Origin of the sequence: Pseudomonas sp. C32 (assembly GCF_030417915.1) — a bacterium.
Lineage (GTDB): Bacteria > Pseudomonadota > Gammaproteobacteria > Pseudomonadales > Pseudomonadaceae > Aquipseudomonas.
In genome coordinates this window covers 57672-113121 of the sequence record NZ_JAUHUK010000019.1, presented here as the reverse complement: position 1 = coordinate 113121, position 55450 = coordinate 57672, and the positions used below count along the sequence as shown (strand labels likewise).

The window sequence follows — 55450 nt, the reverse complement described above, 5'->3', positions numbered from 1 at the left end:
GCTGCAAGCAACCCTGAGTTCCTGCTGCCATCGCAGGTTTCGCCAGAAGCCATCGAGCGTGAGAAAGCCGTTTTCCTGTCGCTGAACGAAGACAAGATGAAAGGCAAGCCAGCTGAAATCGTCGAGAAGATGATCGCTGGCCGTATCACCAAGTTCCTGGCTGAAGCCAGCCTGGTTGAGCAAGCTTTCGTCATGAACCCGGAAATCACCGTGGGTGCATTGGCCAAGAAAGCCGGCGCTGAAATCGTATCCTTCACCTACTTCAAAGTAGGCGAAGGCATCGAGAAACCAGTTGATAACTTCGCTGAAGAAGTTGCTGCTCAACTGGCTGCTGCCAAGCAATAAGACGGTTTTTTAACTGTCGCCCTGAAGAGGCTGCCCGCTCACGCGCGCAGCCTCTTTTCAGATGGGGACCAGTTTTTTATTGGTTTCCGTTGGGAACTGGCTTACAAAGCCATGTTCCGATGGCGCTGACGCAGCGCCAGTTAGAGTGAACGCCAGCTGTAAACAGCTCGCAAAGAATTTTTAAAATACGCCGCAGGAGAGATTCGCAATGGCTCAGCAGGGCAGTGGTTATCAGGCTCGCTATAAACGCATTCTACTCAAGCTTAGCGGCGAGGCCCTGATGGGCTCGGAAGAGTTCGGGATCGACCCGAAAGTTCTGGATCGCATGGCACTGGAAGTTGGCCAGTTGGTCGGTATCGGCGTTCAGGTCGGTCTGGTCATCGGCGGCGGCAACCTGTTCCGTGGTGCAGCGCTGAGCGCAGCAGGCATGGATCGGGTGACAGGCGACCACATGGGCATGCTGGCCACTGTGATGAACGCCCTGGCCATGCGCGACGCGCTGGAACGTGCCAATATCTCGGCCATCGTGATGTCGGCCATTTCCATGGTGGGTGTGACCGATCACTATGATCGTCGCAAAGCCATGCGTCACCTGAACGCCAAGGAAGTCGTGATTTTCGCGGCGGGTACCGGTAATCCGTTCTTCACCACGGATTCGGCAGCTTGCCTGCGTGCAATCGAAATCGATGCCGATGTCGTGCTCAAGGCGACCAAGGTCGATGGCGTTTACACCGCGGACCCATTCAAAGACCCGCATGCCGAGAAGTTCGATCATCTGACCTACGATGAAGTGCTGGATCGCAAGCTGGGCGTGATGGATCTGACGGCCATTTGTCTGTGCCGCGACCACAAGATGCCGCTGCGCGTATTTAACATGAACAAGCCCGGCGCCCTGCTGAACATCGTGCATGGCGGCGCTGAAGGGACCCTGATCGAGGAAGGCCAACAATGATCAACGAAATCAAGAAAGACGCTCAAGAGCGCATGCAGAAATCCGTCGAATCGCTGGCGCACAACTTCGGCCGTATTCGTACCGGCCAGGCGCACCCAAGCATTCTGGAAGGTGTGATGGTGCCGTACTACGGCTCCGACACCCCGATCAAGCAAGTGGCCAACATCACCGTTAAGGACGCCCGTACCCTGCAAGTGGTTGCCTTTGAACGCAACATGCTGGGTGCCGTCGACAAGGCCATCGGTAGCGCAGGTTTGAACCTGAACCCGACCAACCTTGGCGAACTGCTGCTGATCTCCATGCCGGCCCTGACCGAAGAAACCCGCAAGGGCTTCACCAAGCAGGCCCGTGATGTTGCTGAAGACGCTCGTGTTGCCGTGCGCAACATCCGTCGCGATGCGAACAGCCAGCTCAAGGATCTGGTCAAGGAAAAGGCCATCAGTGAAGACGAAGAGCGTCGCGCTACGGGCGAAATCGACGATCTGACCAAGAAATTCGTGGCAAAAATCGACGCGGATTTGGCGCAGAAAGAAAAAGACCTGATGGCCGTATAAGGGTCGAGCTTTCATGGAAAAGACCAAGAAGACTGCGCCGGCATCAGTGCCGCGTCATGTCGCGATCATCATGGATGGTAATAATCGCTGGGCAAAAAAACGCTTTATGCCAGGCGTTGCCGGGCATAAGGCGGGCGTGGACGCGGTTCGCGCGGTCATTGAGGTGTGTGCTGAGTCCGGGGTCGAAGTATTGACCCTGTTCGCGTTTTCCAGTGAGAACTGGCAGCGCCCGGCCGATGAAGTCAGTGCATTGATGGATTTGTTCTTCAAGGCGTTGCGTCGTGAGGCCAAGCGCCTCAACGACAACAACATCAGTTTACGCATCATTGGTGATCGTTCGCGCTTCCATCCCGAGCTTCAGGCAGCCATGCGTGAGGCCGAGACCATGACGGCCGGTGCCAATCGTTTCGTTCTGCAGATCGCCGCCAACTACGGCGGTCAGTGGGATATCGCGCAAGCCGCGCAGCGACTGGCTCGAGAAGTTCAGGCTGGGCACCTGCGTCCGGAAGACATCACGCCGGAGTTGCTGCAGACCTGCCTGGCAACCGGCGACCTGCCGTTGCCGGATCTGTGCATCCGCACCGGTGGCGAGCACCGCATCAGCAACTTCCTGCTGTGGCAGCTGGCCTACGCCGAGTTGTACTTTTCCGACCTGTTCTGGCCGGACTTCAAACACGATGCCATGCGTAACGCGCTGGCCGATTTCGCATCCCGCCAGCGTCGCTTCGGTAAAACGAGCGAGCAGGTCGAGGCTGGAGCCCGGGTTTAATGCTTAAACAACGAATCATCACCGCGCTGATCCTGCTGCCGATTGCCCTCTGCGGGTTTTTCCTGCTGGAGGGGTCCGGTTTTGCGCTGTTTATCGGTCTGGTCGTGACCCTTGGTGCCTGGGAATGGGCTCGTTTGGCAGGCTTTACCGCTCAGCCGATTCGGGTCGCGTACGCTGTGGTTGTCGCGGCAATACTGTTTGTCATGCATATCTTGCCGGGCCTGGCACCTTGGGTGTTGGGCGCGTCGGTGCTCTGGTGGGGTGTGGCGACGTATCTGGTGCTGACGTACCCCCGCAGCAGCGAGCACTGGGCCAGTGCAGCGTGCAAGCTGGTCATCGGGCTGCTGATTTTACTGCCGGCCTGGCAAGGGCTGGTGCAGATCAAGCAGGAACCGTTGGGTAACTGGTTGATCATGGCGGTGATGGTACTGGTCTGGGGCGCCGATATCGGTGCGTACTTTTCCGGCCGGGCCTTCGGTAAGCGCAAGCTGGCCCCGCAAGTCAGTCCCGGCAAAAGCTGGGAAGGGGTGTATGGCGGCTTGTTGTTGAGCCTGGTCATCACTGCAATCGTCGGTGTTTCACGTGACTGGAGTTTCGCAGAGCTGCTGATGGGGCTGGTCGGCGCGGCCGTCATCGTGTTTGTTTCGGTGGTGGGCGACCTCACGGAAAGCATGTTCAAGCGCCAGTCCGGGATCAAGGACAGCAGTAACCTGCTGCCGGGTCACGGTGGTGTGCTGGATCGGATCGATAGCCTGACAGCAGCCATTCCGGTGTTTGCCGTGCTGCTGTGGATGGCGGCGCCATGAGTTGCCCACAGCAGATTACCGTTTTGGGGGCTACGGGTTCGATTGGCCTGAGCACCCTCGACGTTATTGCGCGGCATCCAGCGCGTTATCAAGTGTTTGCCCTGAGTGGGTTCACTCGTTTGAGTGAACTGCTTGCGCTTTGTGTGCGTCACTCGCCACGGTTTGCCGTGGTGCCCGAGGCCGGTGCTGCTCGGCGCTTGCAGGATGATCTGCTTGCTGCGGGCCTTTCGACCCGTGTGCTGGTCGGCGAGGAAGGGCTGTGTCAGGTGGCTTCCGATCCTGAAGTCGATGCAGTCATGGCGGCTATTGTCGGTGCGGCGGGGTTGCGCCCGACCCTGGCGGCGGTCGAGGCTGGCAAGAAAATTCTTCTGGCCAACAAAGAAGCGCTGGTCATGTCCGGCGCTTTGTTCATGCAGGCCGTACGCAAAAGTGGATCGGTGTTGCTGCCGATCGACAGTGAGCACAACGCGATTTTCCAGTGCATGCCGCTGGATTTTTCTCGTGGTCTAAGCAATGTGGGCGTGCGTCGTATTTTGCTGACAGCCTCCGGTGGTCCGTTCCGACAGACACCCCTGGCCGAGTTGGCGCATGTTTCCCCTGAGCAGGCGTGTGCGCACCCGAACTGGTCCATGGGTCGCAAGATTTCCGTGGATTCGGCCAGCATGATGAACAAGGGCCTTGAGTTGATCGAAGCCTGCTGGTTGTTCGATGCCAAGCCGTCGCAGGTAGAAGTGGTGATTCATCCGCAGAGCGTGATTCACTCGCTGGTCGACTATATCGACGGTTCGGTATTGGCGCAGTTGGGCAATCCGGACATGCGTACACCCATTGCCAACGCGCTGGCCTGGCCCGAACGAATTGATTCGGGGGTTGCGCCGCTGGACCTGTTTGCCATTGCGCGCCTGGATTTCCAGACGCCCGACGAAGAGCGCTTCCCGTGCCTGCGATTGGCGCGACAAGCGGCTGAAGCCGGTAATAGTGCTCCCGCCATGCTCAATGCAGCGAATGAAGTGGCGGTGACAGCATTTCTCGATGGACGGGTTCGTTACCCGGAAATCGCGAGTATTATCGAGGAAGTATTGAATCTGGAAGCCGTAGTCGCGGTCGACGATCTTGAGGCGGTGTTCATCGCCGACGCGAGGGCGCGACAGTTGGCCGGGCAATGGCTGAGCCGTCACGGGCGGTAAATGCCCGTATGCATTGGGCGAGGCAGCAGCGGATAGGATTGCGGAGAAAGTAGATGAGCGCGCTCTATATGATTGTCGGCACCCTGGTCGCACTGGGTGTGCTGGTTACCTTCCACGAGTTCGGCCATTTTTGGGTCGCGCGTCGCTGTGGGGTCAAAGTGCTGCGTTTCTCCGTAGGCTTTGGCATGCCGCTTCTGCGCTGGCATGACAAGCAAGGCACCGAGTTTGTGGTGGCAGCCATCCCTCTGGGTGGCTACGTGAAGATGCTCGACGAGCGCGAAGGCGAAGTGCCGCTCGATCAGATCGATCAATCCTTCAACCGCAAAACCGTCCGTCAGCGCATCGCTATCGTAGCGGCGGGGCCGATTGCCAACTTCCTGCTGGCCCTGGTGTTTTTCTGGGTGTTGGCAATGCTTGGCAGCGACCAGGTGCGTCCGGTCATTGGTGCTGTCGAGTCTGGCAGCATTGCGGCCAAGGCAGGGTTGAACCCGGGCCAGGAAATCGTGGCCATTGATGGTGAGGCGACTTCCGGCTGGGGAGCGGTGAATTTGCAGTTGGTCCGCCGTCTGGGGGAAAGCGGTTCGCTGCAAATTGTGGTTCGCGAGCAAGGTTCTACGGTCGACACGCCCCGTGAGCTGGTGCTGAATAAATGGCTCAAGGGCGCTGATGAGCCTGATCCGATCCATTCGTTGGGTATCCGCCCATGGCGTCCGGCATTGCCGCCCGTGTTGGCTGAGCTCGATCCAAAGGGCCCTGCTCAGGCTGCCGGGCTGAAAACCGGTGACCGTTTGCTGGCTCTCGATGGTCGCTCGCTGGATGATTGGCAGCAGGTGGTGGATACCGTCCGCAAACAGCCTGATAGCAAGATCATGCTGCGGGTCGAGCGTGACGGTGCTCAAATCGACGTCCCGGTGACATTGGCTTCTCGTGGTCAGAGCAAAGCACCCAGTGGCTATCTGGGGGCTGGAGTAAAAGCGGTTGAGTGGCCGCCGGAGATGATTCGCGAAGTCAGCTACGGCCCATTGGCCGCAATCGGCGAAGGCGCTCGACGCACTTGGACCATGAGTGTGCTGACCCTTGATTCGCTCAAGAAAATGTTGTTCGGTGAGCTCTCGGTAAAAAACTTGAGTGGACCGATAACCATTGCTAAAGTGGCGGGCGCTTCGGCCCAGTCGGGTGTTGCTGATTTCCTGAATTTCCTTGCTTATCTGAGTATTAGCCTGGGGGTTCTGAATCTGTTGCCCATTCCGGTACTGGATGGGGGACATTTGTTGTTTTATCTGATCGAGTGGGCGCGTGGTCGTCCCTTGTCAGATCGGGTGCAGGGTTGGGGGATACAGATCGGTATCAGTTTGGTGATCGGGGTGATGTTGCTTGCTCTGGTCAATGATCTGGGTCGACTGTAACGCTTCGCTGAATTGCGAATCTGCCGCATTTTGCGGCAGTTTGTTTATTGCCAGTTGGAATAAGAAAGGACTTCATGAAACGTCTGCTGCTAACTGCGGTTCTCACCGTATTGATGATCGCCGAAGTTCACGCCGAGTCCTTCACTATCTCTGATATTCGCGTCAATGGCCTCCAGCGGGTCTCCGCGGGTAGTGTCTTTGGTGCTTTGCCGTTGAACGTCGGTGAACAGGCGGATGATCGTCGCCTGGTGGAATCCACTCGTGCGTTGTTCAAAACCGGTTTCTTTCAAGATATCCAGCTGGGCCGTGACGGCAATGTCCTTGTCATCACGGTAGTCGAGCGCCCGTCGGTCGCCAGTATCGAGATCGAAGGTAACAAGGCGATCTCTACCGAAGACCTGATGAAAGGCCTCAAACAATCCGGTCTGGCCGAAGGCGAGATCTTCCAGCGCGCGACGCTTGAAGGTGTGCGTAACGAACTGCAACGTCAGTACGTCGCTCAGGGCCGCTACTCGGCTACCGTCGATACCGAAGTGGTACCGCAGCCGCGCAACCGCGTCGCGCTGAAGGTCAATATCAACGAAGGTACCGTTGCCGCGATCCAGCACATCAACGTGGTGGGCAACACCGTCTTCCCCGACGAAGACCTGATCGACCTGTTCGAACTCAAGACCACCAACTGGTTGTCGTTCTTCAAGAACGATGACAAGTACGCACGTGAAAAGCTGTCCGGTGACCTGGAGCGTCTGCGTTCCTACTACCTGGACCGTGGCTATATCAACATGGATATCGCTTCGACCCAGGTGTCCATCACGCCGGACAAGAAACACGTCTACATCACCGTCAACGTCAACGAAGGCGAGAAATACACCGTTCGTGACGTGAAGCTGAGTGGCGACCTGAAAGTCCCTGAAGACCAGGTCAAGTCCTTGCTGCTGGTGCAAAAGGGTCAGGTGTTCTCGCGCAAGCTGATGACCACGACCTCCGAGCTGATCACTCGTCGACTGGGTAACGAAGGCTATACCTTCGCCAACGTCAACGGTGTACCTCAACCGCACGATGACGACCATACGGTAGACATCACGTTTGCAGTCGATCCTGGCAAGCGTGCTTATGTGAATCGCATCAACTTCCGTGGCAACACCAAGTCCGAAGACGAAGTGCTGCGTCGTGAAATGCGTCAAATGGAAGGCGGCTGGGCTTCGACCTACCTGATCGACCAGTCCAAGACCCGTCTGGAGCGTCTGGGCTTCTTCAAGGAAGTCAACGTCGAAACCCCGGCCGTACCGGGTGTCGATGACCAGGTTGACGTTAACTACAGCGTTGAAGAGCAGGCTTCCGGTTCGATCACCGCGAGCGTCGGTTTTGCCCAGAGCGCCGGTTTGATCCTGGGTGGTTCGATCACTCAGAACAACTTCCTGGGTACCGGTAACAAGGTCAGCGTCGGCTTGACCAAAAGCGAATACCAGAGCCGCTATAACTTCGGTTATGTCGACCCCTACTGGACCGCTGATGGCGTGAGCCTGGGTTACAACGTGTTCTACCGCACCACCGACTATGACGACCTCGATGTCGACGTAGCGAGCTACTCCGTAGACAGCTTGGGCGCGGGTGTGAGCGTTGGTTACCCGATCAGCGAGACTTCGCGTCTGACCTTCGGTCTGACCGCGCAGCAGGACGAGATCAAGACGGGTGTGTACACCGTTGACGAGATCTTCGACTTCGTTGAGCAGGAAGGCGACAAGTACCTGAACTTCAAGGCCTCGGCCGGTTGGTCCGAGTCCACCCTGAACAAGGGCGTGCTCGCAACGCGCGGTCACTCCCAAAGCCTGGTGCTGGAAACGACTACACCAGGCAGCGACCTGTCATTCTTCAAGCTCGATTACCGTGGCCAGTTGTTCCAGCCATTGAGCGAGAACTACACCATGCGCCTGCACACTGAGCTGGGGTATGGCGACGGTTACGGTTCGACCGATGGCTTGCCATTCTACGAAAACTACTATGCTGGTGGTTTCAACTCGGTACGTGGCTTCAAGGACAGCACCCTGGGGCCGCGCAGTACGCCAAGTACCGGCAAGAACCCTGGCACGCAGCTCGACCCGGACCAGGATCCGCTGCCGTTCGGCGGTAATGTCCTGATCCAGGGGGGTGTGGAGGTTCTGTTCCCGCTGCCGTTCATCAAGGATCAGCGTTCGCTGCGTACCTCGCTGTTCTGGGATGTGGGTAACGTATTCGATTCATCTTGCTCGGATACCGTCAGAGCGGATGGCACGAAGTCCAACACCCAATGCAATGACATCAGCCTGAGTAATATGGCCAGTTCCGTCGGTGTGGGTGTGACCTGGGTCACCGCACTGGGTCCTCTGAGTTTCGCCCTGGCAATGCCAGTCAAGGAACCGGATGACGCTGAAACTCAAGTGTTCCAATTCTCCCTCGGCCAGACGTTCTAAGCGTCTGACCCAAGATAACGACAATGGATTTTGTAGGAGTGCATCGTGCGTAAGTTGACTCAATTGGTTCTCCTCGCTTCCGTACTGGTAGCAGGTCCGGCATTTGCCGACATGAAAATCGCCGTTCTGAACTATCAGATGGCGTTGCTGGAGTCCGACGCAGCCAAGAAGTACGCCGTGGATGCCGAGAAGAAGTTCGGTCCTCAACTGACCAAACTCAAGACGCTGGAAAGCAGCGCCAAGGGTATTCAGGATCGTCTGATGGCTGGCGGTGACAAAATGCAGCAAGGCGAGCGCGAGCGTCTGGAGCTTGAGTTCAAGCAAAAGGCCCGTGACTTCCAGTTCCAGTCCAAAGAATTGAACGAAGCAAAAGCCGTTGCCGACCGTGAAATGCTGAAGCAGCTCAAGCCGAAACTGGACAGCGCTGTGGAAGAAGTCATCAAGAAAGGTGCTTTTGACCTGGTCTTCGAGCGTGGCGCAGTAATTGATGTCAAGCCTCAATACGACATCACGCGCCAGGTTATCGAGCGCATGAATCAGCTGAAGTAATCCATGACCGCGACTATTAAACTCGGCCAGTTGGCCGAGTTCCTCGGCGCCACATTGCGTGGTGACCCGGAGAAAGAAATCACTGGGCTAGCCACCTTGCAGGAGGCTGGCCCAGCTCAGTTGAGCTTTCTTGCAAACCCCCAGTACCGTAAATACCTGGCAGGCAGTCAGGCTGCAGCTTTGTTGCTGAAAGCCGCTGATGCCGAAGGATTTGCCGGTAATGCGCTGGTGGTGCCTGATCCGTACGCAGCCTACGCCCGTGTTTCTCATCTGTTCGATCCCAAGCCCAAGGCAGCTGCGGGTATTCACCCGTCAGCGGTGATTGCGGCGGATGCGGTGGTTGACCCAACGGCGAGCGTCGGGGCCTTTGCGGTCATTGAAGGTTCGGCGCGTATTGCAGCCGGTGTCACTGTAGGCGCGCACTGCTTTATCGGCGCGCGGAGTGAAATCGGTGAAGGTGGTTGGCTTGCGCCGCGTGTCACGCTGTATCACGACGTTCGTGTCGGCAAGCGTGTGGTGATTCAGTCGGGTGCAGTACTCGGTGGCGAAGGTTTCGGTTTTGCCAACGAGAAAGGTATCTGGCAGAAAATCGCCCAGATCGGTGGTGTATTGATTGGCGATGATGTGGAAATTGGCGTGAACACCGCCATTGACCGCGGTGCATTGGCCGATACCATCATTGGCAATGGCGTGAAGCTCGACAACCAGATCCAGATTGCCCACAACGTTCAGGTGGGTGACCACACTGCCATGGCGGCGTGCGTGGGCATCTCCGGCAGTACCAAAATCGGCAAGCACTGCATGCTGGCCGGTGGTGTCGGGCTGGTAGGGCACATCGAAGTTTGCGACAACGTTTTCATCACCGGCATGACCATGGTGACCCATTCGATTACCGAGGCGGGCGCTTACTCATCCGGTACGGCCATGCAGCCGGCAGCCGAGTGGCGCAAAAGCGCGGCCCGCCTTCGTCAGCTCGATGATATCGCGCGACGTCTGCGACAGCTGGAAAAGCAAGTAGGGGAAGTGACCCCTGACGGTAATGCTTCATCAGATGGCTGATACCATTTCCATATCAAGTGTGCACAGCCGCTAGACTGCCTCCCTTGATTTGCTAGAGGAGTGCGCATCAGTCGCGCGCTCCCAATCTTTACATAGGCTTCCCCCCGAAATGATGGACATCAACGAGATTCGCGAATACCTGCCTCACCGTTACCCGTTCCTGCTGGTGGACCGGGTCGTGGATCTGGATGTGGAAGGCAAGCGCATTCGCGCCTACAAGAATGTCAGCATCAACGAACCATTCTTCAATGGTCACTTCCCTGCGCATCCAATCATGCCGGGCGTGTTGATCATCGAGGCGATGGCTCAGGCTGCCGGGATCCTTGGATTCAAAATGCTCGACGTAAAGCCGGCCGATGGCACGCTCTACTACTTCGTAGGCTCCGACAAGCTGCGCTTCCGTCAGCCGGTACTGCCGGGTGATCAGTTGATTCTCGAAGCCAAGTTCCTGAGCTGCAAGCGCCAGATCTGGAAGTTCGAATGCCAGGCTTCGGTCGATGGCAAACCGGTCTGCTCGGCTGAAATCATCTGTGCGGAACGCAAGCTATGAGTTTGATTGACTCTCGCGCAATCATCGATCCGACGGCCGTTCTGGCCGACGGCGTCGAGGTCGGCCCTTGGTCGATCATCGGCGCAGGTGTGGAAATCGGCGAGGGTACAGTCATCGGGCCGCACGTGATCCTCAAAGGCCCGACCCGAATCGGTAAGCATAATCGCATCTACCAGTTTTCCTCGGTGGGCGAAGACACACCTGACTTGAAATACAAAGGCGAAGAAACCCGCCTGGTCATTGGTGATCACAACGTCATCCGCGAAGGCGTGACCATCCACCGTGGCACCGTTCAGGATCGCTCGGAAACTACCCTTGGCGATCACAACCTGATCATGGCCTATGCCCATATCGGTCACGACAGCGTCATTGGCAACCATTGCATTCTGGTCAACAACACTGCGCTGGCTGGCCATGTGCACGTGGAAGACTGGGCGATCCTGTCCGGTTTCACCCTGGTTCACCAGTACTGCAACATTGGCGCCCACAGCTTTTCCGGCATGGGCACGGCCATTGGCAAGGACGTCCCTGCGTATGTCACGGTGTTCGGAAACCCTGCCGAAGCCCGCAGCATGAACTTCGAAGGCATGCGTCGTCGTGGTTTCAGTGAGGACGCCATCCATGCGTTGCGTCGAGCCTACAAGGTGGTTTACCGCCAGGGTCTGACCGTCGAGCAGGCGCTCAACGAACTGGTCGAACCTTCTGCGCAGTTTCCGGAAGTGGCCGTATTCCGCGACTCCATCCTGTCTTCGACCCGCGGCATCACCCGCTAATCATGGCCAGTCTGCGTATAGCGCTGGTAGCGGGCGAGGCTTCCGGCGACATCCTTGGCGCGGGTCTCATGCGCGCGCTCAAGGCTCGCCACCCGGCTGTCGAATTCATCGGTGTCGGTGGTCCGTTGATGCAGGCCGAGGGCCTGACGTCTTATTTTCCGATGGAGCGTCTGTCCGTCATGGGCCTGGTGGAAGTGCTGGGCCGGTTGCGCGAACTGCTCGCGCGGCGCAAGAAGCTGGTCGCCGACCTGATCGCCGCGAAACCCGATGTGTTCATCGGTATCGACGCGCCGGACTTCAACCTCAATATCGAACTCAAGCTGCGTCAGGCCGGAATCAAAACCGTGCATTACGTCAGCCCGTCGGTATGGGCCTGGCGGCAGAAGCGGGTGCTGAAGATTCGCGAGGGTTGCGACTTGATGCTGACGCTGCTGCCGTTCGAAGCGAAATTCTACGAAGAGAAAGGCGTGCCGGTACGGTTCGTCGGGCACTCGTTGGCCGATACGATACCGCTCGAAGCTGATCGCTGCGCTGCACGGGCAGAACTGGGCTTGCCCGACGGACCGTTGGTGGCGCTAATGCCGGGCAGTCGTGGCGGCGAAGTCAGTCGACTCGGCGCATTGTTTCTCGATACTGCCCAGCGCTTGCGAGCCATGCGCCCCGGTGTGCGGTTCGTCATGCCTTGCGCCAGCCCTCAGCGGCGGGCGCAGCTTGAAGAGTTGTTGGCCGGCCGTGATCTGCCGCTGACCTTGCTCGATGGCAAGTCCCATCTGGCCCTGGCCGCTTGCGATGCCGTGCTGATTGCCTCCGGAACCGCAACGCTTGAGGCATTGCTGTACAAGCGGCCGATGGTGGTTGCCTACCGTCTGGCGCCACTGACGTTCTGGATTCTCAAGCGCATGGTGAAAAGCCCCTACGTCTCCTTGCCGAACCTGTTGGCCCAGCGCCTGCTGGTGCCTGAGTTGCTACAGGATGATGCGACGGTCGAAGCGTTGGCCCAGACCCTGTCGCCCCTGATTGATGGTGGTGAAGAGCAGACCCGCGGCTTTGATGAAATTCACCGGACCTTGCGTCGGGATGCCTCCAACCAGGCTGCGGACGCAGTGCTGAACTTGATCGGCCAAGTACAATGAGTAAAACAAGCATGCAGATGGGGCTGGATTTCACCTTGGTCGCCGAAGTCGAAGAGTTGGTTGCCGGTGTTGATGAAGTGGGGCGGGGCCCACTCTGTGGCGCCGTGGTCACGGCGGCGGTGATTCTTGATCCGAACCGTCCGATTCTTGGCTTGAACGACTCGAAAAAACTCACCGAAGCCCGTCGCGAAAAGCTCTACGACGAAATCTGCGAAAAAGCCCTGAGCTGGTGTATCGCCCGTGCCGAAGTCGAAGAAATCGACGAGCTGAATATCCTGCACGCCACCATGCTGGCCATGCAGCGCGCGATCGCCGGTCTGCACATTCAGCCGAAGCTGGCGATGATTGACGGCAACCGTTGCCCGAAACTGCCGATGCGCTCCGAGGCCGTGGTCAAGGGTGATAGCAAGGTTCCAGCCATCGCCGCCGCATCGATTCTGGCCAAGGTCAGTCGAGACCGGGAAATGGCCGCGTTCGAATTGATCTACCCGGGTTACGGCATTGGCGGTCACAAAGGCTATCCGACACCCGTTCATCTGGAAGCGCTCGCCCGTCTCGGCCCAACCCCGATTCACCGGCGTTCGTTTGCCCCGGTGCGGCTGGCGTATGAAGCGCGAGAAGGTCTCATCGAGAGTTAGTTGCAAGGCTGATTTTTTCTACCAAGGCCCGGTACAATCCGGGCCTTGTTGTCTTCACGTTCACAGACAGGATCACTATGCCGGCTTCATTCGTTCATCTACGCCTGCACACTGAATACTCCCTGGTCGACGGTCTGGTGCGGATCAAACCGCTGGTCAAGACCCTGGTCGGCATGAACATGCCTGCCGTAGCGGTCACCGATCAGAACAACATGTGTTCCCTGGTCAAATTCTATAAAAACGCCATGGGTGCCGGGATCAAGCCGATCTGCGGCGCCGACCTGTGGCTGTCGAACAAGGATCCGGACAACGCACTGAGCCGGATCAGCCTGCTGGTGATGAACGCCGAAGGCTATCGCAACCTCACCGAACTGATTTCCCGCGGCTTTATCGACGGTCAGCGCAATGGCGCGGTCATCATCGAGCGCGAGTGGGTGGCCGAAGCCAGCGCAGGCTTGATCATGCTGTCGGCGGCCAAAGAGGGCGAAATCGGCCAGGCCATGCTCAGCGGCAATCCGGACGAAGCCGAAACCCTGGCTCGCGAGTGGATGGCCGTGTTCCCGGATCGTTTTTATCTGGAAATCCAGCGCACCAACCGCCCTAACGATGAAGAGCAACTGCACGGCGCCGTGGCCCTGGCCGAGAAGCTCGGTGCGCCGCTCGTGGCCACCAACGATGTGCGCTTCATCAAGCAGGAAGACTTCGCCGCCCACGAAACCCGCGTGTGCATCGGTGAGGGCCGCGCCCTCGACGATCCGCGACGCTCGAAGAACTACAGCGATCAGCAGTACCTCAAAAGCGCCGATGAAATGGCTGAGCTGTTCAGCGATATTCCCGAAGCGCTGGAAAACACCGTCGAGATCGCCAAGCGCTGCAATATCGAAGTGAAGCTGGGTACGCACTTCCTGCCCAACTTCCCGATCCCCGATGGCATGACCATCGACGAGTATTTCCGCAAGGTGTCCTTTGATGGTCTGGAGGAGCGGCTTAGCGTTCTGCTGCCCAAGGACACCACCGAAGACTACGAAGCCAAGCGTCAGGTCTATGTCGACCGGCTGAATTTCGAACTGGATATCATCATCCAGATGGGCTTCCCGGGTTACTTCCTGATCGTGATGGACTTCATCCAGTGGGCCAAGAGCAACGGCGTGCCGGTTGGTCCTGGCCGGGGGTCGGGTGCCGGATCGCTGGTGGCCTACGTACAGAAGATCACCGACCTCGACCCGCTGGAATATGACCTGCTGTTCGAACGTTTCCTCAACCCGGAACGGGTATCGATGCCCGACTTCGACGTCGACTTCTGCATGGATGGTCGTGACCGGGTGATCGACTACGTGGCCGAGAAGTATGGCCGCAACGCGGTAAGCCAGATCATCACCTTCGGTTCCATGGCGGCAAAAGCCGTGGTGCGTGACGTGGCGCGGGTGCAGGGCAAGTCTTATGGCCTGGCGGATCGTCTGTCGAAGATGATTCCGTTCGAAGTCGGCATGACCCTGGAAAAAGCCTACGAGCAGGAAGAGATCCTGCGCGACTTCATCAAGGTCGATGAAGAGGCTGCGGAAATCTGGGAGATGGCCCGCAAGCTCGAAGGTGTTGTGCGTAACGTCGGCAAGCACGCCGGTGGTGTGGTCATCGCGCCGACCAAATTGACCGACTTCTCGCCGATTTATTGCGACGAAGCCGGTGACGGTCTGGTAACCCAGTTCGACAAGGATGACGTTGAAGCGGCCGGTCTAGTGAAGTTCGACTTCCTCGGTCTGCGGACGTTGACGGTGATCGACTGGGCGCTGAAGACCATCAATCGCGACCGCGCCAAGGTCGACGAGCCACCGCTGGACATCGCGTTCATCCCGCTCGACGACAAACCGACGTACACGTTGCTGCAAAAAGCTGAAACCACGGCGGTGTTCCAGCTTGAATCGCGCGGCATGAAAGAGCTGATCAAAAAGCTCAAGCCCGACTGCCTGGAAGACTTGATCGCACTGGTAGCTCTGTTCCGCCCGGGCCCGCTGCAGTCCGGCATGGTTGACGACTTTATCAACCGTAAGCATGGTCGCGCCGAATTGGCGTACCCGCACTCGGACTACCAGTACGAAGGCTTGAAACCTGTATTGGCGCCGACTTACGGCATCATCCTGTATCAGGAACAGGTGATGCAGATTGCCCAGGTGATGGCCGGTTACACCCTCGGCGGCGCGGACATGTTGCGTCGAGCCATGGGTAAGAAAAAACCCGAAGAAATGGCCAAGCAACGCGGCGGTTTCATTGACGGTTGCAAGACCAACAATATCGACGCCGACCTTGCCGGTAACATTTTCGACCTGGTAGAAAAATTCGCCGGTTACGGCTTTAACAAGTCTCACTCCGCCGCATACGGTCTGGTTTCCTACCAGACCGCCTGGTTGAAAACCCATTACCCGGCGCCATTCATGGCTGCGGTACTGTCGGCGGACATGCACAACACCGACAAGGTCGTGACCTTGATCGAAGAAATTCGCACCATGAAGCTGCGCCTCGACGCGCCGGATGTGAACACCTCGGAGTTCAAGTTCACGGTGAACGACGAAGGCCGGATCATTTACGGTCTGGGTGCCATCAAGGGCGTCGGCGAGGGGCCGGTCGAGGCGATCACCGAGGCGCGTCAGGACGGTCCGTTCAAGGATCTGTTCGACTTCTGCGCCCGGGTCGACCTCAAGCGCATCAACAAGCGGACCCTCGACGGCTTGATCCGCAGCGGCGCGCTGGACCGTCTCGGCCCTTACTTCCACGATGAACAAAAAGCCTATCAGGCCAACATCGACCGCAACCGCGCCGTCCTGCTGACCGCGATGGAAGAAGCGATCAAGGCCGCCGAACAAACCGCCCGCACCCACGACAGCGGCCACGCCGACCTGTTTGGTGGCCTGTTCGTTGAGGAAGACGCCGATGTCTACGGCAACCATCGCAAAGCCAAGGAGCTGACGCTCAAGGAACGGCTCAAGGGCGAGAAAGACACGCTTGGCCTGTATCTGACCGGTCACCCGATCGACGAATATGAAGGCGAAATCCGCCGTTTCGCCCGTCAGCGCATCATCGACCTGAAACCGGCCCGCGATACGCAGACCGTTGCGGGCATGATCATCGCCCTGCGGGTCATGAAGAATAAAAAAGGCGACAAGATGGGGTTCATCACCCTTGACGACCGCTCTGGCCGGATCGAGGCGTCGCTGTTTGCCGATGCGTTCCACTCCGCGCAGTCACTCTTGCAGACCGATGCGATGGTGGTGGTCGAAGGCGAGGTCAGTAATGACGACTTCTCCGGTGGGCTGCGCCTTCGAGTCAAGCGAGTGATGAGCATGGAGGATGCGCGCACCAACCTGGCCGAGAGTCTGCGTTTGAAGCTGCACGCCAAGGACCTCAAGGGCGATCAGCTTCGCTGGCTGGGTGATTTGTTGAAGCGTCATCGCGGTGCCTGTCCGATCACCATGGACTACACCAGCCCCGATGCGAAGGCCATGCTGCAGTTCGGCGAAGGCTGGAGAATCGATCCGGCGGATGCGTTGATTCAAGCCTTGCGTGACCAGTTCGGGCGAGACAACGTCTTCCTCCAATACCGTTAACGGTCAGGGTGCCATCACGCATCCTGAGCATGACCAGAATTTTTAATCTCGACCTCAACGCGCCTCTCCCTTAAGGTAGGGCGCGAATAGACAACCGGCCGGCCCAAGATCACTTGGGACTCGACCCAAGACGGACGCCTATGAACCCGAATTTTCTAGATTTCGAACAGCCGATCGCCGACCTGCAAGCCAAGATCGAAGAGTTGCGCTTGGTCGGTAATGACAATTCGCTGAATATCGGCGATGAGATCTCCCGCCTGCAGGACAAGAGCAAGACGCTGACCGAAGACATTTTCGGCAAGCTGACCAGCTGGCAGATCGCACGTCTGGCGCGCCACCCGAAGCGTCCGTACACCCTGGACTACATCGAACACATCTTCACCGAGTTCGATGAATTGCACGGTGACCGTCACTTCTCCGACGACGCTGCCATCGTCGGCGGTATTGCCCGCCTGGACAACCAGCCGGTGATGATCATCGGTCACCAGAAAGGCCGTGAAGTGCGCGAAAAAGTTCGCCGCAACTTCGGCATGCCTCGTCCGGAAGGCTACCGCAAGGCGTGCCGCCTGATGGAAATGGCCGAACGCTTCAAGATGCCGATCCTGACCTTCATCGATACCCCGGGCGCCTACCCTGGCATCGACGCTGAAGAGCGTAACCAAAGCGAAGCGATTGCCTGGAACCTGCGTGTCATGGCCCGCCTGAAAACCCCAATCATCGCCACCGTGATCGGTGAGGGTGGTTCCGGTGGTGCGTTGGCCATTGGCGTTTGCGATCAGCTGAACATGCTGGAGTACTCGACCTACGCGGTGATTTCGCCGGAAGGTTGCGCTTCGATTCTGTGGAAAACCGCCGAGAAAGCGCCGGATGCCGCTGAAGCCATGGGCATCACCGCCGAGCGCCTCAAAGGCCTGGGTATTGTGGATAAAGTGATCGGCGAGCCACTGGGTGGCGCGCACCGTGATCCGGCCGCAGCCGCAGCGTCGATCCGTGCCGAGCTGAGCTCGCAACTGAAGATGCTGAAGAAGTTCGACAACGAAGCGTTGCTCAAGCGCCGTTACGATCGACTGATGAGCTACGGTCTGTAAGTCGACTGAACGCAATACCCTTGTAGGCGCTGCCGCAGTCTGCGGCAGCGCCTGCAGTGGTTTATGAGGGACGATCAATCTCTATGACTCCTTCGAAGAGTGATCTGTGTTCCCGGCTTTTGTTGAATCTTGAGCCTTGGCGCAACGCCACAGCCTGGCACATCGCCCTCTCCGGTGGCCTCGACTCCACCGTCCTGCTGCACCTTCTGGCAACACTCTGCAAAACCGAATCCCTGCCGGCGCTCAACGCCATCCATGTCCATCACGGCCTTCAAGCCGCTGCGGATGCGTGGCCTGAACATTGCCATTCGGTGTGTGCGGCGTTGGGTGTGCCGCTGCAAGTCGTGCGGGTGCAGGTCCAGTCGGGCGCCAGTCTTGAGCGGGCGGCCCGGGAGGCGCGTTATCAGGCCTTCACAGAAGCCCTTCAGTGCAACGAAGTGCTGTTGACTGCCCAGCACCGTGACGATCAGGCAGAAACCCTGTTGTTTCGACTGTTGCGGGGTGCCGGCGTGCGCGGGATGTCGGGGATGCCGCATCAGCGTGTGTTGGGGCAGGGATACCTTTCAAGGCCATTACTCGACATCACCCGGGCCGAACTGGAGGCCTACGCCACCGAGCAGGGTTTGAGCTGGATCGAAGATCCTTCGAATCAGGATCGACAACACTCGCGCAACTATCTGCGTCATCAGGTGTTTCCGCTACTGACTGCGCGTTGGCCCCAAGCGGTGATGACCATGGCCCGCAGTGCTGCGCATCTGCGTGAAGCGCAGGAACTGCTCGATGAGTTGGCGCAAATCGATCTGGCTTGCTCCGGTTCGGCGAGTGACTTCGATTGGTTGCGATTGCCCTCGCTGGCATTGGCTCCCCTCGCGGCACTCTCCGCTGCCCGGCAGCGAAATGCCTTGAGTCACTGGCTCGAACCGCTGACTCGCCTGCCGGACACTGACCATTGGTCGGGTTGGGCGAATTTACGTGATGCCACCAGTGATGCCTCCCCGGTGTGGCGGTTGGCTGATGGAGAATTGCATCGGGCGGGCGGGCGCATCTGGTGGCTGTCCGGTTGCTGGCTGCGCGCCGTGCCTGCCGCTGGAGCCTGGTTGAATCCTGCTGCGCCGCTGGTTCTGGCGGACAACGGTGTGCTCACCTTCAATGGACAAATCCCCGATGGCCCGTTGCAGATCCGCTATCGTGAAGGGGGAGAGGTGATGACGTTGCCGGGGCGTGGCCATCGGGACCTGAAGCGTTTGCTTAATGAGCGCGGGGTACCGTCATTCGTGCGCGGCAGATTGCCGCTGCTCTACAAAGACGGGCAATTGCTGGCGGTGGCGAACCTTCGGGGGCTGGACGGCGATGAGATCGGCGGCTGGCATTTGCATTGGCGGCCATCGATCGAAGATCAAGGTTTGAGCTGAAAGGGGCTTTCCGGTAGACTACGCTCCCTTCTTGATACAACTTCTGTGGATTCGCCTGAATTGCAGGAGTTGCCGATTACCAAGCAGTCTTTGCTGGGCGATTCCAAAAAATGTGTAGCGAGCAACGTACCGGTGTTTCATCTCCCGGTCTGTCCCAACGCGGCGGTTTTTTTGAAAGGTGCACTGTGATTAATGCAGGTGATCGGGGGCTTCGGCCTTCCTTCGCTTCCCCCGGCGGCTCGGACCGCTTTAACGCAGACTTCTAGGGTTTTTCATGACGCGCTACATATTCGTCACGGGCGGTGTTGTTTCTTCTTTGGGGAAAGGCATTGCATCGGCATCATTGGCGGCCATCCTGGAGGCGCGGGGACTTAAGGTCACCATGCTGAAGCTGGACCCGTACATCAACGTCGACCCGGGCACCATGAGCCCGTTCCAGCACGGTGAGGTGTTCGTCACCCATGACGGCGCCGAGACCGACCTGGACCTGGGCCACTACGAGCGGTTCATCCGCACGACCATGACCCAGAACAACAACTTCACCACGGGGCGTGTCTACGAGCACGTGCTGCGCAAAGAGCGCCGTGGTGACTACCTGGGTGCAACCATCCAGGTGATCCCGCATATCACCGACGAAATCAAGCGCCGCATCATCAAGGGTGCAGGCGATGCCGACGTGGCGATGGTCGAAATCGGTGGCACCGTGGGTGACATCGAATCGCAACCGTTCCTCGAGGCCATCCGCCAGCTGCGTTTCGAAGTCGGCGCCAAGCGCGCGATGCTGATGCACCTGACGCTGGTGCCGTACATCGCCACTGCCGGTGAAACCAAAACCAAGCCAACCCAGCATTCGGTGAAGGAACTGCGTTCCATCGGTCTGCAACCTGACGTGCTGGTGTGCCGCTCCGATCACCCGATCGATATTTCCTCGCGTCGCAAGATCGCCCAGTTCACCAACGTTGAAGAACGTGCGGTGATCGCGCTGGAAGACGCCGACACCATCTACAAGATCCCGGGCATCCTGCACTCCCAGGGTCTGGACGATTTTGTGGTCGAGCGCTTCGGCTTGCAGTGCGGCGGTGCCGACCTGTCCGAGTGGGAAGCCGTTGTCGACGCCAAGCTCAACCCTGAGCACGAAGTCACCATCGCCATGGTCGGCAAGTACATGGAACTGCTGGACGCCTACAAGTCGCTGATCGAAGCGATGAGTCACGCCGGCATCAGCAACCGCACCAAGGTCAACCTGCGCTACATCGATTCCGAAGACATCGAAAACCAGGGCACCGCGCTGCTGGAAGGTGTGGACGCGATTCTGGTTCCTGGTGGTTTCGGTCTGCGCGGCGTGGAAGGCAAGATCACTGCCGTTCAATTCGCTCGTGAAAACAAGGTTCCATACCTGGGCATCTGCCTGGGCATGCAAGTGGCCGTGATCGAGTTCGCTCGTAACGTGCTGGGCTGGAAAGACGCCAACTCCACCGAGTTCGATCGTGCAAGCGGTCACCCGGTCGTGGGTCTGATCACCGAGTGGGAAGATGCCACCGGCGCCGTCGAAACCCGTACCGAAACCTCCGACCTGGGCGGCACCATGCGCCTCGGCGCGCAGGATTGCCTGCTGGAGCCGGGTTCCCTGGTTCATGGCTGCTACGGCAAGGACGTGATCGTCGAGCGTCACCGTCATCGCTATGAAGTGAACAACAACCTGCTGCCGCAAATCATGGAAGCCGGCCTGAAGATCTCCGGTCGTTCCGGTGATGGCGCGCTGGTTGAAGTGGTTGAAGCGCCGGATCATCCATGGTTCGTGGCTTGCCAGTTCCACCCGGAGTTCACCTCGACGCCTCGCGACGGTCACCCGTTGTTCAGCGGTTTTGTTAAAGCGGCTTTGGCTCAACACCAGAAGAAGGCATAAAACCTGATGGCCCAGAAGATTATCCGCGTCGGCGATATCGAGATTGCCAACGACAAGCCAATGGTGCTGTTTGGTGGCATGAACGTGCTGGAAAGCCGTGACATGGCGATGCAGGTCTGCGAAGAGTACGTCAAGGTTACCGAGAAACTCGGTATCCCTTATGTGTTCAAGGCCAGCTTCGACAAGGCCAACCGCTCCTCCGTGACCTCTTACCGTGGCCCGGGCCTGGAAGAAGGCATGCGGATTTTCCAGGACATCAAGCAAGCCTTCGGCGTGCCGATCATCACCGACGTCCACGAGCCGGATCAGGCCGTGGTCGTTGCTGAAGTCTGCGACATCATCCAGTTGCCGGCCTTCCTGTCGCGCCAGACCGACCTCGTGGTCGCGATGGCCAAGACCGGCGCGGTGATCAACATCAAGAAAGCCCAGTTCCTCGCGCCTCAGGAAATGAAACACATCCTGAACAAATGCGTGGAAGCGGGTAACGATCAGTTGATCCTCTGCGAGCGCGGTTCGAGCTTCGGCTACAACAACCTGGTTGTGGACATGCTCGGCTTCGGCATCATGAAGCAGTTCGAATACCCGGTGTTCTTCGACGTGACCCATGCGCTGCAAATGCCAGGCGGTCGCTCCGATTCCGCGGGCGGTCGTCGCGCCCAGGTCCTCGACCTGGCAAAAGCTGGCATGAGCCAGTCCTTGGCGGGCTTGTTCCTCGAAGCTCACCCGGATCCGGACAATGCCAAGTGCGATGGCCCTTGCGCCTTGCGTCTGGACAAGCTCGAGCCATTCCTGGCCCAGCTCAAAGCTCTGGACGATCTGGTGAAGAGTTTTCCGACGGTAGAAACCGCGTAACATTTGAATCCGGTTGGAGGAGCCGGCTTGCTGGCGATGGGTGCCCTGAGGGTGCTATCGCCAGCAAGCCGGCTCCTGCAGATGTGACCTACAAGTTATAAATCGAGCGGTACAAAGCTTTTTCGTCAACTTTGGAGTGTTTACAGCAATGGCTAAAATCGTCGACATCAAAGGTCGTGAAGTTCTCGACTCCCGGGGCAATCCCACCGTGGAAGCGGATGTGCTTCTCGACAACGGCATCATCGGCAGTGCCTGCGCGCCGTCCGGTGCTTCCACTGGCTCGCGTGAAGCGCTCGAGCTGCGTGATGGCGACAAGAGCCGTTACCTGGGCAAAGGTGTTCTGAAGGCCGTCGCCAACATCAACGGTCCGATCCGCGACCTGTTGAAAGGCATGGACCCAAGCGACCAGAAAGCGCTCGATCTGGCAATGATCAAGCTCGACGGTACTGAAAACAAAGGTTCCCTGGGCGCCAACGCGATCCTCGCCGTTTCCCTGGCCGCGGCCAAGGCAGCAGCACAGGACCAGGACCTGCCGCTGTACGCTCACATCGCCAACCTGAACGGCACCCCGGGTGTTTACTCGATGCCGGTTCCGATGATGAACATCATCAACGGTGGCGAGCACGCCGATAACAACGTCGACATCCAGGAATTCATGGTTCAGCCGGTTGGCGCCAAGTCTTTCTCGGAAGGTCTGCGCATGGGCACCGAGATTTTCCATCACCTCAAAGCTGTGTTGAAGGCCCGTGGCCTGAGCACTGCCGTGGGTGACGAAGGTGGTTTCGCACCGAACCTGGCGTCCAACGAAGATGCACTGAAAGTGATCTCCGAAGCCGTGGCCAACGCTGGCTACAAGCTGGGCACCGACGTGACCCTAGCACTGGACTGCGCCGCCAGCGAATTCTACGAAGACGGCAAGTACAACCTGTCCGGCGAAGGTCAGGTGTTCACCGCTGAAGGTTTCGCCGATTACCTGAAAGGTCTGACCGAGCGTTACCCGATCATCTCCATTGAAGATGGCCTGGACGAGTCCGACTGGGCTGGCTGGAAAATCCTCACCGACAAGATCGGCGAGAAGACCCAACTGGTAGGCGACGACCTGTTCGTGACCAACACCAAGATTCTGAAAGAAGGCATCGATAAAAAGATCGCCAACTCGATCCTGATCAAGTTCAACCAGATCGGCACCCTGACCGAAACCCTGGAAGCCATCCAGATGGCCAAGGCTGCCGGTTACACCGCCGTGATCTCGCACCGCTCCGGCGAAACCGAAGATTCGACCATTGCCGACCTGGCTGTGGGTACTGCGGCTGGCCAGATCAAGACCGGCTCCCTGTGCCGTTCCGACCGCGTGTCCAAGTACAACCAACTGCTGCGTATCGAAGAGCAGTTGAACGGCAAAGCCAAGTACAACGGCCGCAGCGAATTCCGCGGCTAAGCAGTACGTGGTAAAAAAGACACCGGATTGTGTCGGAAAAATCGCTACAGCGACGTTTTTGCCACTAATCTGATGTCTTATGAGCACAAGCCTGGTTCTTCCAGGCTTCGTGCTATCAGTAGCTTCATGTTTTGGTGTGGCTGTTTTTTTTCACTGGATACCTGATATTCGATGCGCAGTCCCAATTGGTTGTTCCTCGTCTTGCTCCTGCTGCTGGCTGGCCTGCAGTACCGCCTGTGGGTGGGAAATGGCAGTCTGGCGCAAGTGGCCGAGTTGACTCAGCAGATTGCCGATCAGCAAGCTGAGAACCAGATCTTGCTGGAACGCAATCGGGTGATGGACGCTGAAGTCAGCGAGTTGAAGAAGGGCATGGAGACCGTCGAAGAACGGGCTCGCCACGAGTTGGGCATGGTCAAGGACGGTGAAACACTTTACCAGTTAGCGCAATGAACCAGACGTTACCGGCCTTCTGGGCCGTGATTCCTGCCGCGGGCGTCGGTGCCCGTATGGCCGCGGACCGTCCCAAGCAATACTTGCAACTGGGCGGGCGCACAATTCTCGAACACAGCCTCGGCTGTTTCCTTGATCATCCTTGCCTGAAAGGCCTGGTGGTCAGTCTTGCTGTTGATGATCCTTATTGGCCGAACCTGGCGTGTGCCGGCGATACACGTATTGCGCGGGTCGAGGGCGGCTCCGAGCGGTCCGGCTCGGTGCTCAATGCGTTGTTGCATCTGCATGCGCAGGGTGCCGACGATGAGGATTGGGTACTGGTCCACGATGCCGCACGGCCGAACCTCAGTCGTGACGATCTGGACAAATTGCTGGCTGAGCTGGCTGACGATCCTGTCGGTGGACTGCTGGCGGTTCCGGCGCGGGATACCCTCAAACGGGTCGACAAGCACGGTCGTGTGGTAGAAACCGTTGATCGTAGTGTGATCTGGCAGGCCTACACACCGCAGATGTTTCGCCTTGGCGCATTGCATCGGGCATTGGCTGACAGCCTGGTGGCAGATGCCGTGGTCACCGATGAAGCCTCGGCGATGGAGTGGGCCGGCTTGGCGCCACGCCTGATCGAAGGGCGATCCGATAACCTCAAGGTGACGCGTCCTGAGGATCTTGAATGGTTGAGACAGCGTTGGGCTAATCGCCGCTAAAAGATCGATTGCGTATCACCTGAGGTCCTGTAGGAGCTGCCGCAGGCTGCGATCTTTTGATCTTAAATCCTGTACTCCGGCCTTTCAGCCAACCCCTCCTTCAAGTAATCCACCAACTTGCGCACCTTCGGTGACAGATGCCGCTGCTGCGGATACAGCGCCCACACGGCGGTATTCGGTGGTTGATGCGCCTCCAGCAGTGAAATCAACCCGCCGCTGTTCAAATGCTCCAGTACGTAATAATCCGGCAACTGACACAGCCCGACACCTTGCAGCGCCGCGTCCAGCACCGCTTGCCCACTGTTGCAACGCCAGTTTCCCTGCACCCGTTGCGAAAACTCCCGCCCGTTCTGTTCCAGCTGCCAGACGTCCGAGCTACCGATCAGGCAATTGTGCCGATTGAGTTCCGACAGACTGTGTGGCCGACCATAGCGTTCTATGTAGGAAGGGGATGCGCAGAGAAACATCCGACGCGGCGCGAGGCGTGTGGCGACCAGTCTCGAGTCCTGCAAACGGCCGAGGCGGATCGCCAGGTCCAAGCCCTCGTGCACCAGGTCGAGTTGGCGATTGGTCAGTTCGATGTCGATGCGCAGTTGCGGATACAGCCCCATGAAACGGGTCACCAGCGGCACGATGAAGCGCTCGCCGTAGGCCACGGCGCAGGTCATGCGCAGCATGCCCTTGGGTTCGCTGGTCAAGTCGCCGACTGCACGCAGCGCTTCTTCCCGGCCATCCTGCAAGCGCTGGCAATGTTGCAGGAAGGTTTGCCCGGCTTCGGTCAGCGTGACCCGGCGGGTACTGCGGTAGAGCAGACGAGTCTGCAAACGTTCTTCAAGGCGTACGATTTGTCGACTGACATGGGAGGAAGAAACCCCCAGTCGCTCCGCCGCCGCGGTGAACTGGCTGCATTCGGCAACGGCGACGAACTCGTCAATGCCTTCCCAGCGATTGTCGGACATCGATGATTATCCCTGCATGGCAATAATGTTTTGCTTTTGTCCGGATTATTCACTGTGTGGCGCTGTATTACACTCACGGTCTCGTTTTAATTCACTGGAGAGTCACCATGATCAAGTCGCGCGCCGCCGTTGCCTTCGAGGCCAAGAAGCCTCTGGAGATCGTTGAAGTCGATGTCGCCATGCCCAAGGCCGGTGAAGTGTTGTTGCGCGTGGTGGCTTCCGGTGTCTGCCATACCGATGCCTACACCCTGTCGGGCGCCGACCCGGAAGGCATCTTCCCGTCGATTCTCGGTCACGAAGGCGGGGCGATTGTCGAGGCAATTGGCGAGGGCGTGACGTCTGTTGCGGTCGGTGATCATGTAATCCCGCTGTACACCCCGGAATGCCGCCAGTGCAAATTCTGCCTGTCGGGCAAGACCAACCTGTGTCAGGCGATTCGTGCGACCCAGGGTAAAGGCCTGATGCCTGACGGCACTTCGCGTTTTTCCTACAAAGGCCAACCGATTTTCCACTACATGGGGACCTCGACGTTCTCCGAGTACACCGTGTTGCCGGAAATCTCCGTCGCCAAAATTGCCAAAGAAGCACCGCTGGAAAAAGTCTGCCTGCTGGGCTGCGGTGTCACCACCGGCATCGGTGCGGTGCTTAACACTGCCAAGGTAAAACCGGGTGACACCGTGGCCATTTTCGGCCTCGGCGGCATCGGTTTGTCCGCGGTCATCGGCGCGGTGAAAGCCAAGGCTGCGCGCATCATTGCCATCGACATCAACCCGGCCAAATTCGAGATCGCCAAGCAACTGGGTGCAACCGATTGTGTGAACCCGAAAGACTTCGATCGCCCGATCCAGGAAGTCATCGTCGACATGACCGATGGCGGCGTCGACTTTTCCTTCGAGTGCATCGGTAATGTGCAACTGATGCGCGCGGCGCTGGAATGCTGCCACAAGGGTTGGGGCGAGTCGGTCATTATCGGCGTTGCCGGTGCCGGCCAGGAAATCTCGACCCGTCCGTTCCAGCTGGTCACCGGTCGCGTCTGGCGCGGTTCGGCGTTCGGTGGCGTGCGCGGCCGTACCGAGTTGCCAAGCTATGTGGAAATGGCCGAGACCGGCGAAATCCCGCTGGATACTTTCATCACCCACACCATGGGCCTGGAAGATATCAACAAGGCGTTTGACCTGATGCACGAAGGAAAAAGCATCCGCTCCGTCATCCATTTCTGAGGTCCGCCATGAGCCTGGAAAACATCTCCTGCCAGAAAAGCTTCGGCGGCTGGCACAAACGCTACCGTCATCGGTCCGAAGTGCTCGGCTGCGACATGGTGTTCGCCGTGTACCTGCCGCCGCAAGCGGAGCAGGGTGGCACGTTGCCGGTGCTGTACTGGCTGTCCGGCCTGACCTGCACCGACGAGAACTTCATGCACAAGGCCGGTGCCCTGCGCATGGCCGCCGAACTGGGGCTGATCATCGTCGCGCCGGACACCAGCCCGCGCGGTCCTGATGTGCCGGGTGATCCGGAGGGTGCCTGGGACTTCGGTCTCGGCGCCGGTTTCTATTTGAATGCCACTCAGGAACCCTGGTCGCGGCATTATCGGATGCATGACTATGTCGTGCAGGAATTGCCGGCATTGGTCGAAGCCCATTTCCCCGCATCGGACAAGCGCGGCATCAGCGGACATTCCATGGGCGGTCACGGTGCATTGGTCTGTGCGCTGCGCAATCCGGGGCGTTATCGCTCGGTGTCGGCGCTCTCGCCGATCAACAATCCGATGGATTGCCCATGGGGGCATAAGGCTTTCTCTCGTTACCTGGGAGAAGACCGTTCGAAATGGCGTGAATGGGATGCCTGTGCGTTGATCGCCGAGGCTGACGAGAAGTTGCCGTTACTGGTCGATCAAGGCGATCGCGATGACTTCCTTGCCACCCAGCTCAAGCCGGAAGCCTTGCAACAGGCCAGCAAACTGGCCGGTTATCCGCTGACGTTGCGCCTGCAACCGGGCTACGACCACAGCTATTTCTTCATCGCCAGTTTCATCGAGGACCACTTGCGGCATCACGCGCATGCTCTAGGTGCCTAATGCAGGTAGAATCACGCCCTGACAAAAATCGGGGCGTTTTTTTATGCGTATTGGCCACGGCTATGATGTGCACCGTTTCGCTGAAGGCGATTTCATTACTCTGGGCGGCGTGCGTATCGCACACAGCTTCGGGCTGCTCGCTCATTCCGACGGTGACGTCCTGCTGCACGCCTTGAGCGATGCCTTGCTCGGCGCTGCTGCGCTGGGTGATATCGGCAAGCATTTTCCGGATACCGATCCACAATTCAAAGGCGCCGACAGCCGTGTGCTGTTGCGTCATGTCGTTGCCCTGATCCACGCCAAAGGCTGGAAGGTCGGCAACGTCGACAACACCATCGTCGCCCAGGCGCCGAAAATGGCCCCGCATATCGAATCGATGCGCGCGCTGATTGCCGCGGATCTTCAAGTTGAGTTGGATCAAGTGAACGTTAAAGCTACCACCACCGAAAAGCTCGGCTTTGTCGGTCGCGAAGAAGGCATCGCCGTGCATTCCGTTGCCTTGTTGTTGCGCGCATGAACGAACTGCAATTGCTTGGCCCCCGTGCATACGGCGAGCCCCTGGGCTGCGCGGTACTGAAAGCCATCGCGGAAGATTTTCAGGTCGATGAAGTCCTGGATATTCCGCTCAGTGGCGACGGCGAGCACCTGTGGATCTGGGTGGAAAAGCGTGGCTTGAACACGGAAGAAGCGGCACGGCGAATCGCCAAAGCGGCAGGCGTCCCCTTGCGTACCGTCAGTTATGCCGGGCTCAAGGACCGTCAGGCGTTGACGCGTCAGTGGTTCAGCGTGCAACTGCCGGGCAAGGCCGATCCGGATCTGTCGGCCGCAGAAAACGACACGCTGAAAATCCTCAAGACCAGCCGTCACAAGCGCAAGCTGCAACGCGGTGCCCACTCGGCCAACGGGTTCACTTTGCGCCTGACGCAATTCGCGGGTGACAAGGCCGCCATCGACGAACGCCTGCAGCAGATCGTTAAACAAGGCATTCCGAATTACTTCGGTACCCAGCGTTTCGGGCATGACGGCGGCAACGTGGTCGACGCCCGCGCCTGGGCCGCACGCAAGGCACTGCCGGAGCAGCGCAACGTGCGTTCGCGCCTGCTTTCCACGGCCCGCAGTTTTCTGTTCAACCAGGTGCTGGCGGCGCGGGTTGCCGATGGCACCTGGCAACGTGCCCAGGTCGGTGATTTGCTCGCGTTCACTGACAGCCGCAGTTTCTTTCCAGCCGGTGAGGCCGAGTGCAGCGACCCGCGTCTGGCGATTCTTGATCTGCACCCGACCGGGCCGCAGTGGGGCGAAGGTGACTCGCCGACCGCGGGCGCAGTCCATGAACTGGAGCAGGCAATCGCCGCGCGCGAAGCAGATTTGCGCGATTGGTTGATTAACGCCGGAATGAGCCACGAACGTCGCATCCTGCGGCTGCCCATTGGCGGGTTGACGTGGCATTATCCCGAGCCTGACATTCTGCAACTGGAATTCGTCCTGCCGGCCGGATGCTTTGCCACTGTATTAGTGCGCGAGCTTGTTGATCTGGTGCCGGTGGGGCAGACGGACAGCCCATGCGTATTCTGATTTCGAACGATGATGGGGTAACCGCACCCGGTCTTGCCGCGCTTTATGCTGCGCTGGCGGATTACACCGAATGCGTGGTTATCGCCCCGGACCAGGACAAAAGCGGCGCCAGCAGTTCGCTGACGCTCGACCGTCCGTTGCACCCGCAAACCCTTGCCAATGGCTTTATCAGCATCAATGGCACGCCCACCGATTGCGTGCACCTGGGCCTTAACGGCTTGCTGGAGCATGAAGTGGACATGGTGGTTTCCGGCATCAACCTGGGCGCGAACCTGGGGGACGATGTTTTGTATTCCGGCACGGTGGCGGCAGCCCTTGAAGGGCGTTTCCTGAAGTGTCCTTCGTTTGCTTTTTCGTTGGTCTCTCGACAGGTCGAGAATCTTCCTACAGCAGCCTATTTCGCACGCAAGCTGGTCGAGGCGCACGCCGGTCTCGACTTGCCACCGCGTACGGTGCTGAACGTGAACATTCCCAATCTGCCGCTTGACCGCATCCGCGGTATCCAACTGACCCGTCTCGGTCATCGCGCCCGCGCGGCTGCGCCGGTGAAGGTGGTAGATCCACGAGGCAAGTCCGGATACTGGATTGCGGCGGCGGGGGATGCCGAGGACGGCGGCCCGGGCACCGATTTTCATGCGGTGATGCAAGGTTATGTTTCGATCACTCCGTTGCAACTGGATCGTACCTTCAACGATGCCTTCGCAAGTCTCGATGGCTGGCTGGAGGGGCTGCGCTAATGGGGCGTGAACAAGACGATATGCTGCGTCGCGGCATCGGAATGACTTCTCAACGCACCCGCGAACGCCTCATTCAGCGCCTGTATGAAGAAGGCATCTCCAACGCCAAGGTGCTGGAAGTCATTCGCCGTACACCGCGACACCTGTTTGTCGATGAGGCGCTGGCACACCGTGCCTACGAAGACACCGCGTTGCCGATCGGGAACAACCAGACCATCTCCCAGCCGTATATGGTGGCTCGCATGAGCGAGTTGCTGCTGGAAGCAGGGCCGCTGGACAAAGTGATGGAGATCGGCACCGGCTCGGGCTATCAAACGGCGGTGCTGTCGCAACTGGTCGAGCGGGTATTTTCGGTCGAGCGCATCAAGGTCTTGCAGGATCGGGCCAAGGAACGCCTGGTCGAACTCAACCTGCGCAACGTGGTGTTCCGCTGGGGTGATGGCTGGGAAGGCTGGCCTGCACTGGCTCCGTACAACGGCATCATCGTGACCGCCGTGGCGACAGATGTGCCACAGGCATTGCTGGATCAGCTGGCGCCAGGCGGGCGTCTGGTGATTCCGGTCGGCGCCGGTGAAGTCCAGCAATTGATGTTGATCATCCGTGAAGAGCAAGGGTTTTCCCGGCGTGTTCTGGGCAATGTGCGCTTCGTTCCACTGCTCAATGGGCCACTGGCCTGAGCATTTGTTTCAGTCCGCTGAATTCTCTTCGATTGCCTCTGTCTTACAGCGGCATCGAATGGTTAAACGGGTTGTTTTGCCAGACCGCAAACGTGTGCGCCAAGCTATTTCGCTTCATTAAGGGTAAAGCCTGCACGGCCCGTTATACTTGCGACATTTCGCGCCGGAATCCGGTATTTCACATTTTCAGCCACCACAGAGGGAGCGGCGGGTGAGTCTCACAGTCATTGCGCAGCGTATGGGTAAAACGAGCTTTCAGCGCCTGGTGACTGGCCTTGTCTTGAGCACCTTGCTGGTCGGTTGCTCCAGCAACAAATCCAGCGACGCACGTGTTGTTGACCGAAATGCCGCCGCGCAGCGCCCGGCAGTGACAACGGGGCAATACGTCGTTCGGCCAAAAGACACCCTGTTCTCCATCGCTTTTCGCTACGGCTGGGACTACAAGGCCCTCGCGGCACGAAACAACATTCCAGCGCCTTACACGATCCGGCCGGGTCAGACGATTCGCTTCGATGGGCGCACCGGTTCAACATCGACAAACGTGGCAAGTTCGTCCGGTTCATCGCCTTCGTCGTCGAGCAAAACCACGGTTGTACGTCGAGCGGCAAACGGTTCGACCACGACCACAACGACGGCTGTACCGTCCGTCGCGAGCAAACCAGCCCCCGCGCCGATGCCTCCAGCAGGCCCAGCCCCGACCGGCTGGGGATGGCCTTCTAATGGCATTCTTATTGGAAAATTCTCTTCAAACGGCAGTTTGAATAAAGGAATTGATATCGCCGGAGATTTGGGACAGCCTGTTTTAGCTGCGTCTGATGGGACGGTGGTATACGCCGGGAGTGGCTTAAGGGGCTACGGCGAATTAGTCATCATCAAACACAGCGAAACCTACGTCAGTGCCTACGGACATAACCGCAGGCTGTTGGTCCGGGAGGGGCAGCAGGTCAAGGTCGGACAGACAATTGCGGAAATGGGGTCAACGGGGACAGACCGGGTGAAACTGCATTTTGAGATTCGCCGCCAAGGTAAACCAGTAGATCCGCTGCAATTCCTGCCACGCCGTTGATCGCTACCAGCCTGTTCCGTCGCGTAGAGGGGACAGGCTCCAGCGTTGCCAAGGATAAAGGCGTCGCTTGAGCTTGAGGTCGAACTCACCAAAGGACTATAACAATGGCTCTCAGTAAAGAAGTGCCGGAGTTTGACATCGACGATGAGGTTCTCCTTATGGAGGCCGTTATCGATACGGATTCGATGTCGAATGATGAAGGGGCGGCTCCACCTTCCGTTCGCGCGAAATCCAAACACTCCGCTTCGTTGAAGCAACACAAGTACATTGACTACACGCGGGCGCTTGATGCCACGCAGCTGTATCTCAATGAAATCGGCTTTTCCCCCCTGTTATCCCCCGAAGAAGAAGTTCATTTTGCGCGCTTGTCGCAAAGTGGCGATCCGGCCGGGCGCAAACGCATGATTGAAAGCAACCTGCGGCTGGTGGTGAAAATCGCCCGGCGCTATGTCAATCGTGGCTTGTCGCTGCTCGATCTGATTGAAGAGGGCAACCTCGGCTTGATCCGGGCAGTGGAGAAGTTCGACCCCGAGCGCGGTTTCCGCTTTTCGACCTACGCGACCTGGTGGATTCGTCAGACCATCGAACGCGCAATCATGAATCAGACCCGCACCATCCGGTTGCCGATTCATGTGGTCAAAGAGCTGAACGTGTACCTGCGGGCTGCACGGGAGCTGACGCAAAAACTCGACCACGAACCCTCACCCGAAGAAATCGCCAACCTGCTGGAAAAACCGGTGGGAGAGGTCAAGCGCATGCTCGGCCTGAACGAGCGGGTATCTTCAGTCGATGTCTCGCTGGGGCCGGATTCGGATAAAACCCTGCTGGACACCCTTACCGACGACCGACCTACCGATCCATGCGAGCTGCTGCAGGACGATGACCTGTCGCAAAGCATCGATCAATGGCTCTCGGAGCTGACCGACAAGCAACGCGAGGTGGTCATTCGCCGCTTCGGCCTGCGCGGTCATGAAAGCAGTACCCTCGAAGACGTAGGCCTGGAAATTGGCCTGACCCGGGAACGGGTCAGACAGATTCAGGTGGAAGGATTGAAGCGACTACGCGAAATCCTGGAGAAAAACGGCCTGTCGAGCGAATCGCTGTTTCAATAAGGCATTCGTTGCGATGGCGTTAAAAAACCCCGACTGGCTCGGGGTTTTTATTGCCCGCTTTTTGACGAAGTCTGATTTTGGTTTTTTGTTTTGCGTTGTAAGCCCTGGCTTACTCTTGCGTAAGTGTTCGTATTTTTTAACCTGGTCAGGCGACTATTTTGAGTGGGTTGTATTTTTATCTACTTGATTTATAAGGATAAAAATAAAAGTTAACTGCATGTGGCAGTCGTCGCCGCCATTAGTAGGTCGATTGATCCAGGTGAAGAAAGCTCTAGTATTCAGCGTGTGCCGACGGACAGGCACGTCTTTCAAGGATGAGGGAAAGGGATATCGCAGGATGCGATTCATCAGGACGATGAAAAGGAACACAGGGAATAGGGAAAAAATGTGGGCGGGTCAAACCGCCCCTTTTTTTGCCTGCAGAAAAGCAAAAAGGCCCTTGTGGGGCCTTTTCAGAGAACGCGGGGGTAATCAGCGTTCGAGGTGTTCGAACTTGTCTTTCTTGCCATCCCACTCTTCGGAGTCTGGCAGTGGATCTTTGCGTTCAGTGATGTTCGGCCAGATCTCGGCCAACTCCGTGTTCAACGCAATGAAGTGTTCCATTCCAGCAGGCACTTCATCTTCGGAGAAGATGGCCACAGCCGGGCATTCAGGTTCGCACAGTGCGCAGTCGATGCACTCATCCGGGTGAATCACCAGGAAATTCGGGCCTTCGTAAAAGCAGTCCACCGGACACACTTCTACGCAGTCGGTGTACTTGCACTTGATGCAGTTGTCGGTGACGACGAAGGTCATTTCTAATTTTCTCCTCAGGCGCGGCTTGCTGCGCCCCTTCACGTAGGGGTCGCCAGGTTTGGGAGCGATAGTCTGCAGGTCAGGCTAATAGCCCACAGCATCCCAAACCGCGCGAGATTCTAACAGCTTGCAAGCGTGTGCGTTAGATCCGTGTCTTTAGTGTATAGAGCATTTCGAGAGCACGACGGGGCGTCATATCGTCCAGATCCAGCTTGGCGAGATCGTCCAGCACCGGATGCGGCAGGCTGGCGAACAGATCGCTTTGCTGCGGCGCGGCCGGTTTGCCTTTGGCTGGCTGGGGCGCTTCGTGGGGCAGGGCGGTATCTTCCAGGCGGCTCAAATGCTCACGGGCGCGCGCAATCACTTCAGTTGGCACGCCAGCCAGCTGGGCAACAGCCAGGCCGTAGCTCTGACTGGCCGGCCCCGGCAATACGTGGTGGAGGAACACGATGCGTTCGTTGTGCTCGGTGGCATTGAGATGCACGTTGGCCACCAGCGGTTGAGCCTCAGGCAACACGGTCAGTTCGAAGTAGTGGGTGGCGAACAGCGTGTAAGCGCGCAGATACGCCAGGCGTTCGGCGGCAGCCCACGCCAGGGAGAGGCCGTCGAAGGTGCTGGTGCCGCGACCGACTTCGTCCATCAGCACCAGGCTGCGCTCGGTGGCGTTGTGCAGAATGTTCGCGGTTTCGCTCATCTCGACCATGAAGGTCGATCGCCCACCGGCCAGGTCATCGCTGGAGCCGATGCGGGTGAAGATCCGGTCGACCAGCGACAGTTCGCAACTGGCGGCCGGTACAAAGCTGCCGATATGTGCCAACAACACGATCAGCGCAGTCTGGCGCATGTAGGTGGATTTACCGCCCATGTTCGGACCGGTAATGACCAGCATGCGCGTGTTGTCGTCCAGGCTCAGGTCGTTGGCCACGAACGGCGTGGTCAATACCTGCTCAACCACTGGGTGACGACCTTGACTGATGCGCATGCACGGCTCGCTGACGAAGCGCGGGCAGTTCAGGTCGAGGTTCAGCGCGCGTTCGGCCAGGTTGCTCAGCACGTCCAGCTCAGCCAGCGCGCCAGCCGTGTCTTGCAGCGGTGGAAGTTGGCTGATCAAGTCTTCGAGCAATGCCTCGTACAGCATCTTTTCGCGGGCCAGGGCACGACTCTTGGCGGACAGCGCCTTGTCTTCGAACGCCTTGAGTTCCGGGGTGATAAAGCGCTCGGCACCCTTGAGGGTCTGACGGCGGATATAGTCGGCCGGTGCTGATTCGGCCTGCTTGCTTGGCAATTCGATGAAGTAACCGTGGATGCGGTTGTAACCGACCTTCAGATGGGACAGGCCAGTGCGGGCCTTCTCCCGTGCTTCGAGGTCGATCAGGAATTGCCCGGCGTTTTCGCTGAGCGATTGCAGTTCATCGAGTTCGCTGTCGTAACCGGTCTTCAGCACGCCGCCGTCACGGATGACCGCCGGTGGATTGTCGACGATGGCTTTTTCCAGCAGCGCCGCCAGTTCCGGGTAGGTGCTGGTGGTGGTTGCCAATTGCTGGAGGTGCGGCGCCTCGAGCTCGGTCATTGCCACTTGCAGTTGTGGCAGGGCGCCGAGGGCATCTCGCAGGCGTGCAAGGTCGCGCGGACGTGCATTGCGCAGGCCGATTCGCGCGAGAATCCGCTCGATATCGCCGATTTCCTTGAGCTGGGGTTGCAGTTGCTCGAAGCGATAGCGGTCGAGCAGGCACGTGATCGAGGTCTGACGAGCCAGCAGAACGGTCAAGTCTCGCAGTGGGCGATTCAACCAGCGGGTCAGCAGGCGGCTGCCCATGGCCGTCTGGCAACGATCAACCACCGATTGCAGCGTGTTGTCGCGACCGCCCGCCAGGTTGGTATCGAGTTCCAGGTTACGACGGCTGGCGCCGTCCAGCACCACCGTATCGTCCAGGCGTTCATGGCGCAGGCTGCGCAAGTGCGGCAGGGCGGTGCGCTGGGTTTCCTTCGCATAAGCCAGCAGGCAACCGGCGGCACCGATGGCCAGGGTCAGGTTTTCGCAGCCAAAACCTTTGAGGTCCTGGGTGGAGAATTGCTGACAAAGACTTTTCAGCGCCGAATCGCGCTCAAAATCCCACGGCGCACGGCGACGAACCCCACGGCGTTTTTCCGCTGGTAGATCCTTCGGCCAATCGTCCGGGATCAACAACTCAACCGGGTTGACCCGCTCCAGCTCTGCCAGCAGGTTTTCCCAGCCCTTGATTTCCAGCACGCTGAAGTTGCCGCTGGTGATGTCCAGCACTGCCAGACCGAACAGGCGCTCATCGCCCAGTACCGCGGCGATCAGGTTGTCCCGGCGTTCATCCAGCAGCGCTTCGTCACTCACTGTCCCCGGTGTGATGATCCGCACGACCTGCCGCTCGACCGGCCCTTTACTGGTGGCCGGGTCGCCGACTTGTTCGCAGATCACCACCGACTCACCGAGCTTCACCAGTTTCGCCAGGTAGCCTTCGGCGGCGTGATAAGGAATCCCGCACATCGGAATCGCCTGACCTGCCGACTGCCCACGGGCGGTCAGGGTGATGTCCAGCAACTTGGCGGCCTTCTTCGCGTCCTCGTAGAAGATCTCGTAGAAGTCACCCATGCGGTAGAACATCAGCTGGTCCGGGTGCTGGTTCTTCAGGCGCCAGTACTGCTGCATCATCGGGGTGTGGGAGGACAGGTCGGAGAGGGCTTTATTCATTGGTAATCTGGAAAACTCGTTGAAAGGTGTAGGGCAAAGGAGGGACATCGGCCCGGCTTTTGCGCAATGGACGCAAGATTACCATGGGCGGTCTGCCGGACGCAGGCGCGAACGCCCTGTGGTGTGTTTCAACGGCTTTATGCATTGTTATGCAATTGAGCATTTGTCTTCTCTGAAGAGAACACGCACTATTCGTTTATGCAAAAACGCAATGTTTCTACTGTCCTGAGAGCGCTGCTCGATCAGCACGGGATCTCCCCCACGGAGCTTCACCGTCGCACCGGCGTGCCTCAATCCACGCTCTCGCGGATTCTCGGCGGGAAGATTGTCGATCCGTCGGATAAACACATCTCGAAGATCGCCGAGTATTTTTGTGTGAGCACCGACCAATTGCGGGGGCGGGTGGATATCACGGCGGCCAACACTGCCGGGCGCAGTCAGCTGCACTCGGAGCTCAAGGACATAAGCCTGTGGGACGACGACACCCCGGTCGATGACGACGAGGTATCGGTGCCCTTTCTTCGTGAGGTTGAATTGGCCGCAGGGTCCGGACGCTTCGTCATTGAAGAGAGCGAGCGCTCTAGTCTGCGTTTCGGCAAGCGCAGCCTGCGTCATAACGGTGTGCAGTTCGATCAGGCCAAATGCGTGACGGTGCGCGGTAACAGCATGCTGCCTGTCCTGCGCGATGGCGCCACGGTCGGTGTGAATGCCGGCAAGTGTGGCATTGGCGATATCGTTGACGGCGACCTGTATGCGATCAATCACAATGGTCAATTGCGGGTGAAACAGCTGTACCGCCTGCCGACCGGGATTCGACTGCGCAGCTTCAATCGGGATGAGCATCCCGACGAGGATTACACGTTTCAGGATATCCAGGAGGAGCCAATCGTCATCCTCGGCCACGTTTTCTGGTGGGGTATGTACGCCCGCTAGCCTGTGCAGATGCTTGGATAAAACCGCCGCTTGTGCGGTTTTTTTTCGTCTGGGGAAAGCATTGGCTTATCGGTTATATGCGCTTGCGCATTGACTGAGTATGCATTGGTGCATATTCTTGTTGCCTGTCTGACGAGAGTTGGCGACGACAGATCTGATTTTTCACCGGTTATCCAGGGAGGCTCGAAATGACCGCAGAGCAGTATGCGTTGTTGGATATGCCTCTTTGGCTGGTCATCACTCTGCCACTTCTTGGTGGCGTCGCCGGTGAAATGTGGCGTGCCGATAAAGAAGGTGTGAGGGGTTGGCCCCTTGTCCGTCGCCTGACCTTGCGGTCGGGCTCCAGTATGATTTGCGGCGTGTCTGCGATCATGTTGCTGCACGCCGCGAATGTCTCGATCTGGGCCGTTTGTGCGGGCGGCTGTCTGACCGCAATGGCCGGAACGGACGTCGTTATCGGGCTTTATGAGCGTTGGGCCGCCAAGCGTATAGGTGTTCCTGATCGTTCATCCCGTGACACGGCGGATTGATCACCCGCGAGACCTTTTGCCAGAGCCTCCGATTCCTCACATTTTGATTGACCCTGCAGCTTGCAAGTGCGGTTTGCTCGTGTACGGTTAACCTCATTCCGCCCGATCAGGAGATGACTGTGAAAGAGATCACCCAACTGGCCGCTGAACTCGGCCGACACCTGCAGGTTCTCAATGCTCACGTCACCACGGCCGAGTCTTGCACCGGTGGCGGCATTGCTGAGGCAATCACCCGTATACCGGGGAGTTCGGCATGGTTCGAGGCCGGTTATGTCACCTACTCCAACCGACAGAAAACCCTGCAACTCGATGTCCCGGTGGAGTTGTTCACCACGGTCGGGGCGGTCAGTCGTGAAGTGGTCGAGGCCATGGTCCGGGGGGCGCAGAAAAAAAACAGCGCGTATTTTTCCGTGGCCGTCAGTGGCATCGCCGGGCCGGATGGTGGAACGGCGAACAAGCCGGTCGGCACGGTGTGGCTGGCCTGGGGCGTGGGGGATGAGGTGTTCAGCGAGAGGCAGCACTTCCCCGGTAACCGTGATGATGTCCGCCGACAAACGGTGAAGGCCGCGCTAGAGGGGTTGCTTCGCTATGCCGCGGCAGAAATCTCAAATCAGGGGTAGGCGATACCGAATCGCTGTGGAATAATACTGGCTACTTATACAGGTGTTGGCCGTAAGGCCTTATTGATTACGTGAGGACTTTAATGGACGACAACAAGAAGAAAGCCTTGGCTGCGGCCCTGGGTCAGATCGAACGTCAATTCGGCAAGGGTGCCGTAATGCGTATGGGCGATCAGGACCGTCAGGCGATCCCGGCCATTTCCACTGGCTCTCTGGGGCTGGACATTGCTCTCGGCATCGGCGGTCTGCCAAAAGGCCGTATTGTTGAAATCTACGGTCCTGAATCTTCCGGTAAAACCACACTGACCTTGTCCGTGATCGCCCAGGCTCAAAAAGCCGGCGCGACTTGCGCATTCGTCGACGCCGAACACGCCCTCGACCCTGAATACGCCGGCAAGCTGGGCGTCAACGTCGACGACCTGCTGGTGTCCCAGCCGGACACCGGCGAACAGGCCCTCGAAATCACCGACATGCTGGTGCGTTCCAACGCGGTCGACGTGATCATCGTCGACTCCGTGGCCGCCCTGGTGCCAAAGGCTGAAATCGAAGGCGAAATGGGTGACATGCACGTGGGCCTGCAAGCCCGTCTGATGTCCCAGGCGCTGCGTAAAATCACCGGTAACATCAAGAACGCCAACTGCCTGGTGATCTTCATCAACCAGATCCGTATGAAAATCGGCGTGATGTTCGGCAGCCCGGAAACCACCACCGGTGGTAACGCGCTGAAGTTCTATGCATCGGTTCGTCTGGACATCCGCCGCACTGGCGCGGTGAAAGAAGGTGATGAAGTCGTCGGTAGCGAAACCCGCGTCAAGGTTGTGAAGAACAAGGTCGCTTCGCCGTTCCGTCAGGCCGAGTTCCAGATTCTTTACGGCAAGGGTATCTATCTCAACGGTGAGATGATCGACCTGGGTGTTCTGCACGGTTTCGTCGAGAAGTCCGGTGCCTGGTATGCCTACAACGGCACCAAGATCGGTCAGGGCAAGGCCAACTCGGCCAAGTACCTGGCGGATAACCCGGATATCGCGGCCACCCTCGAGAAGCAACTGCGTGACAAGCTGCTGTCCCCTTCGTCGGTAGCAGACGCTAAAGCCTCTGCGGTCAAAGAGACCGAAGTCGATCTGGCTGACGCTGATATCTGATCGAAGCGATGACCGCCGTACTGGATACACTCGTCGCGGTGCGGCGAACCGCAATGGACCTGCTCGCGCGACGCGAGCACGGTCGAGTCGAGCTGACGCGTAAACTGCGTCAGCGCGGCGCCCTCCCTGAAATGATCGAAACAGCACTCGACCGCTTGACGGAAGAGGGCCTGTTGTCCGAAACCCGTTATCTCGAAAGCTTTGTTTCCTACCGCGCCCGTTCTGGTTACGGCCCTTTGCGTATTCGTGAAGAGTTGAGCCAGCGCGGCCTGCAACGTAGCGACATCGAACTCGCCTTGCGCGAAAGCGGTATCGACTGGCAGGCGCAACTGACGGATACCTGGCGACGCAAGTTTTCCGGTGAAATACCGGTAGACGTGCGAGAACGCGCCAAACAAGGCAGGTTTCTGGCGTATCGGGGATATTCCATGGAAATGATCAGCCGCCTACTCAGCGGTCGAGGGATGGACGATTGAATGAAACGGCTCGCTACTTGATAGCGGGCCGTTTTTTTATGCCTTCACGTAACTTTCGATGACTCCCGTGTACGTTCTTGCCCCTGGGGTTTGGTTTGTACCCAGTTTTCCGGCAGGTTGATGTAGTCCACCAGTTCACGCAGTCGACCATGGTTACGAGCATTGAAGTTGAAGGCCAGGCGCACCAGGTGACTGAACTGCGCTTCGTCGTGTTCTTCGCCGTTGTAGGCATGCTGATGGAAATGCTCGCTCAGGCACAGGTCGGCAAACGCTTCCTGCATGTGTTCGAGTGCGCGCTCGCTGAGTGTGTGGTTCATGCGAATCAAGTACTGATGCTTGAGCCAGCGGCTGGAGTGGAAGTTACTGTAGAACTGATTGATGTGATCAACCGCTTCTTCCACGCTGTAGACCAGTCTGACCAGCTTCATGTCGGTTGGCAGGATGTAACTGTTTTCCTCCAGTTGCTGGTGAATGAAGTCCAGCGCCCCTTGCCAGAATTTGCCGCCGGGTGCGTCCAGCAAAACCACCGGTACCAGCGGGCTCTTGCCGGTCTGGATCAGTGTCAGCACTTCCAGCGCTTCATCCAGTGTGCCGAAACCTCCGGGACACAGCACCAGCGCATCGGCTTCCTTGACGAAGAACAGCTTGCGGGTAAAGAAGAAGTGGAAGGGCAGCAGGTTGGTCGTGCCGTTGACGGTCGGGTTGGCGTGTTGTTCGAAGGGCAGGGTGATGTTGAATCCCAGGCTGTGGGTCAGGCCGGCTCCTTCATGTGCTGCGGCCATGATGCCGCCACCGGCACCGGTAATGACCATCAGGTCGGAGCGTGCCAGGGCGGCGCCAAGCTCTCGGGCCATCGCGTACAACGGATGTTCGACCGGGGTGCGTGCCGAACCGAAAACAGTCACTTTGCGTCGCCCCCTGAACTGTTCGAGTACACGAAACGCATGCTCCAGTTCGCGCAGGGCTTGCAGGGTGATCTTGGCGTTCCAGCGGTTATGGTCTTCCTGGGCCATGCGCAGCACGGTCAGGATCATGTCGCGGTAAATCGGAATGTTCGGGCTGTTGGGTGAAACAAGGTTGAGTTGCTCTTCAACCTTGCTGATGAGGTCGTGGCCGCTTTCTTCGAAATGACGGCTCAGGAGGTCATTTGGTTGGTAAGGCATTCAACTTCTCCTTCTGCACAGAACCTTTGGCCCCGACAAGCTGCGTCGATGCCACGACACTTCATGTGTCGCTGTCTGCCCAGGCCCATGCCTGGGCGATCCACTCGACCCGAATGGCACGTCGGGTCATCCATACAGGCTCTGTTATTCCCTGGAATGAAAGAAACGTTCGCACAACATGTTGCGTTAGAGGGACTCTTTCCGGTCTCGAAAAGTGAACGGGACACTCTGAAAACTAGACCCTTGCAGTGATTTTCGCTGCCTTGATCATTGCGCCACAAAGTCTTTCCTGGCAACCGCTTAATGACTATTTGCAACGTGGTTTCACCGCTCGTCTGAACCCGCGGCGGGTGTCTGCCACTCTGGTTTACTAAGTTACAAGTGTCACGCGACAACTTTGCGTCAACGGCAGGGCGCACGACACAAGTGGTTCAAGGATTTATCGCTCGATACGAGTGAACGTGCAGGGAGGCGGGAAGCCATGACCAGAGTCATTCTGGAAATTGATACACAGCTGTATCAATTGCTGAAGTCATCAGCCGAGACCCATCATTTGAGCCTCGAAGAGGAGTGCTACCGACGTTTGCAGAGCAGTGAGCATCGATCGCATTACTTGCAGGCATTGCTGGCAGAACTGCGCGCCGAGGATGAACAGCGACGCGCCAATTCCAATTGACTACTTTTTCTTCGGCGCCGCTTTCGGGCAATCCGATTCCTGGTAGCTGGCCGAACCGACCGCACGGTTGGTCTTGACCTCGGTGAAGTCGTAACGCATCACTGCGCCCTTGGCCATCAACTTGCGGTAGGACGGGTTGTTGCAGACAGAAGCGCCAAGCTGGAAGTACACGGCCTTCGGGTCGGCGCGCATCTTGTCGGCGTGGCTGCTTTGTACGCTCAAGTGGTTGATCAATGTGTTGCCTTCGACGGTGTAGCCCTGATCGAGAATGTCTTCATTGATGGCCCGTGGAGTGCCGACGCTGCTTTGTGCGGCAACGTTTCGCAGCTCTCTGTTCAGATTCTGCTCACTCAAGGATGCGGCCTGAGCGTTGAAGGACGACGCCAGCAGAATGGCAGCGGTGGGAACGATAAGGCGCAGCATGAAACTCTCCTGGGGCGGTGATGGGTGGTTTGACCTATCACGTGACTGTGCGTTCAGTGGCGGCGAATTATAGGAGAGCAGGCCCGGACGGTACAGGCTTGCGCTAAACGGTCTGGTAAACTGCCCACTCTATTTACCCTGCCGAGTGTTTTTCGTGTCGATTTTCCTTCCCCGCCGGTGTTGCCTGCGATGAGTCATGCCCCCAACGCCGTAGCCCGCCTGCGTGACCAGCGCGAAGAAGAAGGGATCAAGCCGATTCAGGCCCGTGGCTGGCGGGCACCGCGTTGCCACGACTGTCGGGTCATCCTCAGCCATTGCCTGTGTGCCTGGCGCCCCAAGGTCCAGTCTCGCTCCGGGGTTTGCCTGATCATGACCAACAAGGAAGTGTTCAAGCCGAGCAATACCGGTTGGCTGATCGCTGATGTGGTCGCTGACAACCATGCGTTCATCTGGTCTCGCACCGAAATCGATCCGCAATTGCTGGCGTTATTGTCCGATCCGCAATGGCAGCCTTATCTGGTGTTCCCGGGTGAGTATGTTGCGCCGGAGCGCGTGACCAACAGCGTTGATGTTGACAGTGATAAACGCCCGCTCTTCATCCTGTTGGATGCGACCTGGACTGAAGCACGGAAGATTTTCCGAAAAAGTCCGTATTTCGATGGATTGCCGATACTCAGTCTGCTGCCCGAAAAACTGTCCCGCTACCGGTTGCGCCGGTCCACGCGAAGCGAGCACCTGTGTACGGCGGAAGTCGCGGCGTTGTGCCTTGATCTTGCCGGCGATACGGACGCGGCTTCAGCGCTGGACGCCTATTTCGACGTGTTCAGCCAGCATTATCTCGATGCCAAGCATCAGCTTGAAATGAACGTCTCGACCCCGGCCCATGCCGAGTTGATGCCCTATGTTCAGTCGACAACCCCAGTGCTGGACTGATTGTCGCGCATACTGCAATAAAGTGTAGTGGCCATGCTGCTTGACCACCCCGGCTTCGCTGGGCATGCTTGGCGCCGATTAGGTACGACCAGAGTTTTCAACGCCGTTTTTGGCGTTGAGCGTGCCTTGTCAGTGCAGCTGCGTGGCTGTGCCTGGCGTTGCTTTGGCGAGGCCCGAATGCATCGGGCTTTCCATGAAAAACAGGATCATTTGAACAATGGCCACATACGAAATCCTGATTGCCGATGACCACCCACTTTTTCGAAGTGCCTTGCATCAAGCGCTGACGTTGGGCCTTGGGCCGGATGTCCGTCTGGTGGAGGTGGCGAGCATTGCCGAACTGGAAACCCGCCTCACCGAAAAAGCCGATTGGGATCTGGTGCTGCTGGACCTGAACATGCCGGGCGCCTACGGTTTTTCCGGGCTGGTCCTGTTGCGTGGTCAGTACCCACAGATTCCGGTGGTCATGGTCTCGGCTCAGGAAGAGGCGACCATCATGGTCAAATCCCGTGAGTTCGGCGCCAGCGGTTTTATTCCAAAATCCAGCGATCTTGGGGTCATTCAGAAAGCCGTGCGTGCCGTACTCGACGGCGACGTTTTCTGGCCTCCGCAGGCGTTCGAAGCGGTCAGCGTTTCCGATGAAGCCAAGGCTGCCAGTGAAGGGCTTGCCAGCCTGACACCCCAGCAATTCCGGGTGCTGACCATGGTTTGCGAAGGCTTGCTGAACAAACAGATTGCTTATGAATTGAGTGTTTCCGAGGCGACCATCAAGGCGCACGTGACTGCGATTTTCCGTAAGCTGAATGTGCGGACCCGTACCCAGGCCGCGCTGCTCTTGCAACAACTTGAGTCAATTTCCAGCCATTGATGGTTGGCGGCTTCACGCTTTTTTGACTTTGGTTAATCTAGCTTTCCCACTTCTCTAAGTCAGTTGCCTACTCTATGTCACCTTTCAAAGGCCAGACCGGCCTTAAACGTATTCTCAACGCTTCCGGCTACTCGCTGGACGGCCTGCGCGCCGCTTTCACCGGTGAAGCCGCTTTTCGGCAACTGGTGTTGCTCAATGCCATCCTGATTCCGTTGTCGTTCTTCCTGAACGTCAGTCGAGTCGAGCAGGCGTTGCTGATTGCGGTCTGTCTGCTGGCGTTGATCGTCGAGTTGCTTAATTCGGCAGTGGAAGCGGCCATCGACCGTATTTCCCTTGAATTGCACCCGCTGTCCAAGAATGCCAAGGACATGGGCAGTGCCGCCCAATTCGTGGCGTTGAGCATGATCGCGCTGGTGTGGGCCGTTATTCTGCTTTAAGCGATGGTCGGCAACACGATCTCGTCGCTGCGCTGGACCCCGGCGGTGAAGGCGCGGCACAGATCGAGGAACTCGCGCATCGCCGAGGTCTGGTATTTCTGTTTGTGCCAGATGAAGTAGAACTGCCGCGACAGGTCCAGATCCGGCGTTTCCACCGCGACGAGACTGCCGCGGCGGAATGCATCGCGTAACGCCAGCCGCGAAATACAGCCAATCCCCAAACCAGACTCCACCGCGCGCTTGATCGCTTCGGTGTGCTCCAGCTCCAGGCGGACATTCAACGCGCTGCGATGGTGGCGCATGGCTTGGTCGAAAGTCAGCCGCGTGCCCGAACCTTGCTCTCGCAAAATCCATGCTTCGTGGCTCAGTTCGTCCATGGTCGCCGTGCCACGCTTGGCCAGCGGATGCTGCGGGGCGCAAAACACCACCAATTCGTCTTCGACCCAGCTCTGTACTTCGATGTCCGGGTGGCTGCAATCGCCCTCGATTAGACCCAGATCAATTTCATAGTGAGCCACTTGTTGCACGATATTGGCAGTGTTCTGCACGTGCAGCTTTACCTGGCTTTCCGGATGGCGCTGCATGAAGCTGCCGATCAGCAGGGTCGCCAGGTAGTTGCCGATGGTCAGCGTCGCGCCCACCGCCAGTGAGCCGAAACCCGATTTGCCATTGAGCAGGTCCTCGATTTCCTTGGCCTGGTCCAGCAGGGCGACAGCTTGCGGCAGCAATTGCTTGCCCAGCGCGTTGAGGCTCAGTCGTTTGCCGGCACGGTCGAACAACTGGCAGCTGCATTGGCGCTCCAGTTCGGTGATCGAGGTGCTCGCCGCCGATTGCGAGAGGTTGAGCAGGCCCGCAGCACGGGATACGCTCTCCTGCTGGGCGACGGCGACGAAGACTTGTAGTTGACGAAGAGTAAATCGCATATCGATATAACCGATAACCCTTATCTTAATAATCCAGTTAACAGATATTGTCGTCGCTATTAGAATGCGATGCAATTGCGCGCCGCAGCGCTCGTCCGAATGAGCTAGCGCAGACCTAATCTCCAGGAGTCCCACGTACATGAGCAACATGAACCACGAGCGTGTCCTCAGTGTTCATCACTGGAACGACACTCTGTTCAGCTTCAAGTGCACCCGCGATCCGGGCCTGCGCTTCGAGAACGGTCAGTTCGTGATGATCGGCCTGCAACAGCCCAACGGCCGCCCGCTTATGCGCGCTTACTCGATTGCCAGCCCGAACTGGGAAGAGCATCTCGAGTTCTTCAGCATTAAGGTGCCGGATGGTCCGCTGACTTCCCAGTTGCAGCACCTGAAGGAAGGCGACGAGATCATCATCAGCAAGAAGCCTACCGGCACGCTGGTGCTGGATGACTTGAAGCCTGGCAAACACTTGTACCTGCTCAGCACCGGTACCGGTCTGGCGCCGTTCATGAGCGTCATCCAGGATCCGGAAACCTACGAGCGTTTCGAAAAAGTGATCCTGTGCCACGGCGTGCGTTACGTCAACGAAGTCGCCTACCGCGAGTTCATCACCGAGCACCTGCCGCAGAACGAGTTCTTCGGTGATGCGCTGCGTGACAAGTTGATCTACTACCCGACCGTTACCCGTGAGCCGTTCGAGAACGAAGGTCGCCTGACCGACCTGATGCGCAGTGGCAAGCTGTTCAGCGACATCGGCCTGCCGCCGATCAACCCGCAGGACGACCGCGCCATGTTGTGCGGCAGCCCGAGCATGCTCGACGAGACCAGCGAAGTACTGAACAGCTTCGGTCTGAAAGTCTCGCCGCGGATGCGCGAGCCGGGTGATTACCTGATCGAGCGTGCGTTCGTCGAGAAGTGACCGAAGGTCACCTGTAGGCGCTGGCTTGCCAGCGATGGCGTTCGTTCCGTCGACATCGGTGCTGAAATCAGACCGTTATCGCGCTCCTACAGGACACAACAAGAAAGCCCGCGCAGCCTGAGAAGGCAGCGCGGGCTTTTTCGTTTTTGCGGATTATGCGTTTGCGGGGATGACCTCAAGCACCCTAATCAACTCCGGTGTCGGGTAATGCCACCGCACATCCACGTCCCAGAGTTGCGCGCCGTATTCTCTTTCCGGTGCGGGTGTCTGGTACGCCGGCCGCGGGTCTTGCGCCAGGCATTGTTCAATCAGCTCAACCAATGGTTCACCAAGACGCTGAGCGTGTTCGTGAGCCTGTTGCAGCGCTGAGTCTGCCCAATGCACGGTAATCAACTGCGGTGCCGCGCTGGCGATGCTGTTGGAGGCCGAATCGATGATGTCGGCGTAGGGCACGTAGGGTTTGATGTCGAGCACGGGAGTGCCGTCCAACAGGTCGATCCCGGAAATCCACAGACGATTGGCTTCGACCTTGTCCAGTTTGACCACAGACTGCCCGATGCCATTGGGGCGATGCGTCGCGCGCGTAGCGAACACCCCCATGGATTTGTTGCCGCCGAGGCGAGGTGGGCGCACCTTCAAGCGTGGTTTTTCTTCCAGAGCCTGATGGAACAGAAACAACAGCCAGACATGGCTGACCTGTTCCAGCCCCTGCACTGCATCCCCCTGATCAAAAGGCGCCACCAATTCCAGGACGCCACGTGCGGCCGGTGCCAGTTGCGGCTGGCGCGGAATCGCAAACTTTTCCTTGAAGCAGGAGTGCACGAAGCCGATGGGGGAAACGCTGTAAGTCATGGTCTGGAATCGCGGCGGGACGGAGGCGGGCATGATAACCCGCGATTGGCTGCAGCGTTATTCCAGCATTTTGCCGAGCAACCAGCTCCCCGCCGGGCCTGGCGGGTTCAAGCGCGACCACAGCGCCCCGACCGACACCGTTTTCGGCCAGCCGCGGACGTCCAGTTCCTGCAACGTGCCCGGGCCGAAGCGCTCCACCAGCCAGCGCGGCAATGGCGCCCAGCCGAACCCGCCCTGGGCCATTTCCAGCAGCATCAGATAACTTGGCGCCGACCAGACGCGGCCCTTCGCCCGACTTTCATACGGATTGACGATGGTCGCCAGACGCAACTCGCGGTGCTGATACAGCAGGTCCTGATTGATGTTTTTCTGCGTCGCCAGCGGGTGCCGGGGAGACGCGAACAAGGCAAATTCAGTGCGCTCGTCTACCGTCGAGCTGACCAGGTCCGGTGGATAACTGTCCTGCATTTCGGCGAATGCCACGTGCGCCCGGCCGCTTTGCACAAGGGCCACAAGGTCCTCGCATTCAGCGATCAGGCATTCGAGTTCAAGGTCCGGGTAACGCTGCTCGAAAGCACTGAGCGCGTCTTCGAAGCGGTCCGACTGATAGGTGTCGGAAAGTGCCACGGTCAATTTGGGCTCGACCCCTTGGGACAGTTGGCTGGCGGTCATTTCCAGCCGGCTGGTGGCCGCAAGAATCTCTTCGGCCCGTTGCAACATGACGTGCCCGGCCGGTGTCAGGCTGGGCTTGCGGCTGCTGCGGTCGAACAGGGTCAGGTTCAGATCGATCTCCAGGCTGGCAACTGCCGCGCTGATGGTCGACTGACTGCGGCCCAGTTTGCGCGCCGCAGCGGAGAACGAGCCTTGGGTCGCGGCTTCGACAAACGCCAGCAGTACTTCGTGGGAGGCCATGAACTATCGCCTTGATCGATGGTTATTGGTTATGAAGTATCGGTGTGATGACGGATCATGACAACCACAGTCAGTCATCAAGTTGTTCAAGGAGTCAGGCCATGAGCGCCAACAAATCCATCACCGAACGAATTTTCCAGGCCATCGGCTTTGAACTGCTGGCCATCCTCATTTGTACGCCGCTGCTGGCGTGGATCATGGACAAACCCATGCTGGAAATGGGAATGGTGACCGTCCTCATTGCCGCCCTGGCACTGGGCTGGAACGTGGTGTTCAACGGGATGTTCGACCGTGCGCTCAAACGCTTTGCCATTGCCCATAACGCCTGGACCCGCGTTGTGCATGCATTGCTATTTGAAGGCGGCTTGGTGGCGATGGGTGTGCCGCTGATTGCCTGGTGGCTGAGTGTCAGCCTGTGGCAGGCATTTTTGCTGGACATCGGCGTGTTGCTGTTCTTCCTGCCGTACACCTACATCTATCACTGGGTGTATGACGTGGTGCGGGAGCGGATGTTGGTGGTTCGCGAAGTTTGCTGAGTTGTATGTTTGTGGCGAGGGAGCTTGCTCCCGTTCGATTGCAAAGTAGTCGGGAAAAGGGACCGCTTTGCGCTCCAGCGGGAGCAAGCTCCCTCGCCACAGGGTTTTATGCCGTGTTCATGTTTACAAAAACATCCCGCCTGACGCTTCCACGCGCTGCCCATTGATCCACTGGCTTCCCGGCGCCAACAGCAGCGCAATCGCGGCACCAATGTCATCCGGCAAACCGGCGCGACCCAGCGCGGTGTTGTTCGCCACGAGGGTGTTCAGCGCGGAGTTGTCCCGAACCGCTCCACCACCGAAATCCGTTTCGATCGCACCGGGTGCCAGGATGTTCGCCGTGATGTTGCGGGCACCGAGTTCCTTGGCCTGGTAACGCGTCAGCACTTCCATCGCACCCTTCATCGCTGCATAGGCGCTATGACCCGGCAGGCTGAAACGGGCGAGGCCGCTGGAAATGTTGATGATGCGTCCACCGTCATTGATCAATGGCAACAAATTTTGCGTGAGGAAGAACGGTCCCTTGAATTGGATGTTCACCAGCAAATCGAACTGTTCGACGGTGGTGTCGACGAAGTTCGCATGCAGTCCGATCCCGGCGTTGTTGATCAGGAAATCGAAGTGCTTGCGGTCGAAATGATTGCGCAAGACCTGCGCGACCTCGCTGCTGAAGGCCGCGAAGCTTTCACTCTGGCCGACATCCAGTTGCAGCATCACGGCGCGACCACCAAGGCTTTCAACTTCCGCCACCAGCGCCCGTGCTTCATCGGCACGGCTGTTGTAGGTGCCGATGATGTCGATGCCCTGGGTGACCAGGTGCAGGGCGGCATTCTTGCCGAGGCCGCGGCTGGCGCCGGTGATCAGTGCGATTTTACGGTTCATGGGGCTTCCTCTTTTGCAGTGGGCGGTTGATGTGAGGAAGTTTATTTATCCGCTGAGGGGTGATAAACAGGGTGAAATCGGAATCACTGGTCGGATAATCCGAACAATTGCAGGGCGAACCATGAACAAACTGGAACTGTTGCGCACCTTTGTCCGGGTCAGCGAAATGTCGAGTTTCACGTTGGCTGGAGAAAGTCTTGGCTTGCCTCGGTCAACGGTCTCAGAGCATGTGCAGGCGCTGGAAGCGTTGCTCGGTGCCCGTCTGCTGCAACGCACCACGCGCAAGGTCCAGGCGACGCAGGATGGTCTGGTGTTGTACGAGCGCAGCAAGGATCTGCTGTCGCACATGGATGAAATCGAGGGCCTGTTTCGTCAGGACGAGGCGTCGCTGGTTGGTCGGATTCGTATCGACCTGCCGAATATTCTGGCCCGTCGTTTGGTGATGCCGCGCCTGCCGGAATTCATGGAGCGTCATCCGCTGCTTGAGCTGGAAATCAGCAGCACCGATCGCCGGGTCGACTTGCTCGCCGAAGGGTTTGATTGCGTGCTGCGGATCGGTGCGCAACCGGATCAATCGGTGGTGGCGCGGCATCTGTGTGACTTGGGCATGATCAATTGCGCCAGCCCGGAATACTTGCGGCGTCATGGCATGCCGCAACGACTTGAAGACCTGGCGCAGCATCGACTGGTGCATTACGTCGGCGTGCTGGGCTCGCGCTCGGAAGGTTTTGTCTACGTGGACGAAAGCCAGGTGCAGCGAGTGCCGATGATTGGCAGCGTCACGGTCAACAGCACCGATGCCTATGAGTCAGCGTGTCTGGGGGGATTCGGTTTGATCCAGGCGCCGAGGATGGGCATGCAAAAGTATTTGCGCCGCGGTGAGTTGGTGGAGGTGTTGCCGCAGTTCAACGCACCGTCATTGGGGGTGTCGTTGCTTTATGCCCGGCAACGGCATTTGCCGCTGCGGGTAAGGGTGTTCATGGTTTGGTTGGGGGAGGTGATTAGATCTGCCGTGTGACATGGAGCCCTATGGGAGCAAGCTCGCTCCTACAGAATACTCCGGCGTTTAGTAATCCTGTCGCTTGCGAAATGCCCAGCGTCCGGCAATCACGGTGAACGTCGCCACCAGCGCCACCAGAATCCAAAAGCCTTCCGGATCCTGGGAAAGCGGTACGCCGCCGACGTTCATGCCGAAGAAACCGGCGATGATGTTAATCGGCAAGGCCAGCACCGTCACCACTGTCAGGGTAAACAGTGTGCGGTTACTTTGTTCGTTGAGGTTGGCGGCGATTTCTTCCTGCAACAGCTTGATCCGCTCACCCAGCGCCGTGAGGTCGTTGATGATCAGCGCAAACTCCTCGGTAGATTTGCGCAACTCCTTCACGTCCTCTTTTTGCAGCCATTGCGGTGGACGGTTGAGCAGGCGCAGCAACGAGCCCGGCTCCAGCGCCAGCAGGCGTTGCAGGCGCACCAACACCCGTCGATTGGCGCCTAGCTCTGCGCGGTTGTTCGACAGTCGCGAGGACAGCAATTCGTCTTCGATCTGATCCACGCTCAGGCTGGTCTTGCGCACGATCTGGGTCAGCACCTCGCCCTGGTCGCGCAGCAGATGCACCAGCAATTCCAGCGGCGAACGAAAGCGTTCACCGGCCTTCACCGACGAGCGCAATTTGTCCACCGAGTGCAGCGGTTGCAGGCGGGCGCTGATGATCAGCCGACGACGGGCGCACACCCACAACGTCGAGACGTCGGAGGAGACCATGCTGCTGAGGTTGAACACCACGTCGTTGACCACCGCCAGCAGCGTCGAGTCGACGTGCTCGATGCGCGTCGAACGCGAGCCCTCATGCAGCGCTTCGAAAAACTCATTGGGTAACTCCAGATGACTCTTCATCCAGCGCTCGCACGCGGCATGGGCGAGGTTCAGGTGCAGCCACAGAAATTGCTCGTCGTCTTCCGGATGTTGCAGGCATCGCAACGCCTCGGCCGAATCGATCTCCCGGCCGCGTTCGCCGGGGCGAAAACTGAACCCGTAAAGCAGGCCGAACAGATCCGGGTCGCGATGGCTTTGATCGATGCTGTGGTTCATGAGAGCTCGCAAAGGGAAACGCCTGTCGCAGGATTTACAGGTTCACGTGAGCGGCATCATCGCAAGCGAGGATGACGTTTTTGTGACTGAAAAATAACTGCGAACGGTTGCGGTAGGGACGTCGGTTATTCCTCAAGAACCGCTCTGGCAGCATCGCCAGCACCAACCTGGACAACGTGCAGCGCACCGAAGCGGCGAGCCATAATCTGCATGGCTTGTCGGGGCAGTTGAATGAAGTGACGGCACGACTGAGCGCGTGATGAGCTGAACGATCGCGCAGGCGCAAAAAAGCCGCAGGATCCGAAAATCGTGCGGCTTTTTGTTGTGTGACAAAATCACATCTTCCAGACCTTGTAGGAGCCGGCTTGCTGGCGATCCAGGCAACGCGGTCTTCAAGTTGATCGCGTCATCGTTCATCGCCAGCAAGCAGGCTCCTACAAAGCGCTGTGCATCAGTCGTCTTTTTTGTTCTTCAGAACTTCGCCGGTGGCGGCGTTCAGATCAACGTCCCATTCAACGCCTTTGGCGTCTTTGAGTTCGACTTCGTACTCGAAACCGTTGAAGTGGTTGTCCAGGTCGCTGTCGGTAATGGTGGCGCCCGGGTGCAGCTTCAGGACGATCTGGTTCAGCTCTTCCAGCGGCTTGATCTTGCCGTCCTTGACCAACTGAGGAATCTGGTCGACAGGAACATCGGCCTGGGCCAAACCAGTGGTGAGGGTCAGGGCAGCGGCGGTGAACAGGGCAGTCAGAGTCTTCATGATGTCTTTCCTTGTTGAGCTGTTTAAGTGAAATCAGGTTAGCCGGTGTAACTTAATCCACCCTTAAATTCTTCTACATGTCTTGCATCAACTTCTGTGGGAACGTGGCTGCCCGCGAAGAGGCCGTCAGCTCCAACATCAATGTTGACTGACATTGCGCTATCGCGGGCAAGCCACGCTCCCACAGGTTTTACGTCTGCGTTTAGAAACCGTTGTTCTGCAGGACTTGCGCCACGCTGGCGGGGGCCGAGCGTTTGTAGAACTTCAGCAGTTCGCTGGCGCGGTTGGTGAAGATGCCGTCGACACCGGCGTCCATGACTTTCTGATAATCAACCACCTCGTCGATGGTGTAGACGTGCACCAGCAGGCCCTGATCTTGGGTGTACTGGTTCATCCACGGTTGCACCAGGTCCGAGTAACTCTGATCGCCACCTTGGGTGAGCGCAGCGGACGGGCCGGTGCCGATGGCGCCCTGGGTCTTGGCGTAATCGACCCAGCGCTGGAACTCGGCTTTGTCCTTGGGTTGCTGTTTGGCGTAGTAGGCGGCTTTGTCTTTCTCGCCGGACTGGGCAAACGAGACCGTCGATTGCGGTTCGATGCTGCCTTCGCCGACCCACAACAACAGGATTTTCGGCACTTGCGGCATTTCCTTTTGCAGCAGTTCGAGGCTGTTTTTCTCGAAGGTTTGCAGGATCACCTTGCCTTTGCCTTGACCGACTGCAAGCTCGCTTTTCGCCAGCTTCGAACCTGCCGGGCTGAGCCAGCCACGGGTTTGCAGTTTCTGTTTCAGATCATGTTCGATGCCAGGAAATTGCTTAGGCTCCTTGGTTTCGATGTACAGGCCGGGCTTGTGCTGCGAGTTGCCTTGGGCGATGTCGATAATTTCATCGAGGGTCAGAATTTTCAGGCCGGCGTAGGACGGGCGAGCGCGATCCGGGTACGCGGTGTTGAACCAACTGCCAGCATCGAGGGTTTTCAGCTCGGCCATGGTAAACGCGTTGGCCGGGCTGTCCTTGCGCTCGGGGAATTTGCTGGCGACGTCAGTGGTACGTTGCAGGTTGTTATCGTGCAGGGCGAACAGCACGCCGTCCTTGCTGCGTTGCAGGTCCAGTTCCAGGTAATCGGCACCCAGGTCGCGTGCGAGTTTGTATGCGGCGGCGGTGGATTCCGGTGCATCGAAAGACGCGCCACGGTGGGCGATCACCGCCGGGTGCGGGATGCCCAAACCAGAGGCCAGAGCCGTAGGACTTGGCTCGCTGGCCGCCTGAGCCTGACTGAGGCCAAGCAGCAAACCCAGGAACAGGGCGCTTTTAGTGAAGGTTGCAGACATGGTCGAGATCCTTTCGCGATGATTTTCAAAGACGTCCCTTTTAACAACTGAGTGTTGCGGGCGCTATCGCGAGACTGACATAAACGTGCTTAAAGCTGATTTTCGTCAGCGCTTTTGTGCGCTTGTTTGCAGTACGCTTGTGCGCAACGTCCCCGGCAGAGGGACATCGCCATGCCTGCTCTGCGTGTAAACCAACGATCACCCCTGTGAGGTTTACCATGCGCATCACTTCCCAGCTCATCTGCCAGGCTGCCGACGAACTCAAAGGTTTCGTCGGCCTCAACCGCAAGACCGGCCATTACATCGTGCGCTTCAGCGAAGATTCGTTCGGCATGGACGTGGCGGATGACGGCATCATCCCCACCAGCGAATTTGTCTGGGCTGCCGGCCCGTCGCAGTCGATGACCCTCAAACGCGATTTGATTCAACTGCTGCTGGACCAGAACATCGATGACCGGATCAACATCACCGAACCTTTACGCGTGTACATGAATCGTCGGGATGTGCCGGAGATTTCAGCGGTGCGGAGTTTGGTGCGGGGCTGAGGTTTTGTGGTAATTGGACGGGCCTCATCGCTAGCAGGCTAGCTCCCACACTGGATCTGTGGCGCTCATATATCCCCTGTGGAAGCTAGCCTGCTAGCGATGGCGGCCCGCTCTGAAATACATTGCAACGGTAAACTTGAGAGTCACGGCCGCTTTATTCAGCTGCGAACTTGTCATTTATCACTGCTGGTAACAGGCCAGAAACATATCCAGCGCCGACTCCACCACCGTGCTTTGCATCTCAGCCGACAAGCTGGGCATTCCCATGGAAATCTGTGGCCAGAATGCAAAGGATTTGAGCAGCCCCTGAACTTGCTGCGCAGCAAATTCGGGGGCAATCGCTTTCAAGCGCCCATCGGCTTGGGCGGCGCGAATCCATACGGTCAGGCCTTCTTCCCGCTCGCCCATGCGCGCCACCATGTTCTGGGCACGTTCAGGGGAATGGATCGTCGCCGCAATCGCTACCCGTGCCAGATCGAGAAAGTTGTCGTCGCTCAACATCTGCAGCTTTTCCATCAGCCGTTGGCGTAACTGGTCGCGCAGTGGCACGTCCGGGCGGTAGGACGTCTCCTGTTTTGCTGTCACCCGTATCCATAACTGATTGAGGATTTCGGCAAACAACTCTTCCTTGCTGGGGAAGTGGTTGTACACCGTGCGCTTCGACACGCCGGCCGTGGCAGCAATCTTGTCCATGCTGGTGGTTTCGAAACCGTTGTCGCGGAACTCGGCAATCGCCGCCTGAATGATGGCTTCGCGTTTTCGGTCAGTGAGGCGCTGTGGAGCTGTCATAAATACGCTTCGGCAGGAGGAACATGAAAATTACACTCGGAAGTTTACTTGGCATCGGCTTTGATGCAACCTTGAAACTACACTGGGCAGTGTAATGTTTTGTTAATCCAGCCCAGCAAAAATAGAGTGTTCGGCTGATGCGTGCGTGCTTTGGCCATTTATCGTCCCAAACGGAAAATCGTGTTGCGTGCGGTTTTTCTGGAGTCATTCAGTCATGGCCAATTCAACGTCCCCGGCGGAAAACGCCTCCCCACCAGAAGCCTCCCGACAGGCTCAAGGGCAATACCAAAACCACACGCCGATTCGGCGTTTGAGTTTCGGCAAAACCATGAGCATCCTGTGGAACGCCATTTTCAACAAACCGCGCAACACTCGCCCGAG

57 protein-coding genes (2 of these 57 only partly in view) are annotated in these 55450 nt (G+C 58.2%); 44 read left to right on the top strand and 13 right to left on the bottom strand.

Translation table 11 applies throughout. The features are described 5' to 3' along the window. From tsf to ispD, 22 genes are all read left to right on the top strand, one after another. Nucleotides 1–345, top strand: the 3' portion of a protein-coding gene (gene tsf, locus QYH43_RS21065; RefSeq protein WP_095058921.1) for a translation elongation factor Ts. Its footprint begins 519 nt before the window's first position; only the last 345 of its 864 coding nucleotides appear in the window; the start codon falls outside the window, past its left edge; it ends in the stop codon at nucleotides 343–345. A gap of 208 nt (nucleotides 346–553) precedes the next feature. Next, nucleotides 554–1297, top strand: a complete 744-nt coding sequence (pyrH, locus tag QYH43_RS21060) for a UMP kinase (RefSeq protein WP_003172271.1) — start codon at nucleotides 554–556, stop codon at nucleotides 1295–1297. Continuing rightward, nucleotides 1294–1851 carry a ribosome recycling factor gene (gene frr / locus QYH43_RS21055; protein ID WP_053159597.1) on the top strand — a complete coding sequence of 186 codons (558 nt, stop codon included), beginning with the start codon at nucleotides 1294–1296 and terminating at the stop codon, nucleotides 1849–1851. Before pyrH ends, frr begins: the two co-directional genes overlap by 4 nt. A gap of 13 nt (nucleotides 1852–1864) precedes the next feature. Continuing rightward, a complete protein-coding gene (gene uppS / locus QYH43_RS21050) occupies nucleotides 1865–2620 on the top strand; it encodes a polyprenyl diphosphate synthase (RefSeq protein WP_095058920.1) in 756 nt (251 codons plus the stop codon). Continuing rightward, nucleotides 2620–3426: a phosphatidate cytidylyltransferase gene (locus QYH43_RS21045; protein ID WP_095152012.1), complete on the top strand. Its 807-nt coding sequence runs from the start codon at nucleotides 2620–2622 to the stop codon at nucleotides 3424–3426. The genes uppS and QYH43_RS21045 overlap by 1 nt, the downstream gene beginning before the upstream one ends. Further along, complete coding sequence (gene ispC, locus QYH43_RS21040; protein ID WP_095152013.1) at nucleotides 3423–4613, top strand: 1-deoxy-D-xylulose-5-phosphate reductoisomerase; 1191 nt, start codon at nucleotides 3423–3425, stop codon at nucleotides 4611–4613. The genes QYH43_RS21045 and ispC overlap by 4 nt, the downstream gene beginning before the upstream one ends. Before the next feature lie 53 nt (nucleotides 4614–4666). Continuing rightward, on the top strand, nucleotides 4667–6019 hold the full coding sequence (gene rseP / locus QYH43_RS21035) for a sigma E protease regulator RseP (protein ID WP_095152014.1): 1353 nt from the start codon (nucleotides 4667–4669) through the stop codon (nucleotides 6017–6019). Nucleotides 6020–6093: 74 nt separating this feature from the next. Next, nucleotides 6094–8469, top strand: a complete 2376-nt coding sequence (gene bamA / locus QYH43_RS21030; RefSeq protein ID WP_095058916.1) for an outer membrane protein assembly factor BamA — start codon at nucleotides 6094–6096, stop codon at nucleotides 8467–8469. Between the two features lie 45 nt (nucleotides 8470–8514). Continuing rightward, nucleotides 8515–9018 (top strand): OmpH family outer membrane protein, encoded by a 504-nt coding sequence (locus QYH43_RS21025; RefSeq protein WP_007990260.1) that lies wholly within the window; start codon nucleotides 8515–8517, stop codon nucleotides 9016–9018. A gap of 3 nt (nucleotides 9019–9021) precedes the next feature. Further along, nucleotides 9022–10077 carry a UDP-3-O-(3-hydroxymyristoyl)glucosamine N-acyltransferase gene (gene lpxD, locus QYH43_RS21020; protein WP_095058915.1) on the top strand — a complete coding sequence of 352 codons (1056 nt, stop codon included), beginning with the start codon at nucleotides 9022–9024 and terminating at the stop codon, nucleotides 10075–10077. 109 nt (nucleotides 10078–10186) lie between these two features. After that, the gene (gene fabZ / locus QYH43_RS21015) at nucleotides 10187–10627 is read left to right on the top strand and encodes a 3-hydroxyacyl-ACP dehydratase FabZ (RefSeq protein WP_007907157.1); all 441 of its coding nucleotides are present in this window, start codon (nucleotides 10187–10189) and stop codon (nucleotides 10625–10627) included. Beyond that, on the top strand, nucleotides 10624–11400 hold the full coding sequence (lpxA, locus tag QYH43_RS21010; protein WP_095152015.1) for an acyl-ACP--UDP-N-acetylglucosamine O-acyltransferase: 777 nt from the start codon (nucleotides 10624–10626) through the stop codon (nucleotides 11398–11400). The genes fabZ and lpxA overlap by 4 nt, the downstream gene beginning before the upstream one ends. After that, a complete protein-coding gene (gene lpxB / locus QYH43_RS21005) occupies nucleotides 11400–12533 on the top strand; it encodes a lipid-A-disaccharide synthase (RefSeq protein WP_177408825.1) in 1134 nt (377 codons plus the stop codon). Before lpxA ends, lpxB begins: the two co-directional genes overlap by 1 nt. An 11-nt stretch (nucleotides 12534–12544) precedes the next feature. Continuing rightward, nucleotides 12545–13171, top strand: a complete 627-nt coding sequence (gene rnhB, locus QYH43_RS21000) for a ribonuclease HII (protein ID WP_095058912.1) — start codon at nucleotides 12545–12547, stop codon at nucleotides 13169–13171. Nucleotides 13172–13248: 77 nt separating this feature from the next. Then, nucleotides 13249–16770, top strand: a complete 3522-nt coding sequence (dnaE, locus tag QYH43_RS20995; protein ID WP_095058911.1) for a DNA polymerase III subunit alpha — start codon at nucleotides 13249–13251, stop codon at nucleotides 16768–16770. Between the two features lie 140 nt (nucleotides 16771–16910). Then, nucleotides 16911–17858, top strand: coding sequence for an acetyl-CoA carboxylase carboxyltransferase subunit alpha (locus QYH43_RS20990; protein ID WP_095058910.1), 948 nt, complete (start codon nucleotides 16911–16913; stop codon nucleotides 17856–17858). A gap of 83 nt (nucleotides 17859–17941) precedes the next feature. After that, a complete protein-coding gene (gene tilS, locus QYH43_RS20985; RefSeq protein ID WP_095152016.1) occupies nucleotides 17942–19270 on the top strand; it encodes a tRNA lysidine(34) synthetase TilS in 1329 nt (442 codons plus the stop codon). Between the two features lie 274 nt (nucleotides 19271–19544). Continuing rightward, on the top strand, nucleotides 19545–21176 hold the full coding sequence (locus tag QYH43_RS20980) for a CTP synthase (RefSeq protein ID WP_095058908.1): 1632 nt from the start codon (nucleotides 19545–19547) through the stop codon (nucleotides 21174–21176). A 6-nt stretch (nucleotides 21177–21182) separates the two neighbouring features. Then, on the top strand, nucleotides 21183–22028 hold the full coding sequence (gene kdsA / locus QYH43_RS20975; RefSeq protein WP_095058907.1) for a 3-deoxy-8-phosphooctulonate synthase: 846 nt from the start codon (nucleotides 21183–21185) through the stop codon (nucleotides 22026–22028). A gap of 148 nt (nucleotides 22029–22176) precedes the next feature. Then, nucleotides 22177–23466 carry a phosphopyruvate hydratase gene (eno, locus tag QYH43_RS20970; RefSeq protein WP_095058906.1) on the top strand — a complete coding sequence of 430 codons (1290 nt, stop codon included), beginning with the start codon at nucleotides 22177–22179 and terminating at the stop codon, nucleotides 23464–23466. 171 nt (nucleotides 23467–23637) lie between these two features. Then, nucleotides 23638–23916: a cell division protein FtsB gene (ftsB, locus tag QYH43_RS20965; RefSeq protein WP_095058905.1), complete on the top strand. Its 279-nt coding sequence runs from the start codon at nucleotides 23638–23640 to the stop codon at nucleotides 23914–23916. Then, the gene (gene ispD, locus QYH43_RS20960) at nucleotides 23913–24620 is read left to right on the top strand and encodes a 2-C-methyl-D-erythritol 4-phosphate cytidylyltransferase (protein ID WP_095058904.1); all 708 of its coding nucleotides are present in this window, start codon (nucleotides 23913–23915) and stop codon (nucleotides 24618–24620) included. Before ftsB ends, ispD begins: the two co-directional genes overlap by 4 nt. A gap of 62 nt (nucleotides 24621–24682) precedes the next feature. On the opposite strand, the gene QYH43_RS20955 is transcribed toward ispD, so the two are convergent. After that, nucleotides 24683–25579 carry a LysR substrate-binding domain-containing protein gene (locus tag QYH43_RS20955; RefSeq protein WP_095152017.1) on the bottom strand — a complete coding sequence of 299 codons (897 nt, stop codon included), beginning with the start codon at nucleotides 25577–25579 and terminating at the stop codon, nucleotides 24683–24685. Between the two features lie 107 nt (nucleotides 25580–25686). Between QYH43_RS20955 and QYH43_RS20950 the strand changes: the two genes are divergently transcribed. From QYH43_RS20950 to rpoS, 8 genes are all read left to right on the top strand, one after another. Then, on the top strand, nucleotides 25687–26799 hold the full coding sequence (locus tag QYH43_RS20950; RefSeq protein WP_008054058.1) for an S-(hydroxymethyl)glutathione dehydrogenase/class III alcohol dehydrogenase: 1113 nt from the start codon (nucleotides 25687–25689) through the stop codon (nucleotides 26797–26799). An 8-nt stretch (nucleotides 26800–26807) separates the two neighbouring features. Further along, nucleotides 26808–27653 carry an S-formylglutathione hydrolase gene (fghA, locus tag QYH43_RS20945; RefSeq protein WP_095152018.1) on the top strand — a complete coding sequence of 282 codons (846 nt, stop codon included), beginning with the start codon at nucleotides 26808–26810 and terminating at the stop codon, nucleotides 27651–27653. 43 nt (nucleotides 27654–27696) lie between these two features. After that, nucleotides 27697–28170: a 2-C-methyl-D-erythritol 2,4-cyclodiphosphate synthase gene (gene ispF / locus QYH43_RS20940; protein WP_038979164.1), complete on the top strand. Its 474-nt coding sequence runs from the start codon at nucleotides 27697–27699 to the stop codon at nucleotides 28168–28170. Continuing rightward, entirely contained in the window at nucleotides 28167–29225 is a 1059-nt protein-coding gene (gene truD / locus QYH43_RS20935) for a tRNA pseudouridine(13) synthase TruD (RefSeq protein WP_095152019.1), read from the top strand. Before ispF ends, truD begins: the two co-directional genes overlap by 4 nt. Further along, nucleotides 29213–29962 (top strand): 5'/3'-nucleotidase SurE, encoded by a 750-nt coding sequence (surE, locus tag QYH43_RS20930; protein WP_095058900.1) that lies wholly within the window; start codon nucleotides 29213–29215, stop codon nucleotides 29960–29962. Before truD ends, surE begins: the two co-directional genes overlap by 13 nt. Before the next feature lie 41 nt (nucleotides 29963–30003). Further along, a complete protein-coding gene (locus tag QYH43_RS20925; protein WP_177408824.1) occupies nucleotides 30004–30639 on the top strand; it encodes a protein-L-isoaspartate(D-aspartate) O-methyltransferase in 636 nt (211 codons plus the stop codon). Between the two features lie 211 nt (nucleotides 30640–30850). Further along, the gene (locus QYH43_RS20920) at nucleotides 30851–31705 is read left to right on the top strand and encodes a peptidoglycan DD-metalloendopeptidase family protein (RefSeq protein WP_095152021.1); all 855 of its coding nucleotides are present in this window, start codon (nucleotides 30851–30853) and stop codon (nucleotides 31703–31705) included. 104 nt (nucleotides 31706–31809) lie between these two features. Continuing rightward, the gene (gene rpoS / locus QYH43_RS20915; RefSeq protein WP_095058897.1) at nucleotides 31810–32817 is read left to right on the top strand and encodes an RNA polymerase sigma factor RpoS; all 1008 of its coding nucleotides are present in this window, start codon (nucleotides 31810–31812) and stop codon (nucleotides 32815–32817) included. Nucleotides 32818–33288: 471 nt separating this feature from the next. Here the strand turns inward: rpoS and fdxA are convergent, their stop codons facing one another. Then, nucleotides 33289–33612 carry a ferredoxin FdxA gene (gene fdxA, locus QYH43_RS20910; protein ID WP_095152022.1) on the bottom strand — a complete coding sequence of 108 codons (324 nt, stop codon included), beginning with the start codon at nucleotides 33610–33612 and terminating at the stop codon, nucleotides 33289–33291. A gap of 142 nt (nucleotides 33613–33754) precedes the next feature. Further along, nucleotides 33755–36334 carry a DNA mismatch repair protein MutS gene (gene mutS, locus QYH43_RS20905; protein WP_095058895.1) on the bottom strand — a complete coding sequence of 860 codons (2580 nt, stop codon included), beginning with the start codon at nucleotides 36332–36334 and terminating at the stop codon, nucleotides 33755–33757. Nucleotides 36335–36532: 198 nt separating this feature from the next. On the opposite strand from mutS, the gene QYH43_RS20900 reads away from it, so the two are divergent. The 5 genes from QYH43_RS20900 to recX all read left to right on the top strand — a co-directional run bounded on the left by QYH43_RS20900 (nucleotide 36533) and on the right by recX (nucleotide 40035). Beyond that, nucleotides 36533–37267, top strand: coding sequence for an XRE family transcriptional regulator (locus tag QYH43_RS20900; RefSeq protein ID WP_095152023.1), 735 nt, complete (start codon nucleotides 36533–36535; stop codon nucleotides 37265–37267). Nucleotides 37268–37455: 188 nt separating this feature from the next. Beyond that, on the top strand, nucleotides 37456–37797 hold the full coding sequence (locus tag QYH43_RS20895) for a phage holin family protein (protein ID WP_095152024.1): 342 nt from the start codon (nucleotides 37456–37458) through the stop codon (nucleotides 37795–37797). A 119-nt stretch (nucleotides 37798–37916) separates the two neighbouring features. Then, on the top strand, nucleotides 37917–38417 hold the full coding sequence (locus QYH43_RS20890; RefSeq protein ID WP_095058892.1) for a CinA family protein: 501 nt from the start codon (nucleotides 37917–37919) through the stop codon (nucleotides 38415–38417). A gap of 83 nt (nucleotides 38418–38500) precedes the next feature. Continuing rightward, complete coding sequence (gene recA / locus QYH43_RS20885) at nucleotides 38501–39559, top strand: recombinase RecA (protein WP_095058891.1); 1059 nt, start codon at nucleotides 38501–38503, stop codon at nucleotides 39557–39559. Nucleotides 39560–39567: 8 nt separating this feature from the next. Beyond that, complete coding sequence (gene recX, locus QYH43_RS20880) at nucleotides 39568–40035, top strand: recombination regulator RecX (protein WP_095152025.1); 468 nt, start codon at nucleotides 39568–39570, stop codon at nucleotides 40033–40035. Nucleotides 40036–40079: 44 nt separating this feature from the next. Here recX and QYH43_RS20875 read toward each other — a convergent pair whose 3' ends face one another. Continuing rightward, complete coding sequence (locus tag QYH43_RS20875; RefSeq protein ID WP_095152026.1) at nucleotides 40080–41198, bottom strand: TIGR00730 family Rossman fold protein; 1119 nt, start codon at nucleotides 41196–41198, stop codon at nucleotides 40080–40082. 481 nt (nucleotides 41199–41679) lie between these two features. Here QYH43_RS20875 and QYH43_RS20870 point away from each other — a divergent pair, with 481 nt between their 5' ends. Beyond that, nucleotides 41680–41874 (top strand): hypothetical protein, encoded by a 195-nt coding sequence (locus tag QYH43_RS20870; protein WP_095152027.1) that lies wholly within the window; start codon nucleotides 41680–41682, stop codon nucleotides 41872–41874. Here QYH43_RS20870 and QYH43_RS20865 read toward each other — a convergent pair whose 3' ends face one another. Further along, nucleotides 41875–42297, bottom strand: coding sequence for a PA3611 family quorum-sensing-regulated virulence factor (locus tag QYH43_RS20865; protein ID WP_095152028.1), 423 nt, complete (start codon nucleotides 42295–42297; stop codon nucleotides 41875–41877). Between the two features lie 189 nt (nucleotides 42298–42486). Between QYH43_RS20865 and QYH43_RS20860 the strand changes: the two genes are divergently transcribed. The 3 genes from QYH43_RS20860 to QYH43_RS20850 all read left to right on the top strand — a co-directional run bounded on the left by QYH43_RS20860 (nucleotide 42487) and on the right by QYH43_RS20850 (nucleotide 44535). Next, nucleotides 42487–43230, top strand: coding sequence for a tRNA-uridine aminocarboxypropyltransferase (locus tag QYH43_RS20860; RefSeq protein ID WP_095152029.1), 744 nt, complete (start codon nucleotides 42487–42489; stop codon nucleotides 43228–43230). A gap of 217 nt (nucleotides 43231–43447) precedes the next feature. Continuing rightward, nucleotides 43448–44098, top strand: a complete 651-nt coding sequence (gene erdR / locus QYH43_RS20855) for a response regulator transcription factor ErdR (RefSeq protein ID WP_095058885.1) — start codon at nucleotides 43448–43450, stop codon at nucleotides 44096–44098. A gap of 74 nt (nucleotides 44099–44172) precedes the next feature. Continuing rightward, the gene (locus QYH43_RS20850; RefSeq protein WP_007907286.1) at nucleotides 44173–44535 is read left to right on the top strand and encodes a diacylglycerol kinase; all 363 of its coding nucleotides are present in this window, start codon (nucleotides 44173–44175) and stop codon (nucleotides 44533–44535) included. On the opposite strand, the gene QYH43_RS20845 is transcribed toward QYH43_RS20850, so the two are convergent. Beyond that, on the bottom strand, nucleotides 44532–45458 hold the full coding sequence (locus tag QYH43_RS20845) for a LysR family transcriptional regulator (RefSeq protein ID WP_095152030.1): 927 nt from the start codon (nucleotides 45456–45458) through the stop codon (nucleotides 44532–44534). The two genes, QYH43_RS20850 and QYH43_RS20845, sit on opposite strands and share 4 nt — an antisense overlap. A 139-nt stretch (nucleotides 45459–45597) precedes the next feature. On the opposite strand from QYH43_RS20845, the gene fpr reads away from it, so the two are divergent. After that, complete coding sequence (gene fpr, locus QYH43_RS20840) at nucleotides 45598–46377, top strand: ferredoxin-NADP reductase (RefSeq protein ID WP_008054100.1); 780 nt, start codon at nucleotides 45598–45600, stop codon at nucleotides 46375–46377. A gap of 153 nt (nucleotides 46378–46530) precedes the next feature. Here the strand turns inward: fpr and tsaA are convergent, their stop codons facing one another. Together tsaA and QYH43_RS20830 are read right to left on the bottom strand one after the other, a co-directional pair. Further along, on the bottom strand, nucleotides 46531–47229 hold the full coding sequence (tsaA, locus tag QYH43_RS20835; RefSeq protein ID WP_095152066.1) for a tRNA (N6-threonylcarbamoyladenosine(37)-N6)-methyltransferase TrmO: 699 nt from the start codon (nucleotides 47227–47229) through the stop codon (nucleotides 46531–46533). Nucleotides 47230–47286: 57 nt separating this feature from the next. Then, nucleotides 47287–48141: a LysR family transcriptional regulator gene (locus QYH43_RS20830; protein WP_095152031.1), complete on the bottom strand. Its 855-nt coding sequence runs from the start codon at nucleotides 48139–48141 to the stop codon at nucleotides 47287–47289. 101 nt (nucleotides 48142–48242) lie between these two features. Between QYH43_RS20830 and QYH43_RS20825 the strand changes: the two genes are divergently transcribed. Beyond that, the gene (locus tag QYH43_RS20825; RefSeq protein WP_095058882.1) at nucleotides 48243–48677 is read left to right on the top strand and encodes a multidrug/biocide efflux PACE transporter; all 435 of its coding nucleotides are present in this window, start codon (nucleotides 48243–48245) and stop codon (nucleotides 48675–48677) included. A 123-nt stretch (nucleotides 48678–48800) separates the two neighbouring features. Here the strand turns inward: QYH43_RS20825 and QYH43_RS20820 are convergent, their stop codons facing one another. Continuing rightward, nucleotides 48801–49559, bottom strand: coding sequence for an SDR family NAD(P)-dependent oxidoreductase (locus QYH43_RS20820; protein WP_095152032.1), 759 nt, complete (start codon nucleotides 49557–49559; stop codon nucleotides 48801–48803). 121 nt (nucleotides 49560–49680) lie between these two features. Here QYH43_RS20820 and QYH43_RS20815 point away from each other — a divergent pair, with 121 nt between their 5' ends. Next, nucleotides 49681–50577, top strand: coding sequence for a LysR family transcriptional regulator (locus tag QYH43_RS20815; RefSeq protein ID WP_095152033.1), 897 nt, complete (start codon nucleotides 49681–49683; stop codon nucleotides 50575–50577). 48 nt (nucleotides 50578–50625) lie between these two features. Here QYH43_RS20815 and QYH43_RS20810 read toward each other — a convergent pair whose 3' ends face one another. The 3 genes from QYH43_RS20810 to QYH43_RS20800 all read right to left on the bottom strand — a co-directional run bounded on the left by QYH43_RS20810 (nucleotide 50626) and on the right by QYH43_RS20800 (nucleotide 53735). Beyond that, nucleotides 50626–51648, bottom strand: coding sequence for a transporter (locus QYH43_RS20810; RefSeq protein ID WP_095058879.1), 1023 nt, complete (start codon nucleotides 51646–51648; stop codon nucleotides 50626–50628). A gap of 451 nt (nucleotides 51649–52099) precedes the next feature. Beyond that, on the bottom strand, nucleotides 52100–52405 hold the full coding sequence (locus QYH43_RS20805; RefSeq protein WP_095152034.1) for a PepSY domain-containing protein: 306 nt from the start codon (nucleotides 52403–52405) through the stop codon (nucleotides 52100–52102). Between the two features lie 202 nt (nucleotides 52406–52607). Next, the gene (locus QYH43_RS20800; RefSeq protein WP_301157986.1) at nucleotides 52608–53735 is read right to left on the bottom strand and encodes a glycerophosphodiester phosphodiesterase; all 1128 of its coding nucleotides are present in this window, start codon (nucleotides 53733–53735) and stop codon (nucleotides 52608–52610) included. A gap of 218 nt (nucleotides 53736–53953) precedes the next feature. Between QYH43_RS20800 and QYH43_RS20795 the strand changes: the two genes are divergently transcribed. Further along, nucleotides 53954–54280 (top strand): DUF2025 family protein, encoded by a 327-nt coding sequence (locus tag QYH43_RS20795; protein ID WP_095058876.1) that lies wholly within the window; start codon nucleotides 53954–53956, stop codon nucleotides 54278–54280. Between the two features lie 180 nt (nucleotides 54281–54460). Here QYH43_RS20795 and QYH43_RS20790 read toward each other — a convergent pair whose 3' ends face one another. Further along, the gene (locus QYH43_RS20790; protein ID WP_095152036.1) at nucleotides 54461–55069 is read right to left on the bottom strand and encodes a TetR/AcrR family transcriptional regulator; all 609 of its coding nucleotides are present in this window, start codon (nucleotides 55067–55069) and stop codon (nucleotides 54461–54463) included. A gap of 214 nt (nucleotides 55070–55283) precedes the next feature. Here QYH43_RS20790 and QYH43_RS20785 point away from each other — a divergent pair, with 214 nt between their 5' ends. Then, nucleotides 55284–55450: the start of an MBL fold metallo-hydrolase gene (locus tag QYH43_RS20785; protein ID WP_095152037.1), read on the top strand. Its footprint extends 892 nt past the window's final position; 167 of the gene's 1059 nt are visible here — the first part of the coding sequence; its start codon is at nucleotides 55284–55286; its stop codon lies beyond the right edge, outside the window.

Excerpts from the sequence above, each read along its gene's own strand:
- pyrH (WP_003172271.1), top strand. The coding sequence starts at position 554 with ATGGCTCAGCAGGGCAGTGGTTATCAGGCTCGCTATAAACGCATTCTA.
- frr (WP_053159597.1), top strand. The coding sequence starts at position 1,294 with ATGATCAACGAAATCAAGAAAGACGCTCAAGAGCGCATGCAGAAATCC.
- uppS (WP_095058920.1), top strand. The coding sequence starts at position 1,865 with ATGGAAAAGACCAAGAAGACTGCGCCGGCATCAGTGCCGCGTCATGTC.
- QYH43_RS21045 (WP_095152012.1), top strand. The coding sequence starts at position 2,620 with ATGCTTAAACAACGAATCATCACCGCGCTGATCCTGCTGCCGATTGCC.
- ispC (WP_095152013.1), top strand. The coding sequence starts at position 3,423 with ATGAGTTGCCCACAGCAGATTACCGTTTTGGGGGCTACGGGTTCGATT.
- rseP (WP_095152014.1), top strand. The coding sequence starts at position 4,667 with ATGAGCGCGCTCTATATGATTGTCGGCACCCTGGTCGCACTGGGTGTG.
- bamA (WP_095058916.1), top strand. The coding sequence starts at position 6,094 with ATGAAACGTCTGCTGCTAACTGCGGTTCTCACCGTATTGATGATCGCC.
- lpxD (WP_095058915.1), top strand. The coding sequence starts at position 9,022 with ATGACCGCGACTATTAAACTCGGCCAGTTGGCCGAGTTCCTCGGCGCC.
- fabZ (WP_007907157.1), top strand. The coding sequence starts at position 10,187 with ATGATGGACATCAACGAGATTCGCGAATACCTGCCTCACCGTTACCCG.
- lpxA (WP_095152015.1), top strand. The coding sequence starts at position 10,624 with ATGAGTTTGATTGACTCTCGCGCAATCATCGATCCGACGGCCGTTCTG.
- rnhB (WP_095058912.1), top strand. The coding sequence starts at position 12,545 with ATGCAGATGGGGCTGGATTTCACCTTGGTCGCCGAAGTCGAAGAGTTG.
- dnaE (WP_095058911.1), top strand. The coding sequence starts at position 13,249 with ATGCCGGCTTCATTCGTTCATCTACGCCTGCACACTGAATACTCCCTG.
- QYH43_RS20990 (WP_095058910.1), top strand. The coding sequence starts at position 16,911 with ATGAACCCGAATTTTCTAGATTTCGAACAGCCGATCGCCGACCTGCAA.
- tilS (WP_095152016.1), top strand. The coding sequence starts at position 17,942 with ATGACTCCTTCGAAGAGTGATCTGTGTTCCCGGCTTTTGTTGAATCTT.
- QYH43_RS20980 (WP_095058908.1), top strand. The coding sequence starts at position 19,545 with ATGACGCGCTACATATTCGTCACGGGCGGTGTTGTTTCTTCTTTGGGG.
- kdsA (WP_095058907.1), top strand. The coding sequence starts at position 21,183 with ATGGCCCAGAAGATTATCCGCGTCGGCGATATCGAGATTGCCAACGAC.
- eno (WP_095058906.1), top strand. The coding sequence starts at position 22,177 with ATGGCTAAAATCGTCGACATCAAAGGTCGTGAAGTTCTCGACTCCCGG.
- ftsB (WP_095058905.1), top strand. The coding sequence starts at position 23,638 with ATGCGCAGTCCCAATTGGTTGTTCCTCGTCTTGCTCCTGCTGCTGGCT.
- ispD (WP_095058904.1), top strand. The coding sequence starts at position 23,913 with ATGAACCAGACGTTACCGGCCTTCTGGGCCGTGATTCCTGCCGCGGGC.
- QYH43_RS20955 (WP_095152017.1), bottom strand. The coding sequence starts at position 25,579 with ATGTCCGACAATCGCTGGGAAGGCATTGACGAGTTCGTCGCCGTTGCC.
- QYH43_RS20950 (WP_008054058.1), top strand. The coding sequence starts at position 25,687 with ATGATCAAGTCGCGCGCCGCCGTTGCCTTCGAGGCCAAGAAGCCTCTG.
- fghA (WP_095152018.1), top strand. The coding sequence starts at position 26,808 with ATGAGCCTGGAAAACATCTCCTGCCAGAAAAGCTTCGGCGGCTGGCAC.
- ispF (WP_038979164.1), top strand. The coding sequence starts at position 27,697 with ATGCGTATTGGCCACGGCTATGATGTGCACCGTTTCGCTGAAGGCGAT.
- truD (WP_095152019.1), top strand. The coding sequence starts at position 28,167 with ATGAACGAACTGCAATTGCTTGGCCCCCGTGCATACGGCGAGCCCCTG.
- surE (WP_095058900.1), top strand. The coding sequence starts at position 29,213 with ATGCGTATTCTGATTTCGAACGATGATGGGGTAACCGCACCCGGTCTT.
- QYH43_RS20925 (WP_177408824.1), top strand. The coding sequence starts at position 30,004 with ATGACTTCTCAACGCACCCGCGAACGCCTCATTCAGCGCCTGTATGAA.
- rpoS (WP_095058897.1), top strand. The coding sequence starts at position 31,810 with ATGGCTCTCAGTAAAGAAGTGCCGGAGTTTGACATCGACGATGAGGTT.
- fdxA (WP_095152022.1), bottom strand. The coding sequence starts at position 33,612 with ATGACCTTCGTCGTCACCGACAACTGCATCAAGTGCAAGTACACCGAC.
- mutS (WP_095058895.1), bottom strand. The coding sequence starts at position 36,334 with ATGAATAAAGCCCTCTCCGACCTGTCCTCCCACACCCCGATGATGCAG.
- QYH43_RS20900 (WP_095152023.1), top strand. The coding sequence starts at position 36,533 with ATGCAAAAACGCAATGTTTCTACTGTCCTGAGAGCGCTGCTCGATCAG.
- QYH43_RS20895 (WP_095152024.1), top strand. The coding sequence starts at position 37,456 with ATGACCGCAGAGCAGTATGCGTTGTTGGATATGCCTCTTTGGCTGGTC.
- recA (WP_095058891.1), top strand. The coding sequence starts at position 38,501 with ATGGACGACAACAAGAAGAAAGCCTTGGCTGCGGCCCTGGGTCAGATC.
- recX (WP_095152025.1), top strand. The coding sequence starts at position 39,568 with ATGACCGCCGTACTGGATACACTCGTCGCGGTGCGGCGAACCGCAATG.
- QYH43_RS20875 (WP_095152026.1), bottom strand. The coding sequence starts at position 41,198 with ATGCCTTACCAACCAAATGACCTCCTGAGCCGTCATTTCGAAGAAAGC.
- QYH43_RS20870 (WP_095152027.1), top strand. The coding sequence starts at position 41,680 with ATGACCAGAGTCATTCTGGAAATTGATACACAGCTGTATCAATTGCTG.
- QYH43_RS20865 (WP_095152028.1), bottom strand. The coding sequence starts at position 42,297 with ATGCTGCGCCTTATCGTTCCCACCGCTGCCATTCTGCTGGCGTCGTCC.
- QYH43_RS20860 (WP_095152029.1), top strand. The coding sequence starts at position 42,487 with ATGAGTCATGCCCCCAACGCCGTAGCCCGCCTGCGTGACCAGCGCGAA.
- erdR (WP_095058885.1), top strand. The coding sequence starts at position 43,448 with ATGGCCACATACGAAATCCTGATTGCCGATGACCACCCACTTTTTCGA.
- QYH43_RS20850 (WP_007907286.1), top strand. The coding sequence starts at position 44,173 with ATGTCACCTTTCAAAGGCCAGACCGGCCTTAAACGTATTCTCAACGCT.
- QYH43_RS20845 (WP_095152030.1), bottom strand. The coding sequence starts at position 45,458 with ATGCGATTTACTCTTCGTCAACTACAAGTCTTCGTCGCCGTCGCCCAG.
- fpr (WP_008054100.1), top strand. The coding sequence starts at position 45,598 with ATGAGCAACATGAACCACGAGCGTGTCCTCAGTGTTCATCACTGGAAC.
- tsaA (WP_095152066.1), bottom strand. The coding sequence starts at position 47,229 with ATGACTTACAGCGTTTCCCCCATCGGCTTCGTGCACTCCTGCTTCAAG.
- QYH43_RS20830 (WP_095152031.1), bottom strand. The coding sequence starts at position 48,141 with ATGGCCTCCCACGAAGTACTGCTGGCGTTTGTCGAAGCCGCGACCCAA.
- QYH43_RS20825 (WP_095058882.1), top strand. The coding sequence starts at position 48,243 with ATGAGCGCCAACAAATCCATCACCGAACGAATTTTCCAGGCCATCGGC.
- QYH43_RS20820 (WP_095152032.1), bottom strand. The coding sequence starts at position 49,559 with ATGAACCGTAAAATCGCACTGATCACCGGCGCCAGCCGCGGCCTCGGC.
- QYH43_RS20815 (WP_095152033.1), top strand. The coding sequence starts at position 49,681 with ATGAACAAACTGGAACTGTTGCGCACCTTTGTCCGGGTCAGCGAAATG.
- QYH43_RS20810 (WP_095058879.1), bottom strand. The coding sequence starts at position 51,648 with ATGAACCACAGCATCGATCAAAGCCATCGCGACCCGGATCTGTTCGGC.
- QYH43_RS20805 (WP_095152034.1), bottom strand. The coding sequence starts at position 52,405 with ATGAAGACTCTGACTGCCCTGTTCACCGCCGCTGCCCTGACCCTCACC.
- QYH43_RS20800 (WP_301157986.1), bottom strand. The coding sequence starts at position 53,735 with ATGTCTGCAACCTTCACTAAAAGCGCCCTGTTCCTGGGTTTGCTGCTT.
- QYH43_RS20795 (WP_095058876.1), top strand. The coding sequence starts at position 53,954 with ATGCGCATCACTTCCCAGCTCATCTGCCAGGCTGCCGACGAACTCAAA.
- QYH43_RS20790 (WP_095152036.1), bottom strand. The coding sequence starts at position 55,069 with ATGACAGCTCCACAGCGCCTCACTGACCGAAAACGCGAAGCCATCATT.